This window comes from Lysinibacillus sp. RS10, from assembly GCF_041956855.1.
GTDB classification, from domain to species: Bacteria; Bacillota; Bacilli; order Bacillales_A; family Planococcaceae; genus Lysinibacillus; species Lysinibacillus xylanilyticus_A.
In genome coordinates this window covers 3,916,598-3,974,268 of sequence record NZ_CP167122.1, presented here as the reverse complement: position 1 = coordinate 3,974,268, position 57,671 = coordinate 3,916,598, and the positions used below count along the sequence as shown (strand labels likewise).

Annotated in this window: 51 protein-coding genes (1 of these 51 cut by a window edge); 33 read left to right on the top strand and 18 right to left on the bottom strand. The window is 37.6% G+C overall.

All coding sequences use genetic code 11. The features are described from left to right. Window positions 1–614: 614 nt before the first annotated feature. From ACB089_RS20190 to ACB089_RS20170, 5 genes are read right to left on the bottom strand one after another with little or no spacing between them, the layout of a single operon-like run. Window positions 615–1,688: a PotD/PotF family extracellular solute-binding protein gene (locus ACB089_RS20190; RefSeq protein ID WP_374963643.1), complete on the bottom strand. Its 1,074-nt coding sequence runs from the start codon at window positions 1,686–1,688 to the stop codon at window positions 615–617. Next, complete coding sequence (locus tag ACB089_RS20185; RefSeq protein WP_374963642.1) at window positions 1,685–2,482, bottom strand: ABC transporter permease; 798 nt, start codon at window positions 2,480–2,482, stop codon at window positions 1,685–1,687. The genes ACB089_RS20190 and ACB089_RS20185 overlap by 4 nt, the downstream gene beginning before the upstream one ends. Next, on the bottom strand, window positions 2,479–3,288 hold the full coding sequence (locus ACB089_RS20180; protein WP_374963641.1) for an ABC transporter permease: 810 nt from the start codon (window positions 3,286–3,288) through the stop codon (window positions 2,479–2,481). Before ACB089_RS20180 ends, ACB089_RS20185 begins: the two co-directional genes overlap by 4 nt. After that, window positions 3,278–4,384 (bottom strand): ABC transporter ATP-binding protein, encoded by a 1,107-nt coding sequence (locus ACB089_RS20175; protein ID WP_068983327.1) that lies wholly within the window; start codon window positions 4,382–4,384, stop codon window positions 3,278–3,280. The genes ACB089_RS20180 and ACB089_RS20175 overlap by 11 nt, the downstream gene beginning before the upstream one ends. Window positions 4,385–4,401: 17 nt before the next feature. Next, the gene (locus ACB089_RS20170; protein ID WP_368636889.1) at window positions 4,402–4,944 is read right to left on the bottom strand and encodes a helix-turn-helix domain-containing protein; all 543 of its coding nucleotides are present in this window, start codon (window positions 4,942–4,944) and stop codon (window positions 4,402–4,404) included. Between the two features lie 405 nt (window positions 4,945–5,349). Between ACB089_RS20170 and ACB089_RS20165 the strand changes: the two genes are divergently transcribed. The 4 genes from ACB089_RS20165 (at window position 5,350) to ACB089_RS20150 (ending at window position 7,940) form a co-directional block, all read left to right on the top strand. Beyond that, entirely contained in the window at window positions 5,350–5,892 is a 543-nt protein-coding gene (locus tag ACB089_RS20165; protein WP_068983325.1) for a peroxiredoxin, read from the top strand. Between the two features lie 181 nt (window positions 5,893–6,073). Then, window positions 6,074–6,526 carry a TlpA family protein disulfide reductase gene (locus ACB089_RS20160; RefSeq protein WP_368636887.1) on the top strand — a complete coding sequence of 151 codons (453 nt, stop codon included), beginning with the start codon at window positions 6,074–6,076 and terminating at the stop codon, window positions 6,524–6,526. Window positions 6,527–6,793: 267 nt separating this feature from the next. Beyond that, window positions 6,794–7,456: a TrkA family potassium uptake protein gene (locus tag ACB089_RS20155; RefSeq protein WP_068983505.1), complete on the top strand. Its 663-nt coding sequence runs from the start codon at window positions 6,794–6,796 to the stop codon at window positions 7,454–7,456. A 4-nt stretch (window positions 7,457–7,460) separates the two neighbouring features. Next, window positions 7,461–7,940 (top strand): hypothetical protein, encoded by a 480-nt coding sequence (locus ACB089_RS20150; RefSeq protein WP_223552816.1) that lies wholly within the window; start codon window positions 7,461–7,463, stop codon window positions 7,938–7,940. Between the two features lie 167 nt (window positions 7,941–8,107). Here ACB089_RS20150 and ACB089_RS20145 read toward each other — a convergent pair whose 3' ends face one another. Continuing rightward, window positions 8,108–9,370 (bottom strand): dicarboxylate/amino acid:cation symporter, encoded by a 1,263-nt coding sequence (locus ACB089_RS20145; protein WP_368636885.1) that lies wholly within the window; start codon window positions 9,368–9,370, stop codon window positions 8,108–8,110. Between the two features lie 407 nt (window positions 9,371–9,777). On the opposite strand from ACB089_RS20145, the gene ACB089_RS20140 reads away from it, so the two are divergent. From ACB089_RS20140 to ACB089_RS20120, 5 genes are all read left to right on the top strand, one after another. Further along, entirely contained in the window at window positions 9,778–11,379 is a 1,602-nt protein-coding gene (locus ACB089_RS20140) for an ATP-binding protein (RefSeq protein ID WP_374963640.1), read from the top strand. After that, entirely contained in the window at window positions 11,380–12,084 is a 705-nt protein-coding gene (locus ACB089_RS20135) for a response regulator (protein ID WP_374963639.1), read from the top strand. 330 nt (window positions 12,085–12,414) lie between these two features. Then, window positions 12,415–14,937 carry a bifunctional lysylphosphatidylglycerol flippase/synthetase MprF gene (gene mprF / locus ACB089_RS20130; RefSeq protein WP_374963638.1) on the top strand — a complete coding sequence of 841 codons (2,523 nt, stop codon included), beginning with the start codon at window positions 12,415–12,417 and terminating at the stop codon, window positions 14,935–14,937. An 813-nt stretch (window positions 14,938–15,750) separates the two neighbouring features. Next, on the top strand, window positions 15,751–16,716 hold the full coding sequence (locus tag ACB089_RS20125) for a S66 peptidase family protein (RefSeq protein WP_374963637.1): 966 nt from the start codon (window positions 15,751–15,753) through the stop codon (window positions 16,714–16,716). A 20-nt stretch (window positions 16,717–16,736) separates the two neighbouring features. Next, window positions 16,737–17,237 carry a GNAT family N-acetyltransferase gene (locus tag ACB089_RS20120; RefSeq protein ID WP_374963636.1) on the top strand — a complete coding sequence of 167 codons (501 nt, stop codon included), beginning with the start codon at window positions 16,737–16,739 and terminating at the stop codon, window positions 17,235–17,237. 347 nt (window positions 17,238–17,584) lie between these two features. Here the strand turns inward: ACB089_RS20120 and ACB089_RS20115 are convergent, their stop codons facing one another. Next, complete coding sequence (locus ACB089_RS20115; RefSeq protein WP_374963635.1) at window positions 17,585–20,674, bottom strand: efflux RND transporter permease subunit; 3,090 nt, start codon at window positions 20,672–20,674, stop codon at window positions 17,585–17,587. Window positions 20,675–20,773: 99 nt separating this feature from the next. Between ACB089_RS20115 and ACB089_RS20110 the strand changes: the two genes are divergently transcribed. Beyond that, window positions 20,774–21,607, top strand: coding sequence for a TetR/AcrR family transcriptional regulator (locus tag ACB089_RS20110; RefSeq protein ID WP_374963634.1), 834 nt, complete (start codon window positions 20,774–20,776; stop codon window positions 21,605–21,607). Between the two features lie 38 nt (window positions 21,608–21,645). Here ACB089_RS20110 and ACB089_RS20105 read toward each other — a convergent pair whose 3' ends face one another. The 3 genes from ACB089_RS20105 to ACB089_RS20095 form a co-directional block, all read right to left on the bottom strand. Then, complete coding sequence (locus tag ACB089_RS20105) at window positions 21,646–22,419, bottom strand: protein kinase (protein WP_374963633.1); 774 nt, start codon at window positions 22,417–22,419, stop codon at window positions 21,646–21,648. 378 nt (window positions 22,420–22,797) lie between these two features. Further along, a complete protein-coding gene (gene rnjA, locus ACB089_RS20100) occupies window positions 22,798–24,465 on the bottom strand; it encodes a ribonuclease J1 (RefSeq protein ID WP_374963632.1) in 1,668 nt (555 codons plus the stop codon). 5 nt (window positions 24,466–24,470) lie between these two features. Then, on the bottom strand, window positions 24,471–24,680 hold the full coding sequence (locus ACB089_RS20095; protein WP_068983311.1) for a DNA-dependent RNA polymerase subunit epsilon: 210 nt from the start codon (window positions 24,678–24,680) through the stop codon (window positions 24,471–24,473). 442 nt (window positions 24,681–25,122) lie between these two features. Between ACB089_RS20095 and ACB089_RS20090 the strand changes: the two genes are divergently transcribed. Next, window positions 25,123–25,893, top strand: a complete 771-nt coding sequence (locus ACB089_RS20090; protein WP_368637008.1) for a Cof-type HAD-IIB family hydrolase — start codon at window positions 25,123–25,125, stop codon at window positions 25,891–25,893. Window positions 25,894–26,271: 378 nt separating this feature from the next. Here the strand turns inward: ACB089_RS20090 and def are convergent, their stop codons facing one another. Beyond that, window positions 26,272–26,829 (bottom strand): peptide deformylase, encoded by a 558-nt coding sequence (def, locus tag ACB089_RS20085; RefSeq protein ID WP_374963631.1) that lies wholly within the window; start codon window positions 26,827–26,829, stop codon window positions 26,272–26,274. 395 nt (window positions 26,830–27,224) lie between these two features. On the opposite strand from def, the gene pdhA reads away from it, so the two are divergent. From pdhA to ACB089_RS20050, 7 genes are all read left to right on the top strand, one after another. Next, the gene (pdhA, locus tag ACB089_RS20080; RefSeq protein WP_374963630.1) at window positions 27,225–28,340 is read left to right on the top strand and encodes a pyruvate dehydrogenase (acetyl-transferring) E1 component subunit alpha; all 1,116 of its coding nucleotides are present in this window, start codon (window positions 27,225–27,227) and stop codon (window positions 28,338–28,340) included. Window positions 28,341–28,343: 3 nt separating this feature from the next. Then, a complete protein-coding gene (locus tag ACB089_RS20075; RefSeq protein ID WP_368636872.1) occupies window positions 28,344–29,321 on the top strand; it encodes an alpha-ketoacid dehydrogenase subunit beta in 978 nt (325 codons plus the stop codon). Window positions 29,322–29,373: 52 nt separating this feature from the next. After that, window positions 29,374–30,708: a dihydrolipoamide acetyltransferase family protein gene (locus ACB089_RS20070; RefSeq protein ID WP_374963629.1), complete on the top strand. Its 1,335-nt coding sequence runs from the start codon at window positions 29,374–29,376 to the stop codon at window positions 30,706–30,708. 5 nt (window positions 30,709–30,713) lie between these two features. After that, window positions 30,714–32,129 (top strand): dihydrolipoyl dehydrogenase, encoded by a 1,416-nt coding sequence (gene lpdA, locus ACB089_RS20065; RefSeq protein WP_053483451.1) that lies wholly within the window; start codon window positions 30,714–30,716, stop codon window positions 32,127–32,129. A gap of 269 nt (window positions 32,130–32,398) precedes the next feature. After that, window positions 32,399–33,181 (top strand): SDR family NAD(P)-dependent oxidoreductase, encoded by a 783-nt coding sequence (locus ACB089_RS20060; RefSeq protein ID WP_374963628.1) that lies wholly within the window; start codon window positions 32,399–32,401, stop codon window positions 33,179–33,181. 569 nt (window positions 33,182–33,750) lie between these two features. Further along, a complete protein-coding gene (locus tag ACB089_RS20055) occupies window positions 33,751–34,194 on the top strand; it encodes a CidA/LrgA family protein (RefSeq protein ID WP_368636869.1) in 444 nt (147 codons plus the stop codon). Between the two features lies 1 nt (window position 34,195). Then, window positions 34,196–34,864 (top strand): LrgB family protein, encoded by a 669-nt coding sequence (locus tag ACB089_RS20050; protein WP_374967601.1) that lies wholly within the window; start codon window positions 34,196–34,198, stop codon window positions 34,862–34,864. A gap of 277 nt (window positions 34,865–35,141) precedes the next feature. On the opposite strand, the gene ACB089_RS20045 is transcribed toward ACB089_RS20050, so the two are convergent. Then, window positions 35,142–36,611 carry an aminotransferase class I/II-fold pyridoxal phosphate-dependent enzyme gene (locus ACB089_RS20045; RefSeq protein ID WP_374963627.1) on the bottom strand — a complete coding sequence of 490 codons (1,470 nt, stop codon included), beginning with the start codon at window positions 36,609–36,611 and terminating at the stop codon, window positions 35,142–35,144. Window positions 36,612–36,756: 145 nt separating this feature from the next. Between ACB089_RS20045 and ACB089_RS20040 the strand changes: the two genes are divergently transcribed. Both ACB089_RS20040 and ACB089_RS20035 read left to right on the top strand, forming a co-directional pair. Further along, window positions 36,757–37,716 carry an NAD(P)H-dependent flavin oxidoreductase gene (locus ACB089_RS20040; RefSeq protein ID WP_374963626.1) on the top strand — a complete coding sequence of 320 codons (960 nt, stop codon included), beginning with the start codon at window positions 36,757–36,759 and terminating at the stop codon, window positions 37,714–37,716. A gap of 20 nt (window positions 37,717–37,736) precedes the next feature. Further along, complete coding sequence (locus ACB089_RS20035) at window positions 37,737–38,024, top strand: UPF0223 family protein (RefSeq protein WP_368636866.1); 288 nt, start codon at window positions 37,737–37,739, stop codon at window positions 38,022–38,024. Between the two features lie 127 nt (window positions 38,025–38,151). On the opposite strand, the gene ACB089_RS20030 is transcribed toward ACB089_RS20035, so the two are convergent. Next, window positions 38,152–38,778 carry a YktB family protein gene (locus tag ACB089_RS20030; RefSeq protein ID WP_374963625.1) on the bottom strand — a complete coding sequence of 209 codons (627 nt, stop codon included), beginning with the start codon at window positions 38,776–38,778 and terminating at the stop codon, window positions 38,152–38,154. A gap of 128 nt (window positions 38,779–38,906) precedes the next feature. On the opposite strand from ACB089_RS20030, the gene ACB089_RS20025 reads away from it, so the two are divergent. Together ACB089_RS20025 and ACB089_RS20020 are read left to right on the top strand one after the other, a co-directional pair. Beyond that, complete coding sequence (locus ACB089_RS20025; protein WP_368636864.1) at window positions 38,907–39,104, top strand: hypothetical protein; 198 nt, start codon at window positions 38,907–38,909, stop codon at window positions 39,102–39,104. A 235-nt stretch (window positions 39,105–39,339) separates the two neighbouring features. Further along, window positions 39,340–40,134: an inositol monophosphatase family protein gene (locus ACB089_RS20020; protein ID WP_374963624.1), complete on the top strand. Its 795-nt coding sequence runs from the start codon at window positions 39,340–39,342 to the stop codon at window positions 40,132–40,134. Between the two features lie 41 nt (window positions 40,135–40,175). Here ACB089_RS20020 and ACB089_RS20015 read toward each other — a convergent pair whose 3' ends face one another. Next, on the bottom strand, window positions 40,176–40,361 hold the full coding sequence (locus ACB089_RS20015; RefSeq protein WP_368636863.1) for a DUF5325 family protein: 186 nt from the start codon (window positions 40,359–40,361) through the stop codon (window positions 40,176–40,178). 139 nt (window positions 40,362–40,500) lie between these two features. Here ACB089_RS20015 and typA point away from each other — a divergent pair, with 139 nt between their 5' ends. From typA to ACB089_RS19990, 5 genes are all read left to right on the top strand, one after another. Further along, the gene (gene typA, locus ACB089_RS20010) at window positions 40,501–42,345 is read left to right on the top strand and encodes a translational GTPase TypA (RefSeq protein WP_374963623.1); all 1,845 of its coding nucleotides are present in this window, start codon (window positions 40,501–40,503) and stop codon (window positions 42,343–42,345) included. A 30-nt stretch (window positions 42,346–42,375) separates the two neighbouring features. Further along, window positions 42,376–42,774 (top strand): YlaH-like family protein, encoded by a 399-nt coding sequence (locus ACB089_RS20005; protein WP_374963622.1) that lies wholly within the window; start codon window positions 42,376–42,378, stop codon window positions 42,772–42,774. 262 nt (window positions 42,775–43,036) lie between these two features. Continuing rightward, on the top strand, window positions 43,037–44,029 hold the full coding sequence (locus ACB089_RS20000) for an ABC transporter substrate-binding protein (protein ID WP_374963621.1): 993 nt from the start codon (window positions 43,037–43,039) through the stop codon (window positions 44,027–44,029). 1 nt (window position 44,030) lies between these two features. Next, the gene (locus ACB089_RS19995) at window positions 44,031–44,798 is read left to right on the top strand and encodes an ABC transporter ATP-binding protein (protein ID WP_374963620.1); all 768 of its coding nucleotides are present in this window, start codon (window positions 44,031–44,033) and stop codon (window positions 44,796–44,798) included. Further along, complete coding sequence (locus ACB089_RS19990; RefSeq protein WP_374963619.1) at window positions 44,791–45,579, top strand: ABC transporter permease; 789 nt, start codon at window positions 44,791–44,793, stop codon at window positions 45,577–45,579. Before ACB089_RS19995 ends, ACB089_RS19990 begins: the two co-directional genes overlap by 8 nt. 294 nt (window positions 45,580–45,873) lie before the next feature. Here the strand turns inward: ACB089_RS19990 and ACB089_RS19985 are convergent, their stop codons facing one another. Both ACB089_RS19985 and ACB089_RS19980 read right to left on the bottom strand, forming a co-directional pair. Then, window positions 45,874–46,077: a YlaI family protein gene (locus tag ACB089_RS19985; protein WP_368636857.1), complete on the bottom strand. Its 204-nt coding sequence runs from the start codon at window positions 46,075–46,077 to the stop codon at window positions 45,874–45,876. A gap of 11 nt (window positions 46,078–46,088) precedes the next feature. Then, window positions 46,089–46,589 carry a peptidyl-prolyl cis-trans isomerase gene (locus ACB089_RS19980; protein ID WP_368636856.1) on the bottom strand — a complete coding sequence of 167 codons (501 nt, stop codon included), beginning with the start codon at window positions 46,587–46,589 and terminating at the stop codon, window positions 46,089–46,091. Window positions 46,590–46,771: 182 nt separating this feature from the next. Between ACB089_RS19980 and ACB089_RS19975 the strand changes: the two genes are divergently transcribed. From ACB089_RS19975 to pyc, 3 genes are read left to right on the top strand one after another with little or no spacing between them, the layout of a single operon-like run. Then, complete coding sequence (locus tag ACB089_RS19975) at window positions 46,772–47,053, top strand: YlaN family protein (protein WP_004224778.1); 282 nt, start codon at window positions 46,772–46,774, stop codon at window positions 47,051–47,053. 60 nt (window positions 47,054–47,113) lie between these two features. Continuing rightward, complete coding sequence (locus ACB089_RS19970; RefSeq protein WP_374963618.1) at window positions 47,114–48,295, top strand: FtsW/RodA/SpoVE family cell cycle protein; 1,182 nt, start codon at window positions 47,114–47,116, stop codon at window positions 48,293–48,295. 12 nt (window positions 48,296–48,307) lie between these two features. Next, window positions 48,308–51,742, top strand: a complete 3,435-nt coding sequence (gene pyc / locus ACB089_RS19965) for a pyruvate carboxylase (RefSeq protein WP_374963617.1) — start codon at window positions 48,308–48,310, stop codon at window positions 51,740–51,742. A gap of 71 nt (window positions 51,743–51,813) precedes the next feature. Here the strand turns inward: pyc and ACB089_RS19960 are convergent, their stop codons facing one another. Together ACB089_RS19960 and ACB089_RS19955 are read right to left on the bottom strand one after the other, a co-directional pair. Beyond that, the gene (locus tag ACB089_RS19960) at window positions 51,814–52,290 is read right to left on the bottom strand and encodes a hypothetical protein (RefSeq protein WP_374963616.1); all 477 of its coding nucleotides are present in this window, start codon (window positions 52,288–52,290) and stop codon (window positions 51,814–51,816) included. A gap of 326 nt (window positions 52,291–52,616) precedes the next feature. Further along, the gene (locus ACB089_RS19955) at window positions 52,617–53,543 is read right to left on the bottom strand and encodes a heme A synthase (protein WP_374963615.1); all 927 of its coding nucleotides are present in this window, start codon (window positions 53,541–53,543) and stop codon (window positions 52,617–52,619) included. Between the two features lie 335 nt (window positions 53,544–53,878). On the opposite strand from ACB089_RS19955, the gene cyoE reads away from it, so the two are divergent. The 3 genes from cyoE to ctaD all read left to right on the top strand — a co-directional run. Then, the gene (cyoE, locus tag ACB089_RS19950; RefSeq protein ID WP_374963614.1) at window positions 53,879–54,796 is read left to right on the top strand and encodes a heme o synthase; all 918 of its coding nucleotides are present in this window, start codon (window positions 53,879–53,881) and stop codon (window positions 54,794–54,796) included. A gap of 100 nt (window positions 54,797–54,896) precedes the next feature. Continuing rightward, a complete protein-coding gene (gene coxB / locus ACB089_RS19945; protein WP_368636852.1) occupies window positions 54,897–55,985 on the top strand; it encodes a cytochrome c oxidase subunit II in 1,089 nt (362 codons plus the stop codon). 40 nt (window positions 55,986–56,025) lie between these two features. Further along, window positions 56,026–57,671 carry the 5' portion of a cytochrome c oxidase subunit I gene (ctaD, locus tag ACB089_RS19940; protein ID WP_068983282.1) on the top strand. Its footprint extends 238 nt past the window's final position, so the window shows 1,646 of its 1,884 coding nt (coding positions 1–1,646); its start codon is at window positions 56,026–56,028; its stop codon lies beyond the right edge, outside the window.

The window sequence follows — 57,671 nt, the reverse complement described above, 5'->3', positions numbered from 1 at the left end:
TACTACAGTCTACCACAAGGCTTGTACCTTTGCTATTGACTAGAAGTCTGAAATAAGGGAATTGGCTACTGATCACCCTCACTGCTTTAGCCTTGGGAGGTATTTGTAGCTTCCTGAACGTTCACAGTCAACTGACTGCCAAGCCTTGAAGCAAACACTGATGGGGGAATAGCGAACTTTTCGGCAAGACTGTCGGGCATTTATTTTCATCTAAACTAGCAAAAAGCTGTTCTCGACGTTCGTAACGTGAGAACAGCTTTAACTTCTTTCAGCAGGAGTCGCCTACTTTTATAGGTGGTGGTATGAATAAGGGTTTAAGTTACTTTTCAGCGGGTGTCTAAACATCTGTCCCTGTCGCTACGCTTTCGGAACAGAAAACATTTGTAACTGCCGTTTCACTTTCGTTACAGAAAACATTTGCTGAAATAAGTTAAGCCTCCGGCGGATGTCACGGAATCGAGTTCACAAAGGATTTTAGGCTAACTGACCTGCATCGGTAAAAACGCCACGTCCTGTGGCATTACCGAAATGACCGACATTGTGTCGGCCCTCGTGCAGGCCTAAGCACAAAGCCGATTCCTGACGCAATTATGCCGAGGCATAATTGATAGAGGTTATCGAATACTCATTTTAAATTCTAAAAACAGCTCATTATATTTGCCTAAGTAATCAGGGCCTAAGTTTTTATAAACTTCTAATGTTTTACGTTGTTCTTCAGAAGGATAGAAACGCTCATCAGATACAACTTTCGGATCCATTAATTTCATTGCTGCAATATTTGGAGTAGAGTAGCCTACGAAATCAGCATTTTTAGCGCCTGTTTCGGCTTTCAGCATAAAGTTAATGAAGGCATGTGCACCATCAATATTTTTTGACGTTTTCGGAATGACCATATTATCAAACCATAAGTTCGAACCTTCCTTTGGTACAGCAAAGTCTAGCTCTTCATTTTCTGACAACATGTCGGCTGCTTGCCCAGACCAAGTGAGTGCCACAGCTGCTTCATTATTAATCATTAGCGGAGTAATTTCATCCCCGATAATGGCTTTGACATTTGGTGCTAACGTAATGAGTTTATCAGTAGCTTCACGTAGCTCATGGTCATTTAAAGTATTAAGTGAATAACCAAGATTGTTTAAGCCCATACCGATTACCTCACGTGCGCCGTCTACTAAAAAGACTTTACGTTTTAACGAAGGATCCCATAAGTCATCCCAAGATGAGAAATCCAGATTGCCAACAAGCTTAGGATTATAGACAACGCCAACTGTGCCCCAGAAATATGGTACGGAATATGTGTTATCTTCATCAAATGGTAAGTCTAAAAAATAAGGATCGATATTTTTTATATTCGGGATTTTTGTTTTATCTAAAGGAATAAGTAAGTTTTCTTCCTTCATTTTTTCAATCATATATTCAGAAGGTATTGCAATATCGTAAGCCGTACCACCTTGTTTAATTTTTGTCATCATCGCTTCATTGGAATCAAACGTCTCGTAAATGACATGAATACCTGTTTCTTTTTCAAATTGCTTTAGCAAATCAGGATCAATATATTCTCCCCAGTTAAAGATCGTTAATGTATTTTTTCCACTTTTTCCACCACCAGCACTCAAGGCATCGGCAGCGTAAAATAAAAGGGCGGAAACGACAAGTATAGCGATAGTAGCTTGAATTAATTGCTTCATTGTTGGCCCCCTGTTCTTTTACTAGCGCGGCTTGTGATGAAATAATAGCCAATTACGACGATCACTGTAACAAAGAATACTAAACCAGAAAGTGCATTAATAGTTAAGGAAATGCCGGCGCGAGCCATAGAGTAAATTTCAACAGATAATGTGCTGAAGCCGTTACCTGTCACGAAAAACGTTACCGCGAAATCATCTAGAGAATACGTTAAGGCAAGGAAGAACCCTGCAAAAATACCAGGCTTAATATACGGTAAAATAACACGCATCATGACATCTTTTTTCGTCGCCCCTAAATCTAATGCAGCGTCGATTAATGATTTATTCATTTCTAACAGTTTAGGTAAGACCATCAATACAACAATTGGAACACTAAATGCTACATGTGCTAATAACACAGAAGCAAAGCCTAGTTTAACTCCAATCATTGTAAATAAAATTAAAAAGCTTGCACCAATAATAACATCTGGGCTAACAATTAACACATTGTTTAAAGAAAGTAATGTATTACGCATGCTTGAATTTTTAACAGTGACAATGCCAATGGCTCCTAGCGTCCCAATAATTGTAGAAATCAATGCCGAAAGTAATGCCACGATTACTGTATTAATTAGAATAACGAGTAGACGAGAATCCTCAAAGACAGCTTTATAATGTTCTAACGTAAAGGACTCAAAATTATTCATTGATCCGCCACTATTGAATGAATAAAAGATTAAATAGAAGATAGGTGCATACAAGACGATAAAAACAATCGCTAAATACACTTTTGCTGATGCTGATAGTTTTTTCATCGTACGCGACCTCCTTTATCCTTTTGCCCCGTAATTAACATAATAATTACCATGAATAAAATTAAGAAAACGGCAATTGTTGAACCCATTCCCCAGTTTTGGGTAACAAGGAATTGTTGTTCAATAGCTGTACCAAGTGTAATGACACGGTTTCCTGCAATTAAACGAGTAATCATGAAGAGTGATAATGCAGGGATAAATACAACTTGAATACCTGATTTTACACCGTCCATTGTTAGAGGCAACACAACGCGACGGAATGTAGTAAAGGCAGATGCTCCTAAATCACGTGCCGCGTAGACAAGAGTTGGATTTAAACGATCTAATGAGTTGAAAATCGGTAAAATCATAAATGGAATAAAAATATAAACGGATACAAACACAAAACTAATGTCAGTAAATAACATTTGCTTCGGATCAAAACCAAACACTTCGATAAATGCATTGATCGGGCCGTACAAGCCGAAAATCCCGATAAAAGCGTATGTTTTTAACAAAAGATTAATCCAAGAAGGAATAATAATTAGTAAAAGCCAAAGCTGCTTATGTTTTGTTTTAGTTAAAAAATAGGCTGTTGGATACGAAATAAGTAATGTAAAGAACGTAATTAAAAATGCATACCAGAATGAGCTTAATGTCATTTTTAAATAAACAGAAGTAAAGAACGCTTTATAGTTATTGAGCGTGAAATTGCCATGTATATCTAGTAGGGAATAGTAAACAACAAGTGCAATCGGGGCGATAACAAACAATGCAATCCATAAAACATATGGAAATAAAGCTGATTTAGATGTCTTAGTTTGCATCTTCGTCGTCTCCATACGCTTCTAAACGTTTATCGAACTCTTCTTCTGTCTCATTTAAACGCATAACATGAATGGCTTCTGGATCAAAGTCTAAGCCAATTTCTGTCCCTACTTCCGCTTTTTTCAATGAATGCACGAGCCACTCATTTCCTTCTTTGTCGTACGTGGATAATTCATAATGCACCCCACGGAACAATTGAGTATCAACTTTTACAACAAGTTTGCCTTTTTCGATTGTTGTCATTTCTAAATCCTCTGGGCGAATGACAATATCAATTTTTTCGTTTGGCTTCATCCCTTGGTCGACACATTCAAAAACTTTACCGGCAAATTCTACTTTAAAATCTTCAATCATGACGCCAGGAACAATATTTGATTCTCCAATAAAATCAGCAACGAAGCGGTTAATTGGCTCATCATAAATATCTACTGGTGTACCTGATTGTTGAATTTCACCTTCGCTTAAGACAAATATTTCATCACTCATGGCAAGCGCCTCTTCTTGGTCATGTGTAACAAACACAAATGTTTTCCCAAGTCGTTGCTGTAATTCTCGTAGCTCATACTGCATTTCTGTACGTAGCTTTAAATCTAATGCAGAAAGAGGCTCATCTAGTAAAATTACTTCAGGATCATTGACAATCGCACGAGCAATAGCAACACGTTGTCGTTGACCACCAGACATCTCAGAAATTTCACGATTGCCATAGCCTGCTAGGTTTACGAATTTTAATGCCTCAGCAACGCGATCTTTAATTTCACTTTCAGGAAGTTTTTTTATGCGAAGTCCAAATGCGACATTTTCAAAAACATTTAGATGAGGAAACAGCGCATAATCCTGAAAAACTGTGTTTACTTGGCGTTCATTTGCTGGCACTAAGTTGATTTTTTTATCGTGAAAATAGATATCTCCTGTTGTCGGTTCTGTAAAACCAGCAATAATACGTAAAATTGTTGTTTTACCACAACCAGAAGGACCTAGTAATGTGTAGAATTTCCCTTTTTCTAGCTCCAAGTTAATGTTTTTTAAGACGACCGTGCCGTCATTATAGGACTTTGAAACATTTTCAAAGCGGATAATTGAATTCGTTGTCATAGATGCGCCTCCTTAAGCTATAAATATGAATCCGTTGCGACGAGTAAAATTTTTGTTTCTGCAGCATGTGCGTTAAAAATTTGGTGATGATCTGCCGCATCAAAATAGAGAGCATTGCCTTCGCTTGCAATATACTGTTCATTCCCCAAAACGAGTCGAATGCGCCCTTTCACAACATAAATAAATGTTTCTGAGAGCGATGGCTCAAACTGTTTGAACTCGCCATCCGCAGCAAGTGTCAAGAATATTGGCTCCATCTCTTTTTCGTTTGATGTCGGAATAAGCCATTGGATTTCATATTTTTTTTCTTCGTCCGTATAAGTGGATTGATCTTCTTCTGTATATACAACCTTTTGTTCAGGTGCTTCATCATCGAAAAATTCCTTTGGTGTTGACCCTAAAACCTCTAATATTGAAAATAGCGTTTCAATGGAAGGAGAATTAAGATCACGTTCTAATTGTGAAATATACCCCTTACTTAAATCTGTACGTTCTCCAAGTTCCTCTTGGGTAAGACCTTTTTTTAAACGAAGCGCTTTAATTTTTGCTCCTATTTGCATCTTTTCCCTCCTAGAAGAAGTTTAGCAATCATAAACTTTTGAAATATGAAGTTTACTTTAACGAAACTTTTAGTTTACTAAAACCATTACAATTATACATAATAATGACGAATTTGCAATTGTTTTTTATGAAAAAAAGTAGATAAAATTTTTAGAAATTATACATAAATGACGCGTACAAAAATTTTGTTGATTCTAGAATAAAATTGTTAATAATAGCTAATAAATAGGCTGTAGTAGCCATTCCACTTGGGAAATTGACGAAAATTTGTCAGATAATTTCAAACTTGTACTTTAGTGAAGCTTACTTGTTTGAAAAACTACGATTACTCTGCTATCGTAGAAGACGAGTTCGCTGGTGCGGATGGAATATATACACTACATATTTAATCGGAGGGATTTATTATGGCAGAACGCATGGTAGGTAAACAAGCACCTAACTTTACAATGGAAGCAGTACTTCCAGACAAATCTTTTGGCAAAGTATCATTAGAAGACATGAAAGCACAAGACAAATGGACAGTTTTATTCTTCTATCCAATGGACTTCACTTTCGTATGTCCAACAGAAATCACTGCAATGAGCGATCGTTACGATGAGTTCGAAGACTTAGATGCAGAAGTAATCGGTGTTTCTACTGATACAATCCACACACACTTAGCTTGGATTAACACTGACCGCACAAAAAATGGTCTTGGTGAGTTAAAATATCCATTAGCAGCAGATACAAATCACCAAATTTCAAAAGAATATGGTGTATTAATTGAAGAAGAAGGTATCGCACTACGCGGCTTATTCATCATCAACCCAGAAGGTGAATTAAAATACCAAACTGTATTCGATAACAACATCGGCCGTGATGTAGACGAAACTTTACGTGTACTTCAAGCTTTACAAACTGGTGGTCTTTGCCCAGCAAACTGGCGTCCAGGTCAAGCAACTCTATAATTAACTTCTTTCAGTTACTGAATGACGCAATTATGCCGAGGCATAATTGATGTAGAGTTTTTTATGGCAGGCATTGAACTGAATTCGAGGCTTGGCGAAATTGATCATTCAAAAATAAAGAGTCCCCACAGCAAGTTTGTGGGGATTTTTAAGCTTCATAGCAGAAAAGGAGGATATTATTATGAAACTTCGTGAACAAATGCCAGAACTTGTAGGTGCAACTACTTGGCTAAACGGTGAAGTAACAAAAGCGGACGTTGTAGGCGAAAAACCAACTTTAATTCATTTTTGGTCAGTTAGTTGCCATTTATGTAAAGAAGCAATGCCAGATGTGAACAATTTCCGTGATCAATATAAAGACGAGTTAAATGTTATCGCTGTGCATATGCCACGCTCTGAGGAAGATACAGATTTAGAGACAATCAAATCTGTAGCAGCTGAGCATGATATCGTACAACCAATCTTTGTTGATAGCGAATTGAAGCTAACAGATGCATTTGAAAACCAATACGTACCTGCGTATTTTGTCTTCGATAAAGATGGTCAGCTTCGTCACATGCAAGCTGGTGGTAGCGGTATGAAAATGCTTGAAAAGCGTGTGAATCGCGTTTTAGATGAAATGCGCAACGCTTAAATAATATGATAAAAGGCGGGGATCAATAATTCCTCGTCTTTTTTATGTGAAAATACAATTTTACTTACCATTACGGTTGTGATGTGACCCGCTCGGATCCAGGCGTGATCTGAGCGAAAAAGGGATCAAGCCGATCGGATTCAGATGTCACCTGAGCATTCCTTTAAAGATGTCATTTCTTGACGAATAGTCGTTTGCTTTGACGATACATATAGCAGAGAATAAGTTACAATAATGGTATAGTAATTTTCGGAGGGGTTTTTAATGATGAAAAAAGAGTTTGCTGTCATTGGACTTGGACGTTTCGGAGGAAGCATTGTTCGCGAATTAATGAGTCAAGGCGCACAAGTTATGGCGATTGATCATTCCTCAGAGCGGGTGGACGAGTTTGCTTCAATTGCCACACAGGCCGTTATCGCAGATTCGACGGATGAATCGGTTTTAAATTCATTAGGTATTCGTAATTTTGAGCACGTTATCGTAGCGATTGGTGAAAATATTCAGGCAAGTATTTTGACGACCATTATTTTAAAAGAAATCGGTGTTCAGCAGATAACTGTAAAAGCTCAGAATGACTACCATGAAAAAGTACTACGCAAAATAGGTGCCGATTTTGTCGTTCATCCTGAGCGTGATATGGGGATACGTATTGCCAATAATATGTTGTCCAATACAGTGCTTGATTATTTAGAGCTTTCAGATGAACATTCAATTATGGAGATTAAGGCCAATGATACGATTGCAGGTTACTCCGTTATGGATTTAGATATTCGTGCAAAGTACGGGATTAATATTGTAGGTATTAAGCGTGGTGCAGATATTATCGTATCTCCGCAGGCGAGTGATAAAATTTTGCTAGGAGATATTATGCTTGTCATTGGTGCTGATGTAGATATTAATCGCTTTGTCAAAAAGGTATTGAATGGGTAAAAAAATGAATAAACGAAGATGGAAATTAGTCATATTTGCTGCGATTATACTTATTGTGTCTTTTACTTTGCAGTTTCGTGAGAAAAATGAGGAAGAGGCTATTTCACATATTTTAGATCAGGCAACAGAAATTGATGCCATTGAGCTATTAAAAGGAGAGCAATCCTTATATAGGACAACAGGTCAAGATGCAACAGCTTATAGTGAAAAAAATCCTCTAAGCCATGTCAAAAAACTAAGCAAAAAAGAAAGAGCGATATTTGAAGAAAAGCCAGTCTATCATATCGTCTACGATATTAAAGGTGAGCCTTTATATGAGGTCGATATTTTAAAGGTAGCAATTAGCTCGGAGCTAAGTGAAGAATTACAACAGATGGTTTTTAATGTTGGAGATCAGCAATATTTAATATACTGGACAAAAGAGAAAAAAGCACTTGAGCAATCAACAAATACGCAACGCTTGCTTGAACAATATGGAAAATAAACAAGGGTAGTGGAACAGCAACCAAGCTGTCTTCACTACCTTTTCTTATTGTAAAGGAAACTATAGTTTTTTTACCTGTTGATAACCTAGAGCATCGTCATCGTCTAGGCTTCAAACGCTACATCCTTGAGGTCGCCTTGATCCCATTGGCACAAGTGGTGAAGCGCCTAGGAAACAATAGTAGTTTTTCCTTGAAGTGCACGTTCTTGCATTTCTACGTCAAACTCTTTTTCAGATTTTGAAACGACTACACAAGCTACACCGTTACCAATTAAGTTTGTTACGGCACGTGCTTCTGACATGAAGCGATCAACACCAATTAGTAGCGCAATCCCTTCTACTGGAATAATTGGGAAGGCAGCAAGTGTCGCTGCTAATGTGATAAAACCAGATCCTGTTACACCAGCTGCACCTTTAGATGTAATCATTAAAATCCCAAGAAGTGTAATGATTTGAACCCATGTCAATTCCATTCCGTATGCTTGTGCAATGAATAATGCAGCCATTGATAGATAGATGGAAGTGCCATCAAGATTGAAAGAATAACCTGTTGGTACTACTAATCCAACTACTTGCTTTGAACAACCGAAATTTTCCAATTTGCGCATCATCGAAGGTAAAGCAGATTCAGATGATGATGTACCGATTACTAAGAAAATTTCCTCTTTAATATAAGCGATGAATTTGAAAATGTTAAAGCCGAAGAATTTTGCAATTGTGCCTAAAACAATGACTACGAATAAGAACATTGTAATATATACTGCCGCCATTAATAGACCTAAGTTGCTTAACGATTTCAACCCAAAATTACCAATCGTATAGGCCATTGCGCCAAATGCACCAATTGGTGATATTTTCATTACCATACTTACGATTTTGAAGAAAATTTCTGCCACTTGTTCAAAAAATGTAATGACAGGTTTTGCAGGTGCACCAATAGAAGCAGCTGCTAAGCCGAACAATATTGCGGAGAATAACACAGGAAGTAATTGTCCTGTTGCAAGCGCACCTACTACGTTTTCAGGAATAATGCTAGAGATGAAAGCACCTAAGCCTTGCTCAGTCTCTGAGGCAGCCGTAGTATATTTTGAAATGTCAGTTTCGGCAGCACCTGATGTATCTAATCCTGTACCTGGGCTAACAATCATTGCAACAGCAATCCCGATTGCTAAGGCAATAGTAGAGACAATCTCGAAGTACAGCAACGCCTTACCTCCGATTTTCCCAACCTTTTTCATATCTCCCATACTACCGATTCCGATTACAACGGTTAAGAAGATAATTGGAGCGATTAACATTTTTATTAACTTAATGAATAAGTCTGCTAAAATTTTAAGGCTTGCACCAAACTCAGGGAAGATAGCTCCGACAATAATCCCTAAAATGATCGCAGCTATAACCTGAACAGTCAAATTTTTCAGTAATTTCATTTTATGCTACCTCTTTTCTAAATTTTCTTTTTGATATCGTTTTCACTAGATTTATCATAGCGAATCCTTTTTGAAAAAAGAGATTTAGAAAATAAGAAACATATCGTTCATTAAGTATATTTTTTCAATAAATTAAAAGAAATGTAGTGTTCTCAATTATTTTAACTGTTATGGTACTCTTAAAATAACATAATATTGTTATAATACAAAAATAAAAAATAATAGAAAATTCTGTTTTGTAGCATTTTTTTGTAATATTGTTCATTAAGTTCATGATTTTCTCTTACTTATGTCAACTAAAAGTGTTGTCAAAAGAATTTTTTGAAGATAATCTTAAAAGCATATCAATCATTAGTAGAAGTGTGTATGTTAGTGCAAATGTAGATGGGAAAGGAAGGAATCTTTAAATGATGAAAATGCCCGTAAACGGCAAAATACTGTTAGTGACATTTTTAATCATTGCATTCTCCTTTTTACTTGGTGGCATTTTTGTGCTTGGTAATCTATTAACTGAGCAAGAAAAGGATTATGGTCAGCGTGCTATGCTCGTTGCAGGGACTGTATCGAATGTGCCAGAGATTAGTATACATTTGAAAAATGACAATATTAAAGAAGCGGCGAAAAATGTCAATAAAATTGTAGATGGTATTCGTGTTGTTAATAAAGCAGAGTATATTGTTGTGATGAATATGGATCGTATTAAACTATCCCATCCCGTCAGTAAAGAAATAGGGAAACGTAGTGAATCACAGGATTTAAATGCTGCCTTTAGTGAGCATTATTATGTATCGAAGGCGCAAGGAGAAGCCGGTGTCATGATTCGAGCTTTTGTCCCTGTCATTGATGATCACAAAGAACAAGTTGGCGTTGTTGTTGTAGGATATGCACTACCAACTTTTAAGGAAATATTGCAAAATTATGAGCATGACATTGGTATTACGATTCTCATATCGCTTGTTTTTAGTATTTGGGGGGCATACACACTTGGTCGACATATTAAAAAGCAAATGTTTGGGCTAGAACCTCATGAGATTGCCAAAATGTATGTGGAACGAACAGAAACGTTTAATGCTATGCATGAAGGCATTATAGCGGTTGATAAGGAAATGAATATTACAATTTTTAATGAAAAAGCAGCTGATATATTAGGTGTTACTAGAAAGATAGAGGAGTGTATCGGTGAAAAGATTTACGATGTTTTGCCTGACACACGATTGCCTGAAATTGTTGAAACGGCAACGCCTGTATACAATCAAGAGTTATACATAAATCATCATAGTATTTTGAGTAATCGAGTTCCGATTATTGTAAATGGTGAGTTAGTCGGTGCCGTTGCCATGTTTAAAGATTTAACAGCGGTGAAAAAGCTGGCGGAAGAGGTAACAGGTGTTAAAGCTTTTGTTCAAGCACTACGCGTACAAACACATGAGCATAAAAATAAACTTCATACGATTGCAGGGCTTCTGCAATTGGGACATACAAAGCAAGCACTTGAATATGTTACTTCTACTACTGAAAATGAAGCCTCGTTAACGAAGTTTTTGAATGAACGCTTTCATAATGAAAATATTTCAGGATTATTACTAAGTAAAGTTAGTTATGGCAAGGAATTAGGCATACAAGTAGAAATTGATCGAAAAAGTCATTTTAAACGTTTTCCACCTCTATTAGATCATCACGATTTTGTTGTCCTATTAGGGAATTTAATCGAAAATGCTTTTGAAGCGTTAAATGTTCTTTCCAAGGATGATAAATATGTAGCGATTTCTGTAGATGAGCATGACGATGTGTTAGCAATTGCTGTTTCAGATAATGGAATTGGGATGTCTGAAGAGGTGCAAGCACGTATGTTTGAAAATGGATTTTCTACGAAGGCAAGTGAGAATCGCGGGATTGGCTTGCATTTAATACATGAAATTGTTAGGAAAGGCAATGGCGATATTGAGGTAGTAAGTGAATTTATGAAAGGGACAAGTTTCTTAATCTTATTTGAGTTAGGAGGAGAATAGATGGATGTAATTAAAGTGTTATTAATTGAAGATGATCCGATGGTACGAGAAGTGAACAGGCAATTTATTGAACAAATTAATGGATTTTCATTAATAGGCTATGCTGGCAATGGGATTGAGGGTATTGAGAAGATTAAGCTATTAAAACCTGAGCTTGTCTTTATGGATGTTTTTATGCCTGAGCAGGATGGCATTATTACGCTAGGGAAAATACGCGAAGAACATCTTCCGGTTGATGTTATTGCTGTGACCGCAGCTAATGATATGCCAACTGTGCAACGGATTTTACACTTAGGTGTCTACGATTATATTATGAAACCTTTTACGTTTGAACGAATTGAGCAAACTTTAAAAGATTATCAGGCGTATAAAAAGAAAATAAGTAGCATGCAAGATTTAACTCAACATGACATTGATCATCTAATGCAGCAGCGCATACCAGATCAAATAGTTGTTCCTCCAGTCACCGAGACCATTATCATTAACGAGCTACCAAAGGGTTTTAACCGAGCAACCTTAGATAAGGTGCTTTCCTATATTCAAGAAAGTAATGTTGCGGTGTCAGCAGAAGAAGTGTCCACTTACATTGGAACAGCCCGGGTAACAGCTCGACGTTACTTAGATTTTTTAGAAAAACAAAATTTATTAAAGGTGGATATCCAATATGGAAGTGTGGGACGTCCTATCCATCGATATTATATATAGAGAATGAGCGTACCTATGAGTATTGAATAAAGGGTACGCTTTTTTCTTGATGTCGATATTTTTTAAAAGTTGGGCGATAAAGCGCTGAAAAGTATCGATAAATTTTAAAAAGTCTCGTTAAATCTTAAAAAAGTCTCGATCAATCTCAAAATTGTTTCGATAAATCTCTCAATATTGCTTCTTGTCGTTTGCTTGAAAAATTAGGTAGTAAAAAGTACAGGTGTTAGAAAGATTCGCTCATGAGCAAACTGTATATGAATTGATATGAGGCAGTATGGACAAAACGGAAGATATGGTTGATTTCAAAACTTATGGGGAGTAGGTTTAGACATGTTTATCGTTCGAAAAGAGGCGCTGTTGAAGTTTTTGAAAATTCTATTTCCGATAGTACTTTTAGCGATAGCTATTTATGAAATTCAACAAACGGTAAGTGGGATAGATGTTCATTTACTTCGAAAAGAAGTGAATGAATTACAGTTATGGGAGCTCTTGTTGATACTTTTTATCACCTTCTGTGCTATTACACCGATGATTTTTTATGATGTTATTTTAGTGAAAATAGTAGGAATCAAAATAAATTACCGTATTTTGCTGAACCATTCATTTATCGTAAATACATTCTCAAATCTTATTGGCTTTGGTGGTCTAGTCGGTGTATTTCTGCGTAATTATTTCTATTCAAAATATAAAGAGGACAAGGAAGACTTGTTAAAAAGTATTGCCTCCGTAACACTCTTTTATTTATCAGGGATTTCTCTGTTAGCTTGGATCATGTATATATTCTTTTGGGACTTCCCGTTGCTGAAAGAAGTACGATGGTTATCGATTGCAGTCATTATTGTCAGCTTATATGTTCCGGCTTTTATTGTTATGCGCATTATTCGCTATAAAAAAGCGAATTCTTTAAATCCAAAGGTATCTCTTCAGTTGATGATCACTTCAGTAGCTGAATGGCTTGCGATCTTTTTAGTTATTTGGATATTAACTTTAATTTTAAAAATACCGATAGAATTATCCGCTTTAATTCCAATATTTTTAATTGCTTCCTGTGCGGGAATAGTCAGTATGATTCCTGGTGGAGTTGGCTCATTTGACCTTGTTTTTTTGTGGGGGACTCAAAATTTAGGAATTGCTGATGAAAAAGTGCTTTTTTTATTAATTTTGTACCGGGTTGGCTACTTTGTGCTTCCATTTTTAGTTTCCTCAATCTTGTTTATAAAAGAATATTGGAATCGTTGGAATCAATCATGGGAAGACTTGCCGAATATTATTTTTCAAAAGCTTAGCCATATGTTGTTAACAGTATTAGTATTTATCTCTGGCATTTTGTTATTACTATCAGCGGCGGTACCTGGCATTTTAAGTAGACTAAAAATAACTCAGGAATTTTTATCCTCGCCAATCATGAATGTCTCTCATCAATTGACTGTTGCAGCAGGCTTTATTCTCTTAGGATTATGTAGGGGGATTAAATATAAAGTAACAAGGGCATATCAGTTTACCATCATTGTGTTAATTAGTTCTGCACTGTTTTCAATTTTTAAGGGCTTTGACTATGAAGAAGCTATTTTTTTAGTGATTGTCACAGTGCTGTTAATTGCGTCAAAAAAACAATTTTACCGTGAAAGTTATGTATTGACATGGGGGATAGCCTTGTTTGACCTTGCTGTAGTGACAATCATTACAGTGATGTATTTATTGATTGGTTATGTGAACTTACCTACTTCTATCATTCATATTCCAGTTGCGCTACAGAACTATATTATTACAGATTACCGAGATCTATTTCATAGTGCTTTAATGGGTATCCTAATAGCAATTTTCATTTTTTATATAGGTTATTTTATCCGTGCACCTAAGAGAATGGAAATGCTTGTGTCTAGGGAGCGAGAAGATGCAATCAAAAATCATTTGATGACTTATAAAGGGACGGAGTATTCACATTTAATTTTTTTACATGATAAATTTGTACATTGGAATAAAAAAGGAACAGTTTTATTTTCTTATCAAATATTTGCTGATAAGATCGTAGTGCTTGGAGATCCAGTAGGAGATGAATCTGATTTTTTATCTGCTATTCAGGAGTTTTTAGAATTGGCGGATAAACATAGTTATAGACCTGTCTTTTATGAAATTAATAATAAAATTTTCTCTTCATTACATGAGAATGGGTATAGTTTTTTTAAGCTTGGCGAGGAAGCATTTGTTGATTTAGAAAAGTTTACACTTGCCGGTAAGGGAATGAAGGGAAGTCGCGCGATAAAAAATAAATTTGAACGAGAAAATTTTACTGTGGAATTTATATGCCCTCCATACTCACAGGAAGTAATGAATGAATTGGAACAAGTATCAACGAAATGGTTGCAAGGAAGGGCTGAAAAGGGCTTTTCTCTTGGCTTTTTTGATGAACGCTATTTAAGTACTTCAAACATTGCTGTTTTACGTGGAGCAGAAGGAATTATTGGCTTTGCCAGTATCATGCCAATGTACGATAATGGCGAAAGCGTCTCAGTAGATCTGATGCGTTTTAAACCGGGAGCACCATCTGGCACGATGGATTTCATTTTTTTATCACTATTTGAATGGGCAAAAGCAGAAGGCTATCGCGTTTTCAATATAGGGATGTCGCCATTGTCAAACGTCGGACAGTCTAGGTTTTCCTTTTTAAGTGAAAAAATTGCAGCACAAATATTTTTACATGGGCACTACCTCTATCATTTCAAAGGATTAAAAAACTTTAAATTAAAATATGCAGATTTTTGGGTGCCAAAGTATGTAGGGTATCGAAAGAAATCTTCATTGCCGTTTACAATGGCACAAATCACGCTATTAATTGGCAAAAAGAGGAGATAGATAGCCGAATCAAATTTTAAGGAGCCTGTGCTGCCAGTATAATAAAATGCATTGGTCGCACCTAGCTTAAATTGAAGTATTCGCTCGGCCAATCGAAAAAAGATGCATTGCAAAATTACTTTGCGATGCATCTTTTTTCGATTGGATTTTTATCGTCGGATGAATGGACATCCAATGAAGGTAGAACCGTGGACATCGCTGATAAAAGAACCTCAGAATCGCTGATAAACCCCGAACATCGCTGATAAAAGGGTCAGAATCGCTGATAAAACCCGAACATCGCTGATAAAAGAGCCGGAATCGCTGATAAGCTCCGGACATCGCTGATAAAAGAGCCGGAATCGCTGATAACCCCCGGACATCGCTGATAAAAGAGCCGGAATCGCTGATAAACTCCGAACATCGCTGATAAAAGGGTCAGAATCGCTGATAAAACCCGAACATCGCTGATAAAAGAGCTGGAATCGCTGATAACCCCCAGACATCGCTGATAAAAGAGCCGGAATCGCTGATAAACCTCAAACATCGCCGGTAAACGATGATTTTATTTTTCACCCAGTTAAATGCAGGACTAAATGAGCTGAATGCCCCCAGTCGGAACGGAAATAAACGACACGTTATGGCGTTAATACTAAAAATTGTAAATTTATATTTGATTTTCCATTAGTGCTTTGTCATAATAGAGAAAATTTTAGTTGTGGGGTGAGTGGTGATAATTAATAGGGGTGTTAGGCTTTACGAGATTCAGAAACCCTTCTTTTTAGAAGAGAGGTTAATAGTAAAAATTGAAACTTATTAGGGGGAGGGAGCAGTTTGCGTGTTCCAAAGAAATTAACAGTAGGTGATGAGATACGGGTTATTGCACCTAGTTGTAGCGCAGCAATTATAACAGAAGAAGGCGTTGAACAAACAAAGAAGAAACTTGAAGAGTTAGGCTTTACTGTATCCTATGGGCGTCATATTTTTGAATGTGATCTTCAACAATCTTCCTCAATTGAGCATCGAGTTTCTGATATTCATGATGCCTTCCAAGATAATCATGTGAAGGCTGTCTTAACGGTTATTGGTGGTTTCAATTCTAATGAAATATTACCCTATCTAAATTATGAAATGATAGAAAATAACCCAAAAATACTTTGTGGTTTCAGTGATATTACAGCTTTAGCAACCGCTATTACAAAAAAATGTGGATTTGTTACGTATTCGGGGCCACATTTTTCTAGCTTTCTTATGGAACAAGCACAAAACTATCAGCTATCATATTTTCAAAAATGCTTAATGGAAAATAAGCCATATACGATACAAGCATCAAGCATTTGGAGCGATGATGCATGGTATTTAGATCAACATAATCGTCATTTTGAAGCGGCTAGCTGGAAGGTATATTCTGAAGGGGAAGCAAGTGGGCAATTATTTGGCGGAAATTTATGTACATTAAATCTACTTCAAGGTACCCCGTATATGCCTGATTTATCGAATAGTATTTTATTTTTAGAGGATGATGAACTAGTTACTCCAGAAATATTTGCTCGTGATTTTACCTCATTATTACAAGCTACTACTAATATTAAAGGTATTGCGATAGGGCGCTTTCAAAGAGCTTCTAAAATGACAGAGGAACAACTACATTTTATGTTAGATAAACATCCAACTTTAAGAAGAATTCCAGTTATCTATGATGTGGATTTTGGACATACACAGCCGATCTTTACATTCCCTATTGGTGGAGAAATTCAAATGGACACAAAAGAATTAATGATACATGTCACTAAATTTTAGATAGAAAGGAGGCAACAAAAATGTTTATAAGGGAAGCAAGAATAGAAGATGCTGAACAGATCATGGCTGTTATCAAAAATGCGGAAGAGTCTAATTTTATGTTATTCGCGCCAGGCGAACGACAGTTAGAAGCTGAACAATTTACTAGATTTATTGAGAATATTTACAAAAACAGTCATTCAGCATTATTTATAGCTGAAATAGATCAGACAGTGGTCGGTTATTTAATTGTTCAAGGGAGTACACCATCTAGACTTTCACATCGAGCCTATATTGTCGTAGGTATCCACAGTGATTTTAGAGGAAGAAAAATTGGCACTGCATTATTTGGCCACTTAGACAATTGGGCAAAAGAGAAGGGCATGCATCGCTTGGAACTTACAGTAATGGTGAATAATATTGCAGGCATAGCCTTATATAAAAAAATGGGATTTGAAGTTGAAGGGACTAAAAGACATTCACTATATGTTGATGGTGAATATATGGATGAGTATTACATGTCAAAATTATTGAACGTTTAAGAAACACAAGTCGAATTAAAAGCTACTTATACAATTGCAAAAATGTCTATTGTACGAGGCTTGATTGTAAACTAAATAAGTAGAGCCTTGTTGGATTTTCAGCAAGGCTCAATCTTTGTAAAATAATCATTGTCAATAATAGCATACATTCTCACATTTTGATGATTACCCTTAACAAACATACTTTTTCGTAACAGACCCTCATAAAGCATACCCGATTTTTCCATTACTTTTTGGGAACCGATATTTTCCTCAAAGCATCGTGCTTGGATTCGAGCTAACTTTAATTCGTAAAATATAGAAAAAGGGCCCCCTTCAAAGGAGAGCCCTTATTTTACATGTAATTATTAATTTTCTTCAAAATCTTTTCGGTTTTTCTTTAACATTTTAGATAACATTTCATAGACGATTGGTACAACTACTAATGTTAACAATGTTGAAGATAGTAAACCACCGATTACGGTAATCGCTAGGTCTTTTGAAATTAAACCACTGCCACCACCGCCGAGTGCCATTGGGATCATTGCACCGATTGTTGCAATGGCCGTCATTAGAATAGGGCGTAAACGAGTTGCACCTGCTTCTAAAATAGCCTCGCGCATAACGAGTCCGTCGCGTTCCATATGGATAATGCGGTCTACTAATACGATGGCATTTGTCACAACGATACCGATCAGCATTAATAGTCCCATCATAACAGAAACAGAAATTGTTTGATCTGTGACGAACAAGCCAACAAATGCACCAATTACTGCGAATGGTAGTGAGAACAGAATAGCGAATGGTGCTAAACCTTCACCGAATGTTACGACTAGAATGAAGTAAACGATAGCGATTGCAGCTAACATAGCAATTCCAAGTTGTGTAAATGTTTCTTGCATATCTGCAGCCACACCTGAAACCCCAGTCGTTACACCTTTAGGTAAATCTAATTTATCAATCTTTTCATCAGCAGCAGAAGTTGCTTTTGAAATATCGTCTTCGGTAATCGTACCAGAAACGGTTGCGTAATATTCGCCTTTAGAGCGAGCTAAAGAGTTAAGCGTAGTGCCTTCTTCTACCTTGACTAATTCACCAATTGTCATTGTTGTACCTAAAGCTGTCTTGATTTCGGTAGCTAATACATCATCAAGAGATGTAGCTGCTGCCTTTGCTTCACGTTGTACAATGACATCAATATCTTCACCGTCATACTTGACTGATGTTAAAACTTCTGATGATGTATTTGCGTTCAAGGCCATTACGATTTGAGCGGTAGTTAAACCATATTGTAGAACATTCTTTTGATCTACTTTTAAAATATGCTCAACATATGGATCTTCATTATTAGATTTTATGTCTTCTAAGCCATCAACTTCTTTTAATGCACCTTCGACTTGTTTCACTGCATCACGAAGCTTATCTAAGTCCTCGCTGTATAATGAGTAACTTACTTCATTTGAAGACGTAGACGCTGACGAGAAGTTTTGAGATTTCCATTCTCCTGATTGACCAATGTTAGCTATATAGTCTTCTACTTCTTTTTTTGCTTTAGGGAAGTCTTCCATATCTGGATCAAAGATGAGGTACATTAATGCACCACCGGCGCCGCCGCCCATCATCATTGCAGAAGGATCAACATTCTTAGGATCATTGATAGAGACTTGTAAAATATCTATGTCTTCGCGTTTCATTAATTCTTTTTCTACTTGTGCAACATTTGCTTCTGTATCTTTCATTAGCTCGCCTGTAGCAGGTGTATACGATAAGTACATAACCTTTTCTTCTTGAGAGCCCATGAAACTGAAGCCGATGAGTGGTGTTAAAGCAAGAGAACCAACAAGCATTACAATCGCTATTACGGATGTAATGATTTTATGGTTTAATGTCTTTTCTAGTACACCTTTATACCAAGTAGCTAGTTTACCAACTTCTTTATGCTGACTTTCTTTTTTCTCACCGTATAATTTTTTACGGAATAAGAAGTGAGATAAAGCAGGAACAATTGTAATCGCCACTATTAAGGAAGCACCTAGAGCAAATGACATCGTTAATGCAAACGGCATGAATAGTTCACCAACCATACCACTAACAAAAATTAATGGAGCGAAAACTGCTACAGTTACTAATGTAGAAGAAAGGATTGGTTTGAACATTTCAATTGTGGCTTCGCGAATAAGAGCGCGACCTGTTAGTTTTTCTTCTTTTAAATGGATGCGTCGATATATATTTTCAACAACTACAATGGAGTCATCAATTACACGACCAATCGCCACGGTAATCGCACCGAGGGTCATAATGTTTAATGTGATATCCATCCAGTTTAAAAGTAGCAAGGCCATGAATATTGAAACTGGGATTGAGATAATCGAAATAATTGTTGATTTGAAATCACGTAAGAATAGTAAAATAATTAGTACGGCAATGGCACCACCGAATACTGCTTTTTCAATCATTGTGAAGACTGAATCTTCAATCGGAGCACCTTGGTCAAGTGAAATATCTACTTTTAAACCGTCTATTAATTTTTCTTCTTCTTTAATTAAGTCTTTTACTGCATTCACGACTGTTACCGTATTGGCGTCTTGGTCTTTAACGATTTGAATGGCAATCGCATCTTTACCATTTGTACGTGACACAGATTGTACTTTACCTTCTACTTCAATCGTTGCGATATCACCTAAGCGAACGAATGGGGAAGGGTTTGTAGCTGAAGGCGTGACTGGGATTAATAAGTCTTTTAATTCATCTACAGATTTAACTTTCCCGTCTACCGAAACCGCTTGTTCACCGACAGTAAATTGATATAAACCAAGTGACAGTGACATATCGCTTGCTTGAATCATTTGCTCGACAGATTCCTCTGTTAAGCCGAGAGCAGCCATTTTCTTTTCGTCATATTTAAATGACACTTCATTAATGTGCTGACCATTGATAGTTGCAGAAGCAACACCATCAATTTTTTCAATTTTAGGAAGTAAAATGTCTTCTACTGTTGACGTCAATTCAACAATATCTTCCTCAGAGCTACTTACTGATAATGCCACAACAGGCATCATATTCATGCTAATCGCCATAATTGTAGGCTTTTGAGCACCTTCAGGTAATGTTATATTATCTAAAGCGGACTCTAATTGGCGCTTTTTCTCATCCATATCAATGCCGTAGTCGTATTCAACTTGAACTTGTGCTACGTTAGAAGAGGATGTTGAGTAAACGGCCTTAACATCTTCTAAACTTTCAATTGATTTTTCAAATGGAATGGAAAGTTCATTCATCACCTGTTCAGGGGTTGCACCAGGGTAAACACCCATAACAATTAAATATGGTATGGAAATATCAGGTATAGATTCCATTTTCATTTTTGTGCCTGAATAAATACCAGAGACAGTGATGATAATTGTTAATAGCCACACTGCCAATTTGTTTTTCAATACGAAATTAACTAAACCTTTCACCTTTACACCTACCCTTTATTGACTTACTAATTTCAATTATTTATACTAATGACTAATTGGTCACTTGTCAATGAAATACATTAGGAGAGAATTAAAAGTATGTTAAAAAAGCAACTAATTATGGAGAAAGCATTAGAGTTATTCTCAGAACAAGGCTTTGAATCTACATCTGTACAGCAAATTACAGAACGATGTGGAATTTCAAAAGGAGCATTTTATTTATCTTTTAAAACAAAGGACGAGCTTCTTGTTTCGATGGTAGAGTATTATCTACAGCAATTTGTTACCGATGTTGACCAAGTAGTCAGGAGTTCGCTTAGTAAAGATGTCATATTAGTTGAGTTTTACAAAAGTATTTTTCAAGCGTTTAAAAAACATTCTGCATCTGCCCGCGTTTTTTTAAATGAGAAAGTTCTTCTTACAAAAAAAGAATTGTTTCAAAAAATAAGTGCTTATGATGCCGAGATGTCAAAGTCGATCATCTATATGCTTGAACAGCTTTATCGGGATGAACTCCATAAGACAAAATATGATGTTATGTACTGCATTAAAGGATTTATGAAGAGTTATGCAGAACTTTTTATTTTTTCCGATATACCATTAGATTTAGATCAATTGGCTAAATCTTTAGCGGAAAAGACGGACATTATTGCACGGCATACAACGATTCCGTTTATCACGGAAGAGCTTGTTCAATTGACAGCAAAACCATGTAATGAAGAAGTTACAAAGGAATCTTTGTTAGAATTAATTGATCAACACCTAAGTGGTTTAGAGGAGTCAATTGAACGTGACTCTCTTGAATTGTTAAAATCTCAAATTGATGATCTAACCTATAGCAAAGCAATTGTAAAAGGTTTAATCGAAAATATACGCTTACAGCCGGAGCATAGATGGGTTGCTTATATATTAAAAAAATTTTTTAAGATTTAACTAAAGGGAATGAATTGTTCACTAACAGGGTGAACAATTCATTTTTTGATTGGGAGTAACTGTAGGGCTTCCATTGAACTGTTAAAAGGTTTTTGAATCCATAATAATCGTTCCAGGAAATTCGTGATGTCATTCGGTAGAGCTAATTCTTCTTGCCAAGGCTTTTCTTTATTTGTAGAAGGCTTGTAGCTTGAGTACAGTAAAAATAATAAAAAATGACCAACAAAATATAAATCACTAATATGATTTTCAGCTTGCTTTGGGTTATCGATTAAAGAGAAATCTACATTTTTTTTAACGGTAGCAAGGCCGAAATCAATAATATACAATTGTTGATTGGCAAATAAAATATTGGGGATGCGTAAATCTCGATGTATTATGCTATTTTCATGTAAAACAACTATTTGTTGTAATAATTGTTTCGTGATTAAAAGTGATTGAGAGATTGTAAATATTTGGCCTTCATCAAAAATGAGCTGTTCAAATGTTCGGCCATTGATATAATCCATGATAAAAAAAGGTATATCTTGAATAGTACCTGTCAATTGAATAGACGGAATACTAGGCATTGATAAACGTTGAAGAATTTCAATTTCCTGCATAAACTTACTTTTCGTCTTTTGATGGCGTCGATGTTTTAATCGTAGGCATTTTAAAACAAAAAGCTTTTTCGTGGATTTTTCCTCTATTAAATATGTTCGACCGTACGAACCGAAACCAAGAAGTTTAACGAAAGAGAAATTTTGCTGCGCTGCTATATACCGTTGAACTTCTTGATCGAAACGTTTTTCGGATAATTGATTCCACCACATTAGCTACTGAAGAAACTCATTGAACTAAAGAAGCTACGTGAGCTTTTGCGATGGCTACGTTTATAATGTTTATGGCCGTAATAATTATGACGCTTGGAAAACTTTTGATGGCTACTTGATGAATGGTGATGTTTTTTAGATGACCCGTTGAGTATGGAATGAAGGATTTTATCTAACATAAAAACGCTCCTTTTTTGTTTTGATACTTTTATATACGTAAAATAAAAAAGAGAGGTTTCAAAATTTTTAAAATAAAATACGTTGCTGTTTGCTTTGGGTATTGTTGGAACACGCGCTTTTTGAAAACTGTATTCTTAATAGGATTAAAACCAATTAAAAAAGAAGCTACGTAATTTACGTAGCTTCTTAGTGATGAGGCTAAACCTCCATAATAATCGGTAAAATCATAGGTCGACGTTTTGTTTTTTCAAATAGATATGGTCCTAATACGTCAGTGATTTCATTCTTTAGCTCAGTCCATTGAGGAGTTTTGCCTTGAATTGTTTCGTTTAAATGACGATTTAGCATTTTTTGTGCTTCATTAATCATCGTACCAGACTCACGCATGTAAACGAAGCCTCGTGAAATAATGTCTGGGCCGGAAACGATTTTCTGATTTTCCATATCAACACTGACAACAACAATGACTAAACCTTCTTCAGAAAGAATGCGTCGATCGCGAAGCACGATGTTGCCGATATCTCCAATACCATTTCCGTCAATATAAACGTCTCCTGAAGGAATGCGACCAGCTACATGTGCTTCATTAGGACTTAATGCTAGCACGTCGCCATTCTCCATGACGAATGAATTTTCAAGTGGAACATCACAATCTTCTGCTAGATGAGTATGCATTTTTAGCATGCGGTACTCACCGTGAATTGGCATAAAGAATTTAGGCTTCATTAAGCGTAGCATCAATTTTTGTTCTTCCTGAGAACCGTGACCAGAAGTATGGATATTATTTAGTGCACCATGAATAACTTCAGCACCTGCGCGGAAAAGTAAGTTGATAATTTTGTTTACACTTACTGTATTTCCGGGTACTGGTGAAGAAGAAAAGATAACTGTGTCACCAGGCTGAATTTGAATTTGGCGATGTGTACCATTGGCAATACGAGAAAGTGCGGCCATTGGTTCACCTTGAGAGCCTGTACATAATATCATAACTTCGTTAGCTGGAAGTCGATTAATGCTTTGGGCATCAATAAATGTATCCTTCGGTGCATTAATATAGCCAAGTTCACGACCGATCGTAATGGCGTTATCCATTGAACGGCCAAAGACAGCAATTTTTCGTCCGTATTTTATGGCAGCGTCTGTTGCTTGTTGTAAACGGTGAATGTTTGACGCAAAAGTTGCAAAGATAATACGACTATCAACCTTACGGAAAATTTCATCGATACTTTTTCCAACTGTACGTTCTGACATTGTGAAGTTTGGCTTTTCAGCATTTGTACTATCTGAAAGTAAGCACAGTACGCCATCACGTCCGATTTCAGCCATTTTTGTTAAGTTAGCTGGCTCGCCTACTGGTGTAAAGTCAAATTTAAAGTCACCTGTATGCACGATGTTACCAGGTGGTGTTTTTACGACAACTCCGTAAGCGTCTGGAATACTATGTGTTGTTCTAAAGAAGCTAACAGACGTTTTTCTGAATTTAATAACATCCTCTTCTTTAATTTCGATAAGTTTTGTTGTACGTAGCAAGCCGTGTTCGTCTAATTTATTACGCAATAAGCCAAGTGCCAGCTTACCACCGTAGACAGGGACATTTACTTGACGTAATAAATAAGGAATACCACCGATGTGATCCTCATGTCCGTGTGTAATAAATAATCCTTTAATTTTGTCGACGTTACGTACTAAATACGTATAATCTGGAATAACGTAGTCAATGCCGAGTAAGTCATCTTCTGGGAATTTGATGCCGGCATCGATTAAGATAATTTCATCTTGAAATTGAACGCCGTAAGTATTTTTGCCGATTTCGCCCAGTCCGCCGAGTGCGAAAACAGCTGCTTGGTCATTTTTAACAAACTTCATGTTTGTTAAATTTCCTCCAAGATGAAGTTCGGACTTGCTTGTTCGTAAGTTAAATAGTTACCTTCAAGCAGTTGAATGAACTCGATGTTATAGTTTCGGTCTTTTAGCTTTTCACGTACTTCGCGCTCTGAAGCAGCTTCAAGATATAGACTTTTAGTGTTTTCGCGAACTGGAATTTCATTTGCATCTTCTTGATAATAAACTTTGTAAATCATAGTTTGCTCTCCTTTTATTGCGTACAATTTTATTGCACCTTTGCCTAATACCACGCACGTACTACAAGAAAAAACAGCGAATTTCTAGTATACTGAGGAAGAAATAAGGCGTTTGAAGTTCTTGTATCTCAATGTTTCAAATTTGCACTACGACAAGGCATAATTGAATAAATCGTTGAGACAGTGGTTGCACATAGCCAAATAAATGCATTTCCTTTATATTATCACGCAGTTACTCTAAAATAAAGAAAAGCCCTTCAAATAATGAAGGGCAAATGTTAGGCAATTGATTTTTTTCCGAGTATGCCGCGAAGTTGCTTCAACAATTTACGTTTTAGTTTCTTCAGCATGGCACATCACTCCTTAGGATCATTATAACGAAAAATTATGCATGCGTAAAGTTATTAACCTTTGCAGAATACATACGAAAGGGACTATTATGATGAAGAAAATTTTATTTTTTGACGTTGATGGAACGCTTTATAACAGTGAAAAAATATTGCCAACTTCTGCGAAAGAGGCGCTTTTTGAAGCTCGTCGTAAAGGATACGAGCTTGCAATTGCTACAGGACGAGCACCTTTTATGATTCAATCCTTATTAGAGGAGCTAGATATTAATACGTATATTACCTTTAATGGACAATATGTCGTTTATAAAGGTGAGGTTGTCTATACAAATGGTATTAAAAAAGATGAGCTAGCCGAAATTATTGCTTTTGGTGAAGCGCGAAATGAACCGGTAGTATTTTTAGATGACAAGCAAATGATTGCATCTGTTGGAAATGATCATAAGGTGGCAGAAAGCTTAAATACATTAAAATACCCGTATCCAAAGCTAGACTCATCTTATTATATGCAGAACAATGTCTATCAAACACTTATATTTATGGAAGAAAAAGATGAACTTTTGTATCGTGAAGCATTTCCAAACGTACAATTTGTACGCTGGCATCGCTATTCTTGTGACATTTTACCAAAGGGTGGTTCAAAGGCTGCTGGCATTGAAAAGGTGCTTGAAAGAATGGGACTTACATTGGAAGATGCTATTGCTTTCGGAGATGGTATTAATGATATAGAGATGCTTCAGGCTGTCGGTACCAGCATAGCGATGGGGAATGGGCATGAGAGAGTGAAGGCTGTTGCTACTCATGTAGCTGATCATGTAGATGAGGACGGTATTGCAAAAATTATGCGTCAATTAAACATTATTTAACTTCTTTCAGCGTTTGTTTAATCATCTGTTGAAATAGAGGGACTCAGCCTAAGAATGTCACGTCCTGTGGCAATGGCTGATTGACTAACATCATCTTGTTATCGCTTCGCTTTCGCAAGCGCAAAGCCGAATCTGGACGCAATTATGTCGAGGTATAAATGATTGAAGAAAATAAAAAAGCAACTAGTTGGAGAAAATAACTACAACTAGTTGCTTATTTTAATTACATAGTAAATTATTCGATGTCAATAAATTTATTCATAGTCTTTAATTAAATGGAGAGTGAAAAGAGATGGATGAAAAATCGCAACGGGTTGCGAAAAGAAAATAGACCCTGCGATGTCAAATGAACCGCATGGGTGTTTTCTTTATGTACTCTTAGTCACGCTCGTATGGTTTAGAGTCTGGAATTTCTGCAAATGGACTTTTTTCATTTATGCGATCGTAAAACATGATGCCGTTAAGGTGGTCTAATTCGTGTTGGAAGGCTATAGCAGGCAAGCCTTTAAGTCTCATTTTTTTCTCTTCACCGTCGACTGTTTTAAATTTAACTGTAACGCGAGCGTGACGTGGTACATAGCCTGAGACGTTGCGATCAACAGAAAGGCAACCCTCGCCTCCTGTAAGGTATGTGTTTTCAACAGAGTGACTTACAACTTTAGGGTTTATTGCTACAAAACTTAATTGTTCGCCATTCTCATCTTTTAAATGAAGAGCAAACATTCGATGTAGACTATTTATTTGATTGGCTGCTAATCCAATACCGCTACGTAAATCATATTTATCTGCAATTTCAGGATCTTGGCTGTTTATTAAATATTGAAGCATGTTTTCTGCGAGTTGTCTTACTTCATCAGTTAGAGGGAATTTAACCTCCTCGGCTTTAGTGCGTAAAGTCGGATGACCTTCGCGAATAATATCATCCATTAAAATCATATGTGAATCTTCCTTTCAACTTTGTAGTGCTTTACTTATAAGTATACATCACGTATTAATACAATCACATGAAAAAAGACCTTATTTGAATATACTTAAAAAATTTTTCTATAGCTATTAGATTGTCTAGAACTGGGGCATTCTACTATTGGTGATCAAGTAGGGAAACCTAATAATTGTGCGCTCTAACTATATTGTTATAATACAGTTGGTGTCATTTTGTGATACAGAATAAGACAGGGGTCTTAAATAGTTATTTCAGAAAAAATCTTTATTTGTACGCGTAATATATGATTGACCGACCGTATTTTATTCAGTATACTGAGTGCAAAGAATAAGTTGTACTAGTTAAAAAGGTGATTTATTTTAATACAGTTGAAAGGGAGATGTGACAAATGAGCAAGAAAAACAACAATATTTTTGATGCTAAACAAACGCTAACTGAAATCGAAGATAAGTTTGAAATGTTTCAAATTTTGAATGAAGAAGGCGAAATTATAAATGACGGGGCAGATCCAAAATTATCTGACGAGGAGCTAGTTGAATTAATGACGCGTATGGTTTATACACGTATTTTAGACCAACGCTCTATTTCACTTAACCGTCAAGGTCGATTAGGCTTCTATGCACCAACAGCTGGTCAGGAAGCTTCACAACTCGCTTCACAATTTGCATTAGAGAAAGAAGATTGGATTTTACCAGGTTACCGTGATGTACCGCAAATCGTATGGCATGGTTTACCTTTAGATAAAGCATTTTTATTCTCACGTGGTCATTTCTTGGGGAATCAGGTTCCAGAAGGCGTAAATGTATTACCTCCTCAAATCATTATCGGTGCTCAATATGTGCAAGCAGCAGGCGTAGCACTTGGTATTCAAAAACGTGGTAAAAAAGCAGTAGCTGTAACTTATACAGGTGATGGTGGTTCATCGCAAGGGGATTTCTATGAAGGCATTAACTTTGCAGGTGCGTTTAAATCACCAGCAATCTTCATTGTACAAAATAACCAATATGCGATTTCAACACCTCGTGAATTACAAACAGCGGCGAAAACAATCGCTCAAAAAGGTGTAGCAGCAGGCTTACCAAGTATTTTAGTAGATGGAATGGATGCACTTGCAGTTTACGTAGCAACACGTGATGCACGTGAGCGCGCAGTGAATGGCGAAGGTCCAACTTTAATTGAAACACTATGCTATCGCTATGGCCCTCATACAATGGCAGGTGATGATCCAACACGTTACCGTACATCTGATACAGATAGCGAATGGGCACAAAAAGACCCGCTTGTACGCTTCCGTAAATACCTAGAGGCGAAAGGTCTATGGGATGAGAAAAAAGAAGAGGCTGTAATTGAGCGTGCAAAAGAAGAAATTAAAGAGGCGATCAAAAAAGCCGATGCAGCTCCAAAACAAAAAGTAACAGAGTTAATGGAAAACATGTATAAAGGCGAAATGCCATCTAATTTAAAAGAACAGTATGAAATCTACAAAGAGAAGGAGTCGAAATAACCTATGGCACAAATGACGATGATTCAAGCAATTACAGATGCACTTCGCACGGAATTAAAGAATGATGAAAATGTTCTTGTATTCGGGGAAGATGTAGGTGTCAACGGTGGGGTATTCCGCGCAACTGAAGGCCTACAAAAAGAATTTGGTGTTGACCGTGTATTCGATACACCATTAGCAGAATCAGGTATTGGTGGCTTAGCAGTCGGTCTTTCTCTAGAAGGTTTCCGTCCAGTTCCTGAAATTCAGTTCTTTGGCTTCGTTTTTGAAGTAATGGATTCAATTAGTGGTCAATTAGCACGTATGAGCTATCGTAGCGGTGGCGTCTATAATGCACCAGTGACAATCCGTTCTCCATTTGGTGGTGGTGTGCATACACCAGAAATGCACTCTGATAGCTTAGAGAGCTTAATGACAGCACAGCCAGGTTTAACGGTTGTTGTACCTTCAACACCATACGATGCTAAAGGTTTACTGATTTCATCTATTCGAAATGATAATCCAGTCATTTTCTTAGAGCATTTAAAATTATACCGTTCATTCCGTGAAGAGGTACCTGAGGAAGCATACGAAATTCCACTAGGTAAAGCGGACGTTAAACGTGAGGGTAAAGATTTAACAATTGTTGCCTATGGATTAATGGTTCATGAAAGCTTAAAGGCTGCAGAAGAGCTAGAAAAAGAAGGTCACTCTGTTGAAGTTATTGATTTACGTACAATTCAACCGATTGATATTGAAACAATTATTGCATCAGTTGAAAAAACAGGTCGTGCAATCGTTGTACAAGAAGCTCAAAAACAAGCAGGTATTGCTGCAAATGTAGTGGCTGAAATTACAGAGCGTGCAATTTTAAGCTTAGAAGCACCTGTACTTCGTGTGGCTGCACCAGATACTGTGTACCCATTCCCACAAGCTGAAGGTGTTTGGTTACCGAACTATAAAGATGTAATGGCAACAGCGAAAAAAGTTTTAACATTCTAATGTAGCTTCTTAATGTAGCTCCTAAAACAGTAAATAGAAAGGATGGGTACACATGGCATTTGAATTTAGATTACCGGATATTGGCGAGGGTATTCACGAAGGCGAAATCGTGAAATGGTTCGTTAAAGCTGGAGATACAGTAAAAGAAGACGATATTCTTTGTGAAGTACAAAATGATAAAGCAGTAGTAGAAATACCTTCTCCAGTTGAAGGAACAGTAGAGGAAGTTTTAGTAGGAGAAGGCACTGTAGCCGTTGTTGGTGATGTCTTAATCCGCTTTGATGCACCTGGCTATGAAGACTTAAAGCTAAAAGGCGATGACCATGCTGAAGCGAAAACAGAAGCTCAAGTTCAAGCAACAGCTGAGTCTGGCCAAGCAGTAGCAAAGGCACCTGTCGAGGAAGAAAAAGCTTCAGAAAAAACGGCAGTAAAGACTGAAGATGTAGCTGTCGATACAAAACGTATCATTGCAATGCCTTCAGTACGTAAATTTGCACGAGACAATGATGTCAATATTCGTGAAGTTAAAGGTACAGGTAAAAATGGCCGTATTTTAAAACTGGATATTGAGAATTTCCTAAACGGTGGAGGCGCTGTAGAGGCTGAAGTAGCACAAGTTGCTAACGAAGAAGCTGTTCAACAAGAAACAACTACACAAGCAGCACCAGTTGTTCTTGAGGGAGAATTCCCAGAAACACGTGAGAAAATGTCTGGCATTCGAAAAGCGATTGCAAAAGCAATGGTTCACTCGAAACAAACAGCTCCACATGTTACACTAATGGATGAAGTCGACGTAACCGCTCTTGTAGCACATCGCAAAAAATTCAAAGATATCGCTGCTGAGAAGGGTGTCAAATTAACGTACTTACCATACGTAGTTAAAGCGCTTATTTCAACTTTGCGCGAATTCCCAGAATTTAACCGCTCATTAGATGATGCAACACAAGAAATTATTCAGAAGCATTACTACAATATTGGTATTGCAGCAGATACAGAAAAAGGCTTACTAGTACCTGTTATTAAGCACGCAGATCGTAAATCTGTGTTTGCAGTATCTAATGAAATTAATGAGTTAGCGACTAAAGCACGTGAAGGCAAGCTTGCACCACATGAAATGAAGGGTGCATCGATGTCGATTACGAATATCGGCTCTGCAGGGGGGCAATGGTTTACTCCGGTAATTAATCACCCTGAAGTAGCGATTTTAGGTATTGGTCGAATTTCAGAAAAACCTGTAATAAAAAATGGTGAAATTGTAGCCGCACCTGTGTTAGCATTATCATTGAGCTTTGATCATCGTATGATTGATGGAGCCACTGCGCAAAATGCTTTAAATCACTTAAAGCGTTTGTTAAGTGAACCAGAATTATTATTAATGGAGGCGTAACAAAAATGGTAGTAGGAGATTTTCCAATCGAAACAGATACTCTTGTCATTGGTTCAGGTCCTGGAGGATATGTAGCAGCAATCCGTGCAGCTCAAACTGGCCAAAAAGTAACAATCGTTGAAAAAAATGTACTTGGTGGTGTGTGCTTAAACGTAGGTTGTATCCCATCAAAAGCATTAATTTCAGTAGGTCACCGTTTTGAGCATGCTAAACATTCAGATGACATGGGTATCATCGCTTCTGATGTGAAATTAGACTTCTCAAAAGCACAAGCATTTAAAGACAGCGTTGTTAAAAAATTAACTGGCGGTGTTGAAGGCTTACTTAAAGGTAATAAAGTTGAAATTGTACAAGGTGAAGCTTATTTCGTTGACGCTCATTCAGTGCGTATCATCAATGGTGAATCTGCTCAAACTTACACATTTAACAATGTAATTATCGCAACAGGTTCACGCCCAGTTGAAATTCCAACATTTAAATTCTCTGATCGCGTACTAAACTCTACTGGCGCACTTTCTTTACAAGAAGTTCCTGGTAAATTAGTTGTTATCGGTGGAGGCTATATTGGTACAGAGTTAGGCTCAGCTTATGCTAATCTTGGCTCACAAGTAACAATTATCGAAGGCGGAAAAGATATCTTAGCTGGCTTCGAAAAGCAAATGACACAAATCGTGAAAAAAGGCCTTAAAAAGAAAGGCGTTGAAATGGAAGTAAACGCATCTGCAAAAGGCGTTGAAGAAACAGAAAACGGCGTAGTAGTAACTTATGAAGTTGGCGGAGAAGAGAAAAAAGTTGAAGCTGACTATGTATTAGTGACTGTAGGTCGTCGTCCAAATACAGATGAAATGGGCCTTGCTGAAATCGGTGTTGAATTCGGTGAACGTGGTCTAATCAATGTTGACAAACAATGTCGTACAAATATTCCAAACATCTATGCAATTGGTGATATTGTAGCAGGTCCTCAGCTTGCTCATAAAGCATCTTACGAAGGTAAAGTTGCTGCTGAAGCAATCGCTGGTGAAAAATCAATCGTTGATTATTTAGCTATTCCTGCTGTATGCTTCACAGATCCAGAAATGGCAACAGTTGGTTATAACGAAGATGAAGCGAAAGCTGAAGGCATTGAATACACTGCAGCTAAATTCCCATTCGCAGCAAATGGTCGTGCACTTGCATTAAACCAAACAGAAGGTTTCGTGAAGCTTGTTGCTCGTAAAGAAGATGGCTTATTAATCGGTGCTCAAATCGTAGGTGCTGGTGCATCAGATATGATCGCTGAAATGGGCTTAGCAATTGAAGGCGGCATGACTGCGGAAGATATTGCGTTAACAATCCATGCTCACCCAACTTTAGGTGAAATTACAATGGAAGCTGCTGAAGTATTACTTGGCAATCCAATCCATATTGTAGCAAAAAAATAATAAAGTTCATGAAGACGGCTATAAAGCATTTGCTTTGTAGCCGTTTTTTTGTATATTACTTGTAATTTTGATAAAGTAATTATATCGAATGAATATTTCGAAAAATATTATTTGGTTAGGAATCTATTAAATGCTGGATAGACTTAGTAAAGGTGTCAGATAGAACTTGTGAAGTGTCAAATAGATCTCTGATTGACTGTTAGATGTCCGAAAATGATAACGATGTTTATGAAAAAAGAGAAGTTGAACAAAAAACTGAGGTGATATCAATGGAACTAGGCTTAAAGGGGAAAGTAGCAGTTATTACAGGTTCAAGTAAGGGAATTGGTTATTATACAGCGATGCAGCTTGTGAAAGAGGGGGCAAAGGTTGTACTTTGTGCCCGTGGTGAAAAACAGCTACAAGTGGCTGCTGGCTGTATTAAAAACGAAACAGGCGAGGACGTATTAATTGTACCGACTGATATTACAAAGGAAAAAGATTGTAAGTACTTAATTGGACGAGCAGTAGAGCATTTTGGTCGCCTTGATATTCTTATTAATAATGCAGGTACATCTTCAGCTAATCCTTTTGAAGCGGTTAGTAGTGAGCTGTGGCAAGCTGATTTAGATTTAAAAGTGTTTGGTGCTGTCAATTGTTCAAAATATGCTGCACCTCATTTACGTAAGGTTGGTGGCGGTGCAATAGTTAATGTGACTGCGGTAATGGCTAAAACACCACCAGCAAATTCACTCCCTACTACTGTAAGTCGTGCTGCCGGGCTTGCATTAACGAAAGCTATGAGCAAAGACTTAGGTAAAGATAATATTCGTGTGAATTCTGTTTGTATTGGGCTTATTCGAAGTGATCAAATAGAGAAGAAATGGAAAGAACATGAACCAGAGCTTTCGTGGGAGGATTATTCTCGTAAAGTTGGTCAAACGATTCCACTTGGGCGTGTAGGAGATACTCGAGAAGCGGCAAATGTCATCACATTTTTAGTATCAGATGCTGCGAGCTATGTGACTGGCACTTCTGTCAATATTGATGGTGGTTCAGGACATGCATTATAGAACTATTGAGAATAAATTAAAATAGTAGGTGTGTTGATTAGAAAAAATAGGTTTATTATTAAGTGATAAAAGGATTTTTTTGTTGCTATTTTGCTAATATATTCCTATTTTTTACTGATTGTAGCGTAGGGCTACTCGAGTGCTCTTGTCGCTTCGCTTTCGTCGCAGAGCAAAGCTTCCCGGGGGAAGCGAGACAGACGAGACCCTGAGGCCAACACGATGTTGGTCACGAAGGCATTGTCACAGGACGTGACGAACTTAGCCTTCGTTCCTTTAGCGGAGGAAGCGGCTCGACGCTCGCCCGCAGCGGAAATCAGAGCCTTCTAATTAATTAGGACAGATAAAAATGGTTAATCAATACACCTGTTAAAATAATACTATTTTTTGAGAAAAGGAATAGTAGTAACGTCTACTAAATGAATGTTCTTCAGTCTATAGACAACCTATTGATCAGAAGGTCGCTTAAAGTTTTGAGCGACCTTCTTTTTCTGTTGTTTTTCTAAAATTATAATAGACAGAAAATTCCTACAGATGTAGAATGAACGTAATAGGGGGTGAAATGTGGCGAAATGTTGAACGGAAATTTTGCTGCGATGTTACAGAGAGTTGTTCGTATTATTGTTCAGATTGGAATACTCAATATTTATTATTACATTGGCGAAGGTATTGTGTCTTTATTACATGTACCTCTGCCTGGAAGTATAATTGGATTATTATTATTAGCACTTTCACTCATCTTTAAAATAATTAAAGTAGAATACATTCAAGATGGAGCAGGCTTTTTAATTGGCGTATTAACATTGTTTTTCATTCCTGCAACAGTGGGAGTGATTGACTATCCTGAACTTTTGTCAACGACTGGCCTGTTAATCATTTTAGCTGTTATAGCCAGCACGTTAATCTCTATTTATATTACAGGATTACTAACCCAAATGATTGAGAAAAAGGAGCTGGCTAAAAAAGAAACAGAGGCTATTGTAGAGGATGGAGAGGGGGAATTAACTATTGATTGAAATGATTGTTGTAATCGGCACAATTGTGTTGTTCGTGTTATTTACAAAACTTTATCAGCGTTTTCCACATCCTTTAATGATTCCACTAGTGACGACAACGATCGTCAGTGTCATCATTTTATTAGTCTTTAATGTTCCGTATTCTACTTATATGGAGGGAGGCAAGTGGCTTCAAAAAATGCTAGGTCCAGCAGTTGTAGCACTTGCGTATCCTCTTTATAATCAGCGTGCGATTATTATAAAGTATAAGTATTCTATTTTGTCAGGTATTTTTATCGCCATGATTACGGGCATAGTGACAATATTTGTTATGCTGAAATGGATCGGTGTCAACGATAGCTGGATGCTGACAGCCTTACCGAAATCATTAACGACACCTGTTGGTATGCAGGTGAGTGAAACAATTGGCGGCATTCCACCATTAACAGCTGTGTTTGTAATGCTGGCAGGATTTGTAGGCGCTATTATCGGACCGTTAGTCATTAAATACGGCAACATTGACTCAGCTGTTAGCAGAGGGGTTGCGGTAGGTAGTGCTTCGCACGGCGTTGGACTTGTTAAATTAAGAGAATACGGAGAGCAAGAATTATCAGTAGGCTCGTTATCTATGGGCTTATCAGCAATTATTGGCGCATTTCTATGCCCGCTATTTGTATATTTATTTATGTAAAAAATGACAAAAAATCGATTGTATACAAACTAATAATCGTTCTTTTTCGTTGAAAGGAACTAATCGTTGCGAATCTGCAAATAATAGCTTCTAGAGTAATGTTTAATAACCGATTTGCAAGCACAAAGTGGATTCCGGACGCAATTATCATAAAACAATTGGGGATTTTTTTGTGGTATTATTGATGGATTATTTTTCCTGTGTTACCCATGTTCTATAGTTTATGGTATTTTTTTGTTAAGAAAAGCTACCCCATTTTATAGAGGTAGCTTAGCATTTAAAAGATCGGTTTGCGTTCTTTTATGACGCGAATCGTTTTTAATGTTGTATCTTCTGGTCCTTGAACAGGTAAACCAGCTTCAATATTCATTTGAATATAACGAATATTTTCTTGGGTAATTATTTCCCCGGGAATAAAAATCGGAATACCAGGAGGATATACCATTATGAATTCTGCACAAATGCAATTATCCGCTTCTGCAAGAGGAACAACCTCAGTATCCGCATAAAATGCATCACGTGGTGACATGGCAAGTGCTGGGATATCCGGAACATTAACAACTGCTTCTGTAATAGCAGCTTCTGAATCAAATGTTTTAGACATACGACTAAGGGCATTAATTAGAAGATTAATTTCCTTTTTCGTATCAGCTAATGTCACTAAACATAAAATATTATATAGATCGGACAATTCTACTTCGATATTAGCATTATGACGAAGCCATTCTTCGGCTTGATGACCAGAAATACCCAAATCCTTAACACTAATCAATAGTTTTAACGGATCCATATCATAAGTTGCAGATGAGTGTAATTTTTCTTTACCAGCACATTTTAAATGCGGAATTTGGTTAATACGTTTACGAGCATCTTTAGCCAAACGAAGTGCATCATCGATTAAATCATAGCCATGAATTGCTAGCTGACGTCTAGCTGTGTCTAGCGAAGCGAGTAATGGATAAGATGTCGATGTTGTTGTTAGCATTGAGAAAACAGCTTGTACACGTTTTGCAGAGACAAGGCCTTCACGAACATTTAGAATCGATGTTTGTGTCATGGAGCCGCCAAGCTTATGTACGCTTGTAGCTGCCATGTCGGCACCTGCCTCCATCGCTGAATAAGGAAGCTCATCATGGAATTTAATGTGTACACCATGGGCTTCATCAACAACTACTGGGATATTACGGCTATGAACTATTTCGACAATACGCTTTAAATCAGCTGTGAAGCCGTAATACGTTGGGTTGATGACAAGGACTGCTTTTGTATCCGGATAAGCAATTAAAGCCTTTTCGACAGCTTCAGGTGTTATTCCATGAGAAATACCATACTCGCCATCTACTTCAGGATGAATAAAAATCGGGATTGCACCAGCGAAAACAATCGCTGACATAATTGATTTATGAACATTCCGTGGCACTAGAATCTTATCACCTGGACCGACGACGGTCAGAATCATCGTCATGATGGCGCCACTAGTACCTTGAACGGAAAAGAATGTATGATCAGCACCAAAGGCTTCGGCAGCAAGTGCTTGGGCTTCCTTAATCGCGCCTTTTGGTGAATGTAAATCGTCTAGTGGAGCAATATTAATTAAATCAATTGATAAAACGTTGTCGCCGACGAATTCGCGGAAAGCAGGATCCATACCTTGCCCTTTCTTATGGCCTGGAATATGGAACTGAATTGGATGTCTGTTCCGATGTTTTAGTAATACGTCGAACAATGGAGTCTCTAATTGTGACAACGCAGGTACCACCTCACTTTATAATATCTAAGAAAACAAATGAATTATAGCACCTAATGACACGAAAGAATAGACTTTACATAAAAAAATAAAAGGATTTTTTGATGATTTCGAGAAGTTAGTATTGTACGAAAGGGGAGGTACTATGAATTGGAATACACGTGTAACGGAACTTTTAAATGTTAAATACCCAATTATTCAAGGGGGATTAGCCTATTTAGCATATGCTGATTTAGCAGCAGCGGTGTCGAATGCTGGAGGGCTGGGACAAATAACAGCAATGAGTTTACGAGATCCTGACTTATTGCGCGCAGAGATTCATAAAGTACGTACATTAACAGATAAACCTTTTGGTGTAAACTTTGCAATTGGTATGTATGGCACTGGTTATGAGGATATGGTGCGTGTTGCAGTGGAAGAAAAGGTACCGGTTGTTACGATGACTGGAGGTAATCCTGCACCTATTTTTGATATATTGGCAGGAACGGATATTAAGAAATTAGTACTTGTGGCTGCACGTAGGCAAGCTCAGAAGGCAGAACAACTTGGGGCAGATGCTGTGATGGTAGTTGGCCAAGAGGGTGGTGGCCATCTTGGTCGTGATGATGTAGGAACGATGGTGCTTGTGCCACAAGTTATAGATAGTGTGAAAATTCCTGTTATTGCTTCTGGTGGGATAGGTGATGGTCGAGGATGGATGGCAGCGCATGCACTAGGAGCCGAGGGAATTGAAATGGGTACACGTTTTATTGCAACGAAGGAATGTGTCGATGCATCAGAGGCTTATAAAGAGGCATTACTTGCAAGTTCGGAAGCAGATACCACAATTATTAAGCGTTCTATTGGGGCTCCAGCAAGAGCGTTACGCAATGGTTTTACCGAAAAGATTTTAGAAATTGAACAAATGACACCAACGTATGAGGCGTTGAAAAATTATATTAGTGGCACTGCCAATAAACGATTTATTTATAATGGTGAGAAAGATGAAGGGTTTGGTTGGGCCGGACAAGTTACAGGGATGATTCATGATATTCCAACAGTTGAGGAGCTAATCACTCGAATGGTTGCAGAAGCAGAAAGTATCCGGGTAAAATGGATTCAGTAACATAAAGGTGGTTATGTCTAATGGAATATTCTTATCCGTTTTCAATCGATTGGTCGACTGAGGAAATTGTCGATGTTGTTCAATTTTTTGAAGGGATTGAACAAGCTTATGATAAAGGCATTAAGCGTGAAGTAATGATGGCGAAATATCGTCGTTTTAAAGAAATTGTTCCTTCGCAAGCTGGGGAAAAATCAATTTTTCGTGAGTTTGAAGAGGCAAGTGGTTATGTCAGTTACCCTGTTGTTAAACAAACAAAAGAAGCAGCTGATGGTACGATTATTAAAGTTGTACCAAAGCAACGCCGTTAAAAAATGTGGACGTGAGTATTTCTCACGTCCACATTTTTTTATCTTATGGTTTAACGTGTTAAAAATAAGTACTGTGCATACACTACATACAATTAACGTTATGGTGATGAAGCACAACACTTCAACTTTATTTTCCAACAATAATGTTATAAATAGGGAGTAAGCTATTGAAAGTTTCTTCTGTAATTTGATGAAGTTCACTAGCTGACAGTTGGATGGCTTGTTCTCTTGGAATATGTCGGCCGACTAAAAACTCACCTTTTTTAACATCACGCAAACGAATAAGTAATTCATCTAGCTTGTCTTCCTTTGCGGCTTGCATGGAGATTGCTGTAGGAGACATATGATCCCCAGAAACAATAAAATCATTAGGAAGCTGCTGAAGCAATGCTTTATTGGCAATTAAACGTTCTGCCATCACATTTTTTTGAGGAGCTTCATAAATAATAGCTAAGACGATGAATAAATGCGTGCTCCAAAGACCAATCTGAAAGTGAGGTAATGATTTATAACCTCTTTTGTAAGGAGCAAAGGCAACCCAGCTGTCGTTTGGGGGATTTACTGTTCTTCGTGCATGCTTCGCAACATGAGGATAAAATTCTTCTCCAAGATGACTTGAAAAGAAGGAAGAAAAATCCTCTCCAAGCAGTTGGAATTTTGGTCGTACAGATGAAATTAACGCATCCATTCTCTGGTCTAATCCATCTATTTGAAAAACATTGAAGTCATTGTTAGTCCATTTAGTTTTCGGCAATTTTATTTAACTCCTTTCGATTTATAAGGTTTATTTTATTAGAAAATTGGGAAAAAATCTTATAACAAGAACTTTATCAAATTTGATAAGTTTTTGTAAAAAAAAATTTAAAAAAGGATGTGATTTTTATGAAACCAATCGTAAAAATTATACGTAAAGTTGACATTGAAAAGCAATATGAATACATTCTACAATTAGAATTAGATTATGAATTGGCCTCTTTATTCTCTGCAATGAATGAAAAAAATGAGATTGAAATTAAAAAAAGTAAAAAACGTCTAGCTGAAATTCAACTGGAACTTGAAAGTTTGCACGCCTATGCGTAATAAAACTTTCATACCAATTTGAAAAATCACTTGCTGAATATTCCGACAGCAGGTGATTTTTATTGTTATAAAGGTTAAAATAGACAATATATCATAATGGACAGAAAAGATTATGTGCTGTGTTTAACATCATCATGAGGAATGAGAACCTTTAGCACATCTTTAAATGAAGATAAGTTGCAAGTATTTTTAAGAAGGGCTAGAAGCATAGTGCCTATTCGAAGGGTGGGTTTTTATGGATTTACAACAATTTGATCAATTTGCAAAAAGTATTATATTTGAAGCAGGGAGCCGTATTCGAGATGCCTTTTCATACAATTTAGTGATCGAGACAAAATCAAGCGCAAATGACCTTGTTACAAATATTGACCGTGAAACAGAATTATTTTTTATCGAAAAGATACGCGCTTTTGATCCAACCCATAAAATTTTAGGGGAAGAAGGCATGGGAGAAAAAGTAGAGTCGTTAGAAGGCGTTGTATGGATTATTGATCCAATAGATGGCACGATGAATTTTGTTAAACAACATCGGCATTTTATGATTTCTATTGGTATTTTTATTAATGGGGTAGGCAAGCTAGGTTACATATTTGATGTAATGCGTGAAGACTTATTTTATGCAATTGCAGGCGAAGGGGCATGGTACAATGACTCACCATTACGTAAATTGCAATCAGTCAAAATGGAGGAATCGGTCATTGGTATAAACGCACACTGGGTAGCACCAAACCGACATATTCACAATGAAAAAGTCATTGAAATGGTTCGGAAAGTACGTGGTACACGGTCGTATGGTTCAGCTGCAATGGAAATAGCGTTTGTTGTTAGTGGTAAACTAGATGCTTATGTATCTATGCGACTGTCGCCATGGGATATTGCTGGAGGTACCATTATTGCTAAGGAAGTTGGGGCTATCGCCACTAATTTACATGGGGAGAGCTTTGATTTCCTACATCAGGATACTTTCATCATTGCCAATCCTTCTATTCACAAAGAGCTATTAGAAAAATATATTGTGCCCTATGAATAAAAAAGGAGCCGTCTATTTTTAGACAGGCTCCTACTTACTTATTAAAGTAATCCTTGCTCACGCAGTTTACGTTTCAATTTAAAGGCTGTCATAAAAATGACACAAGTAGCCACAATGCCTGCTATTATACCAAAAACACTACCAGCTGCTACAGAATAGCCAATAGAACACATTGCTAAAACAGCTGCTAATGCGAAAATGCCCATTACGAATTTTGCACGATTCATAGCCGAGCCTCCTATATTAAAAATTTATAATGCAATTATATTTTTTTAGAATGATGTAAATTCTAATAAGGACATTTCTATCCTTCTTGTGCTATAATATCACAGTTAAACATTCGAAAAAAGAATATGGAGTGGAATAATGACAAACTTACGTCAAGATCTTCGCAATATCGCAATTATCGCACACGTTGACCATGGTAAAACTACTTTAGTCGACCAATTATTAAAACAATCGGGTACATTCCGTTCAAACGAACGTGTTGAAGAACGTGCAATGGACTCTAACGATATTGAACGCGAACGTGGTATTACGATTTTAGCTAAAAATACAGCAGTAAACTATGAAGGAACTCGTATCAACATCCTTGATACGCCTGGACACGCTGACTTCGGTGGTGAGGTAGAACGTATTTTAAAAATGGTAGATGGCGTTGTACTAGTTGTCGATGCGTATGAGGGTTGTATGCCACAAACACGTTTTGTGTTGAAAAAAGCATTAGAACAACGTTTAACACCAATCGTTGTTGTTAATAAAGTAGACAAAGATTCAGCTCGTCCACTAGAAGTAGTAGATGAAGTACTTGAATTATTCATTGAACTAGGTGCAGATGAAGATCAATTAGACTTCCCTGTTGTCTATGCTTCAGGTGTAAATGGTACAGCTTCTTTAGACGCTGATCCATCTAAGCAAGAAGCGGATATGGAATGTCTATTTAAGAAAATTATCGAAGCTATTCCAGCACCAATTGATAACTCAGAAGAGCCATTACAATTCCAAGTAGCTTTACTTGACTATAATGACTTCGTTGGACGTATCGGTATTGGTCGCGTATTCCGCGGAACAATTTCTGTAGGTCAACAAGTATCTCTTATGAAGTTAGACGGAACAGTGAAAAACTTCCGTGTAACGAAAATCTTTGGTTTCTTCGGCTTAAAACGTGAAGAAGTTGAGACAGCAAAAGCTGGTGACTTAATCGCCGTTTCAGGTATGGAAGACATCAACGTTGGTGAAACAGTTTGCCCTGTTGAACACCCAGATGCGCTAACGCCATTACGTATTGATGAGCCAACTTTACAAATGACTTTCTTAGTAAACAATTCTCCATTCGCAGGTCGTGAAGGAAAATGGGTTACTTCTCGTAAAGTAGAAGAGCGTTTACGTGCTCAATTACAAACAGACGTATCTTTACGTGTTGAAGATACTGATTCTCCAGATGCTTGGACAGTTTCAGGTCGTGGGGAGCTTCACTTATCTATCCTTATCGAAAACATGCGTCGTGAAGGCTTCGAATTACAAGTGTCAAAACCACAAGTAATCGTGCGTGAAATCGACGGCGTGAAATGTGAACCTTACGAACGCGTTCAAATCGATGTGCCTGAAGAAAATGTTGGTTCAATTATTGAATCAATTGGTACACGTAAAGGTGAAATGCTTGATATGGTGAACAACGGCAGTGGTCAAGTTCGTTTAACGTTCTTAGTACCAGCTCGTGGATTAATCGGTTATACAACTGAATTCATGTCGATGACAAAAGGTTTCGGTATTATCAACCATACGTTCGATTGCTATCAACCATTATTACCAGGAAAAATTGGTGGCCGTCACCAAGGTGTACTAGTTTCAATGGAAACTGGTAAATCAACAACTTATGGTATGATGCAAATTGAAGACCGTGGTACACTGTTCTTGGAGCCAGGTACAGATATTTACGAAGGTATGATCGTTGGAGAAAATACTCGTGACGCTGATATCACTGTAAACATCACAAAAATGAAACAAAAAACAAACATCCGTTCAGCAAACAAAGACCAAACGAATGTTATTAAAAAGCCACGTATTTTATCACTAGAAGAAGCGCTTGAATACTTAGGTGATGACGAGTACTTAGAAATCACACCAGAATCTATTCGCCTTCGCAAACAAATTCTAGATAAAAACGAACGTGAGAAAGCAGCGAAAAAATTACGTAACGCAGAACAATAATTTTCCGCTGACATGAAAGGAAGAGGAGTCTTGGATATAAAGTCCGCTTTATTGAGTGAACTGAATTTTATTCAAGTTGCTGCACAGACAAATTTAGAGGAAACAGCAAATGCCTATGAAAAAATGGCAGGGATTACGCGTTTTTTATATGAAAACTTACCTAGCTATGAAATGGCAGGTTATGCTCTGTTTGCTCTAGTGTTTTTGCTCTCTGCACTTGTTTATAAACTAGGCTTTGCAAAGAAATTAAAACTATCACAAAATATAGTTATTTACATTTTCCTGTTTTTAGGGTGTATTATGTTAACATTTTTTGCATTATATCTTCCAATGGTAGAAGGGCTCATTGTAGCGGCGTTAATTTTGATTGTATATAAAACACGTATGTGGCGTGAAAAAAGAGAAGAGCAACAAGCTGCCAATCAATGAGAGTAGCTTGGCTCCTATACCGTGAAACTTGTATTGAGTTTTTAAGTAATAAAACAGCCTTAGCATTAATTTGCTAAGGCTGTTTTATTTGGTATCGTAAAAAATTTTATCGTTTTAAGCCATCTACATATAAACGATTGGCTACGGAACCCATTTTCAATCGATTGTGTCTCTCAAACCTAAATTGATAGGCACCGAAATCTTTTGATATGAATAAGTTAATGTTGATAGGCTTATTTTCATCAATCGAGGAGGAAATGGAATGCGTTGGCTTAAAAAAGGTTTATTATTTAGTGTTATTGCTTTGTTACTCCTTTCTTTGACAGCGTGTAATAAAACGGAGCTTGAAAAGGTCAAAGTTGGAGAAGTGACGCGCTCGATTTTCTATGCGCCGCAGTATGTAGCACTTGAAAAAGGTTTCTTCGAGGATGAGGGGCTTTCTGTTGAGTTACAAACGATTGCAGGTGGCGATAAGACAATGACGGCGTTACTGTCTGATGGCATTGATATTGCCTTAGTTGGATCGGAAACTTCTATTTATGTGACACTTCAGGGCGCCAATGATCCAATACAAAATTTTGCCCAGCTAACTCAAACAGATGGTACATTTTTAGTTGCGCGTGAAAAAATGGATAATTTTTCATGGGATCAATTAAAAGGCACTACATTTTTAGGGCAACGTAAGGGTGGAATGCCCCAAATGGCGGGTGAGTTTGTACTGAAAAAACATGGCATCAATCCTACAAACGACTTAACACTCATTCAAAACATCGATTTTGCTAATATTTCTACGGCCTTTGCTTCTGGAACAGGGGACTTTGTGCAACTATTTGAACCAACAGCGAGTATCTTTGAGAAAGAGGGTAAAGGCTATATTGTTGCTTCATTTGGAACTGAATCTGGTCATATACCTTACACATCGTTTATGTCCAAAAGTAGTTATTTGAAGGATGAAGCGAAAACAGTGCAAGGTTTTACAAACGCATTGAAACGAGCGCAGGATTTTGTACAAAAAGAGAGTGCTGCAGAAGTAGCGAAAATCATTCAGCCATATTTTGAAAATGTGGATGTTGCTTTAATTGAAACAGTAGTGGAGCGTTATAAGTCTCAAGGCTCTTATGCAACGGATCCTATTTTAGATAAGGAGGAATGGGATAACTTGCAAACGATTATGGAGGAAGCAGGTGAACTTCCTCAACGGGTAGATTATGAAAAGCTTGTGAATACAACCTTTGCTAAAAAGGCTGCTGAGTAATATGGGATTTTTAAAACTAGAACATATTCACCATAGCTATTTTTCCAATACTCAGGCAACGGAAGTTTTACGTAATATCAGTTTAGAAATTCGTGAAGGTGAATTTGTATCTTTCATAGGGCCGAGTGGATGTGGGAAAACAACTTTATTATCAATTATTGCGGGTTTATTTCCGTCTACTGATGGTAATGTATACATTGATGGAGAGGAAATTTCAGCACAAAATCAGTCTCTCATTGGCTACATGCTTCAACAAGATTATTTGTTTCCTTGGAAAACTATCGAGGAAAATGTCACAATTGGCTTGAAAATTCTGGAGCGGAGCAATAAAACACATAAAGTGACCGCCAATGCACTGTTGCGAGAAATAGGTTTACCACATGTAGGGAGTAATTTTCCCCGAGAGTTATCAGGAGGTATGCGTCAGCGTGTAGCACTTGCGAGGACATTGGCAGTAAATCCTAAAATCTTACTGCTAGATGAACCGTTTTCGGCACTTGATTATCAGTCAAAATTAAAGCTTGAGGACTTAGTTGTTGAAACCTTAAAGGCCTATCAAAAAACAGCGATTCTTGTGACACATGATATTGGTGAAGCAATCGCCATGAGTGAACGGGTATTTCTTTTTTCAGCTAATCCAGGTTCATTGCATAGAGTTTTTGAAATACCTGAAGCATTACGCAAGCTATCTCCGTTTGATGTACGACAGCATCCGGCATATTCAGATGTATTCCAAACTATTTGGAAGGAGCTGGAGAGCCTTGGATAATACATTATTTAAACAGTATCAACAAATGTTAAAAAAGGAAAAACGCTTTGTTCGATTATATCAATTGATCATCTTACTCGTATTTTTTGGAGGGTGGGAGCTTCTTTCAAGATTTGGATGGATTGATCGTTTAATTTTTAGTTCACCAACATATGTATGGCAAACGTTTATAGAAAAAGTAAGTGATGGTTCGTTAACGTTGCATGTTGGTGTCACGCTAATGGAAACAGTTATCGGTTTTATTGCTGGTACCTTACTAGGGACATTAATAGCTAGCATTTTGTGGTGGTCACCTTTGCTGTCAAAGGTACTCGATCCATATTTAGTTATTTTAAATGCGATGCCGAAAGTCGCGCTAGGACCAATATTAATTGTTGCACTTGGCCCAGGCTATTTTTCGATTATCGCAATGGGTGCTTTAATTTCGATTATTATTACGACGATTGTTGTTTACACGGCCTTTAAAGGGGTAGATCCAAACTATAGCAAAGTATTACAAACTTTTGGAGCAACTAGATGGCAAATATTTAGAGAAGTGATTTTGCCTGCCTCCTTCCCAACGATTATTTCTACTTTAAAAGTAAATGTAGGATTATCTTGGGTAGGGGTTATTGTTGGTGAATTTTTAGTGTCCTCAAAAGGTCTTGGTTATTTAATTATTTATGGCTTTCAAGTATTTAACTTTAATCTCGTGCTTATGTCACTGCTCATCATCGCCTTTTTTGCGACGATTATGTATCAGGTTGTCGAATTGATTGAGAAGGCGATTATAAAAAAATAATGGGTAATAATCGAAATATAATAGTATGCTAGAAGCAATCTGGCATACTATTTTTTATGATATAAAGACATTTTAGGCAGTCTTTCTTTTCAATGAAATGCGTACAGTATCTAATGATAGAATAAAATGCCGTACAATTTGTTACTGCATAATATGAACAATGACTTCAATCAACCCCTCGTTTCGCCGAAGAGCATATCTTATTTTATAGGACATCTTAATTTCATTAACACAATAGCTTTTCAACAACATAAAGGAGGTGGCCAATTAATGGGTCACCTCCTTTAGTAGCTGTTAAAACTCTTTATCCATTTGTGGTGAAGTACGATAAAAACGGAAATTCCCGGTTTCAACGCGTGCGATGGTATTTTCTTTAATACGATCGTGACACGTCTCACACATATACGTATGAATTGGTCGATTGCGTAATTTTTTTGCTAACGGTAAACTATCATCTAAATTGTTAATTGTATCGCAAATGACACACTTTACGCGCATTGCATTCCCTCCTACTCGGCACGAATAGCTAATACATTTTTGATAGGGTTGTCTACATTTGAACCGTCTCTAAATAATACATGGACAGGGCCATCTTCTAGTAAAGGCTTACCATCTTGGCTGTATTGCAAAATTAATGTATGAGCTTCTTCGATTGTAAATGGACACTCTTTGCCACCTTCGCATTCAATGACGATTGTTGTCGCTTCTGGTTTAATTTCAGCATTTTTCAAGAAGGGACTTAATTCGATACCGAAAGTACCTGTTTCCATCCCTTTACGGTCAAATTTTCGTTCGGATTTTAATGTTGGTGGGAAAGTTGCCCCTTCCATAATTTCACGTGACCAGTGCGCACCGACTTCACGCATATATTTGATATCCATATCTTCTTCCACTTTTTGTGAGGTGAAGTACGTTTTTAAATCTAATTTACGATCATCGAAAATCCAAACAGTGGGATCTAACGTTAGTTGAAATGAAACTGCGCCCTTGATAGGAATTATTGTTTCCATTATAGAAATCCTCCTCAAATCTTGTATATCCATGAATTAGTATAACGCTAATGGCTAGGTATAATAAAGAAATATAATTTGATTTCTCTATTTTCCAACGAAGACACTTGCAATTTTAACGACTAAAAGATAAACTTTATTAAGATAGAATCGAAGAAATATCAGATAATGGGGGCGTCCTCATGGATACGAAATCACAAACTTCTTTTCAGGAGAAGGCTTTGGAGCTTTTAGTTGCTGATGCAGATAAAATCGCTCGCCTCATTCGAGTACAAATGGATCATTTAACAATGCCACAATGCCCTTTATATGAAGAAGTATTAGATACACAAATGTTCGGCCTTTCACGTGAAATTGACTTTGCTGTGAAGCTTGGACTCATTGAACGCGAAAAAGGCAAAGAGATTCTCGATTCACTCGAGAAAGAACTGTCTGTACTACACGACGCGTATACAGACAAATAAAAAGAAAAAACTCAAACGCTATTTGCGATTTGAGTTTTTTTTCTAGAATGAGGTTTTCCGATGAAACAATACTTAAAACGTTATGCACGAAATTTTGATTACCCATTATTTTTTACTTTTCTATTATTAAGTTTATTTGGATTAGTAATGATTTATAGCTCAAGTATGATGGTAGCTATTACAAAGGAAGAACAGGCTCCAGACTATTTTTATCAAAAGCAAGTGACAAATTTAACTGTAGCTTTTATGGGTTTTTTAGTGACCGCATTTTTCCCGTACAAGCATTATGCCAATAAGAATGTTATGTTGTTTCTTACCGTCGTTCTTGCCGTGCTATTTACTTGGTTAAAAGTAGCCGGTCATGGTGCGGATCAAGTAGGTTCTCAGAGTTGGATACATATTCCAGGTCTAGGGAATTTTCAGCCATCTGAATATGCGAAACTATTTATAATTTTATATTTTTCCGCTGCTTTTTATCGGAAAGGACAAAAATATACGTTTGAAAAGCTACAACCGACAGAAATTTTTTATCCAATATTTCTCTGGATTCTTGTTGTTGCTTGTGTAGCGTTTGAAACCGATTTAGGAGCTGTCATTATACTTTGTGGCATTGCTGTATCTGTTGTAGCGGCGAGTGGTATTCCATTTAAAACATTTTGGAAGTTTTTTGCGGTATTAGGGGCATTTGGTACAGCTATCCTTGGTATGCTTTGGTTATTTAAAGGGGAGCTATTAACAGGTAACCGTAAAGGCCGAATTCTATCTTATTTTAATCCATTTGATTATGAAAATGATATGGGTCACCAAGTTGTAAATAGTTATTATGCAATAGGCGGAGGCGGTTTAGATGGAAGAGGCCTCGGTCAATCCGTTCAAAAATTGGGGTATTTACCTGAACCACAAACTGATTTTATTATGGCGATTATAATGGAAGAACTAGGTATTTGGGGTGTGATAATCGTCTTAGGTGGTCTAGGATTTATTGTATATAAAGGATTTTCAATTGCATTGCGCACAAAAGATCCACTAGCACGTATGATTGCGGCTGGTATTGCGAGCTGGATTGGCTGGCAAACGTTTATTAACCTTGGGGGTGTAACTGGGTTAATCCCGTTAACCGGTGTAACGCTGCCTTTTATTAGCTATGGCGGGACATCTATAATTATTCTATCTTTAGCTATGGGAATATTAATTAATGTTTCTATGTTTGAAAAGGTAGAAAGAAAAAAATCACAATCATAAAGGGGGATATCTATGGAATCAATCAACAAAATTCTCGTAGCCAATAGGGGAGAAATTGCAATTCGTATTTTCCGTGCATGTACGGAGCTAAATATCCAAACCGTAGCCATATATTCGCGGGAGGATAGTGGGGCATTCCATCGCTTTAAAGCAGATGAGGCCTATTTAGTCGGGGCTGGCAAGAAACCGATCGATGCTTATTTAGATATTGAGGGTATTATTGCCATTGCAAAGGATGCGGGTGTTGATGCGATTCATCCGGGGTATGGTTTTTTATCGGAAAACGTAGAATTTGCACGTCGTTGTGAAGAAGAGGGCATTGTCTTTATTGGACCAACTTCCCAGCACTTAGATATGTTCGGAGATAAGGTTAAAGCGCGTGAACAGGCAATTGTTGCAGGTATTCCTGTTATTCCTGGTACAGACGGTCCAGTAAATGATTTAGCAGAGATAGAGGCTTTTGCTAGCACATATGACTATCCAATTATGATTAAGGCAGCGCTAGGCGGCGGTGGTCGTGGTATGCGCCTTGTTCATAGTCAAGAGGAGCTAGCTTCCTCCTATGAACGTGCAAAATCAGAGGCGAAGGCAGCATTCGGCTCTGATGAGGTGTATGTAGAAAAGGCAATTATTAAGCCAAAGCATATTGAAGTCCAAATTATTGGCGATCAACAGGGCAATATTGTCCATCTATATGAGCGTGATTGCTCGATACAACGTCGTCATCAAAAGGTTGTTGAAATCGCACCCTCTCATTCGATTTCAGAAAATTTAAGAAATAGTATTTGTGATGCAGCGGTTCAACTAATGAAAAATGTCTCGTACATAAATGCAGGGACAGTAGAATTTTTAGTCGCAGGAGAGGATTTTTATTTCATCGAGGTCAACCCTCGTATTCAAGTTGAGCATACAATTACTGAAATGATTACAGGTGTCGATATCGTGCATGCTCAAATAAAAGTGGCTGCGGGTTACGGTCTTCATAGTGAGGAAATCCATATTCCTCAACAGGCGGATATTCCAATGATTGGCTATGCGATTCAAGCACGTGTTACAACGGAAGACCCAGCCAATGACTTTATGCCGGATACAGGAAAGCTGATGGTGTATCGTTCAAGTGGTGGCTTTGGTGTTCGTCTAGATGCCGGCAATGGCTTCCAGGGAGCTGTGGTGACACCGTACTATGATTCACTATTGGTGAAAATTTCAACATCAGGAATGACATTTAAAGAAGCTGCAGCAAAGATGGACCGTAACTTAAAAGAGTTCCGTATTCGTGGGGTGAAAACGAATATTCCATTTTTAAATAATGTCGTGACGCACGAGAAATTTTTAACGGGTGCATTTGATACTAGCTTTATTGATACAACACCTGAATTATTTAATTTCCCTGTGCGTCAGGACCGTGGGACAAAGCTTTTAAGCTATATCGGTAATGTGACGCTCAATGGTTTCCCAGGAGTAGAGCAGAAGGCGAAACCAATTTTTGTTCAGCCGAGTATCCCAAAAGTTGATAAATTAATCGTTCCCTCTGCAGGGACAAAGCAAATTTTAGATGCTCAAGGAACAGATGGGCTTGTGAAATGGATTCTGGAGCAGGAGGACGTGCTATTAACGGATACAACTTTCCGAGATGCACACCAATCACTTCTTGCGACACGTGTACGTTCAAAGGATATGTTCGAAATTGCAGATGCAACAGCACGCATGATGCATGATTTCTTCTCACTCGAAATGTGGGGTGGCGCGACGTTTGATGTGGCGTACCGTTTCTTAAAGGAAGACCCATGGGAGCGTCTTGCCAAGCTGCGTGAACAAGTACCAAATGTGTTATTTCAAATGTTACTGCGTGGAGCGAATGCCGTCGGATACACGAACTACCCTGACAATTTAATTCGTGAGTTTATCGCTGAATCAGCGGCATCAGGCATTGATGTGTTCCGCATTTTCGATAGTTTGAACTGGGTGAAAGGCATGGAAGTAGCGATTGATGCCGCTCGTCAGTCTGGTAAAATTGCCGAAGCAGCAATCTGTTACACAGGCGATATTTTTGATGATACGAGGGCAAAATATTCAGTCCAATACTACAAGGAAATGGCGAAGGAGCTGGAGGCAGCAGGTGCCCATATTTTAGCGATAAAAGATATGGCTGGGTTATTGAAGCCAGAAGCAGCGTATCGTTTAATTTCCGAGTTAAAAGAGACGACAAGTTTGCCAATCCATCTGCATACACATGATACAAGTGGTAATGGTATTTATTTATATGCCAAGGCGATCGAGGCAGGAGTGGATATCATTGATACGGCGCTCGGTTCGATGGCGGGCTTAACGTCACAGCCAAGTGCAAACTCCTTGTATTATGCAATGAAGGGCAGTAAGCGTGAGGTTCGTGCCGATATTGAAGCACTAGAAAAACTATCGTACTACTGGGAAGATGTGCGTAAATATTATAAGGATTTTGAAAGCGGCATGATTAGCCCACATTCTGAAATATATGTCCATGAGATGCCTGGCGGTCAATACAGTAACTTACAGCAGCAAGCCAAAGCAGTTGGTCTTGGGGATAGATGGGAGGAAGTGAAGCGCATGTATTCCCGCGTGAACCTTCTATTTGGTGATATTGTCAAAGTAACCCCATCTTCAAAAGTAGTCGGTGATATGGCGTTATTTATGGTACAGAACGATTTAGATGAAAGCTCTGTACTGACAAGAGGACAAACTATTGATTTCCCGGATTCTGTGATTGAGTTCTTCCAGGGTTATTTAGGACAACCACATGGCGGCTTCCCTGAGGCACTTCAACAGGTTGTGTTAAAGGATCGCGAAGCTATTACAGTACGTCCAGGTGAGCTACTAGAACCTGTGAATTTTGAGCAGCTAGAGGCAGTGCTGGAGGAAAAATTAAACAGACCGGTGACAAAAAAGGATGTATTGGCGTATGCTTTGTACCCGAAAGTGTTTGAAGAGTATGCGAAAACAGTGGACTCTTTCGGCAATATTTCGGTATTAGACACACCAACATTCCTTTGCGGATTAAAGCTAGGTGAAGAAATCGAAGTCGAAATCGAAAAAGGAAAAACACTGATTATTAAACTCGTTTCGATCGGTGAGCCACAGCATGACGGAACACGTGTGATGTACTTTGAGTTGAATGGTCAATCCCGTGAGTTGGTGATTCAAGATATGACTGTCGAAGTAGATGGCAGTTTAGCATTAAAGGCAGATCCAAGCAATCCAAACCAAATTGGAGCTACAATGCCAGGTACGGTCTTAAAGGTAGTTATATCAAAAGGAAGTACTGTTAAACGTGGAGACCATTTGTTAATTACTGAAGCGATGAAAATGGAGACAACTGTTCAAGCACCGAAAGATGGAGTTGTAAAAGAAGTATACGCAAGTGCAGGCGACGCCATTTCAACAGGTGATTTGCTAATTGAAATTGAATAATTGAACCGAAAGAAGGTTATTAGATGGCTTTTATAGCATACTAATAACCTTTTTTATTTTGCTATTTTTGCTCACCACCATAATGCAGGGTTGATTTTCGTTGCGACTGAGCGCTTTGTTGCTGCCGCTTCGCTTTCGCACAGATAAAACATTTGCCGCTGCCGCTTCGCTTTCGCACAGATAAAACATTTGCCGCTGCCGCTTCGCTTTCGCACAGATAAAACATTTGCCGCTGCCGCTTCGCTTTCGCACAGATAAAACATTTGCCGCTGCCGCTTCGCTTTCGCACAGATAAAACATTTGCCGCTGCCGCTTCGCTTTCGCACAGATAAAACATTTGCCGCTGCCGCTTCACTTTCGCACAGATAAAACATTTGCCGCTGCCGCTTCGCTTTCGCGCAGATAAAACATTTGCCGCTGCCGCTTCGCTTTCGCGCAGATAAAACATTTGCCGCTGCCGCTTCGCTTTCGCGCAGATAAAACATTTGCCGCTGCCGCTTCGCTTTCGCGCAGATAAAACATTTGTTGCTGCCGCTTCGCTTTCGCACAGAGCAAAGCTTCCTGGGGGCGTCCGATGAGCCGCTTTGCTTGCGCTCCAGGGTCTCGGGCTAACACGATGTTGGTCACGAAGGTGTTATCACAGGACGTGATGCTTTTAGCCTTCGTTCCTCTATCGCTGATCCCCGAGGAGTCGCTCAGTCGGAACAAAGATCAACCACTTCACATAGCATGTATCTTCTAGCATTTTCTCTATAATATTGATTTTGTTATATTGTAAACTTGTCGATTTTTTGACATGTCATTAGTTGCTTAGTAATTGAAGTCGTTTAAATAAATAAAAAAGATTCGCCACTGATGTAGCGAATCTTTTCTATTATTCTTTATTTTTTCCATTATAATCGCTACGTGCAACTAGCAAGACCATGTAGCAAAGTAGACCAAATAATATTGAAATAAATAATGAATGCAGTAATGCGACTGTTAAATTCAATTTAGTTAGGACTACTAACATACCAGCAATCACCTGTAAAATTACTATAATAAAGGCAATAATCCAGCCATAGTAAATAACACGTTGATTTTTATATTCTTTTATAGCGTGCCAAGTTATGTATGCAATCCAAATAGAAAAGATCAGAACAGCAAATCGATGTCCCATTTGCACCCATTCATACATATTATTTAGTGGTGCGAATGGTGTTTCATTGTTGCAAAATGGCCAGTCAGGACATATTAAGCTAGATTCTGTATGGCGAACAAGCGCCCCTGTATAAACGACTAAATAAGAATAAATTGTGACAGCAATCGTATGCCAACGTAACTTTTTACCAATAAAAACGTTATCGGCATCAAATTTCCGATCCACTTCAAATACAATCATAGAGAGAAGGAGAACGGCAGCAAAGGAAATAAGAGAAATCCCAAAGTGGAGTGCTAGTATAAAATCGCCTTGCCCCCACAATACTTGAGCAGCTCCAATAAGAGCCTGTGCGATTAAGAAAAACATCGCTAAAAAACCTAATAACTTTACTTCGCGAATATGACCGAGTTTACGCCATGTCCAAATTGTTAACACAAGAATAGAAATCGATACAATTCCAGTTACAGCACGATGTGAAAATTCAATTAAGACTTCCGGTGTAATTTCTTTTGGAATAAGAGAACCATTACAATCAGGCCAGTTTCGACCACAGCCTAAGCCACTATCTGTTTTGGTAACAAGTGCTCCACCTAATAAAATAAGAAGCATTCCAATTGTAGCGGCAACAGCAAACCACTTCATATACCTGTTGTGTTGCATAAATGAGTCACCTACTTTATCTATAAACATTACATGAAAGTAATGTTTCTGCTACTAGATAATATCGAAAATACAGGAAAAAAACAACTTGTAAAGAGTAGGGAGTATTAGATGTTGATTCCATTTCACAAATTGTTCATAATTTCGTACTTTAACCTTCACAATTCATTTTAGAAAATGTTTTACTATAGATATGTTGTTTTTAATTATATTTCTAGACAAAGCTAATTTTTACAACTTCATCTAAATTTCACTTAATGTCTAGAAATCAATCGCAAATTTCGCTATAGTAAACATTAGCGGAATATGCTTACAAAAATGAAAGGAGAGGTATCATGTCAAACGGTCGTGCACTGACGGCTACTAGAAATGGTGGACCAGAATCAACATCTATTGTAAAAGATTTCTTAGCACTAATAAAAATTGGGATCGTAAACTCGAATCTTGTCACAACGTTTACAGGGATGTGGCTGGCATTTCAATTTACTAGTAGACACTTCTTGCAAGAGCTTGATGTCATATTGTTCACCATGCTGGGTGCGGCATTAATAATAGGTGGCTCAGGCGCAATGAATAACTTTATTGATCAGGATATTGACCCAATCATGAAAAGAACGAAGGCAAGACCGACAGTAACAGGTAGATTTAAGCCGAATTTTGTATTGACCATTGCCCTCTCATTTTTAATTGTAGGTGAAATTTTGTTATTTGCGGCATCGTTTGCAGCCGGCATGTGGGGACTAGTAGGAATATTTGCGTATGTCGTTCTGTACTCAATGTGGTCAAAGAGGAAGCATGTTAGTAACACGATTGTAGGAAGTATTTCAGGAGCGATTCCACCAGTTATTGGCTTTGCAGCTGTTGAGCCTGCATTAGGTCCAGGAGCACTTGCCTTATTCCTTATTATGTTTGCATGGCAACCTCCGCATTTTTACGCGCTTGCTATGAAACGTACTGAAGAATATCGTGCAGCTAATATACCGATGCTACCTGTAGTAAAAGGATTTAAACGAACGAAGTACTCGATGTTATTTTGGATTATTTTATTATTACCGTTACCATTCCTTTTACCAGAGCTTGGGGTAGGCTTCTTAATTCTTGCGACTGCATTGAACTTGGGCTGGTTGATTCTAGCTTTTAAAGGCTTTACCACAAAAGATGATTTAAAATGGGCAAATAAAATGTTTATCTATTCATTGAACCATATGACAATACTATTTGTATCCATTATCATATTTGCGTTGTTTAGCTAAATTCAGGAATTCTTTCTTATCCTAAAGAATTCATATAGACAGAACTAATGTCCTAGGTACACATGAAAATACAACAAAGAAAGAGGGGTTTAATTAAGCTATGATGAAAGGGCTTAAAAAATGGCGTCTTTTTTCACTTCTAACAGTGATGATGGTTTTCCTTTCTGGTTGTGGTGAAGATTATATTTCTGCACTGAAACCATCTGGTCAAGTAGGTAAAGAACAATTCAATCTATTACTGTTAGCTACGGGAATTATGACGTTAGTAGTAGTAATAGTATCCGTTATCTATTTACTTGCATTCGTAAAATTCCGCCGTTCAAAAGTTGGCGAAAATGTTATTCCTAAGCAAGTAGAAGGAAGTCACACTCTTGAAGTAATTTGGACAGTTATTCCAATTATTTTATTATTAATCTTAGCTGTACCAGTTGTTACCGCTACTTACAAATTTGCAGATGTTGCTGCTATGGACGAAGTAGATGAAAATGGTAACAAAACAGCACTTACAGTAAATGTAACTGCAAAATTATACTGGTGGGAGTTTGAATACCCTAACCAAGGTATTGTAACTTCTCAAGAACTAGTTGTACCAACAGGCCAAAAAGTTTACTTTAACTTAAAGGCTGCCGATGTAAAGCACTCATTCTGGATTCCTGCTATAGGCGGTAAAATGGATACGAACGTAGATAACTTAAACAAATTCTATCTAGTATTCGATAAAGAATCGAAAGACCTTAAAGACGGCGTATTCTATGGTAAATGTGCTGAATTATGTGGTCCTTCACACGCATTAATGGACTTCAAAGTTAAAGCATTAAGCCCAGAAGCATTCGATGCATGGGTAGCTTCAATGAAAGCAACAGAAGGAAAAGTGGCTGATAAAGCTTCAACAGATCTTGGTGAAGCAACATTTGCTAAAAGTTGTTTAGGTTGTCATGCTGTTTCTGGATCAGGAGCAGGAGGTACACCAGGTCCTAACTTAACTACATTTGGTGACCGTAACCGTGTTGCTGGTTTCTTAGAACATAATGAAGAAAACTTAAAAGCTTGGATTGAGAACCCTGGAGAATTCAAACCAGGTAACTTAATGATGAATCCAGAGGGCACTGCGCCTGTTTATGGCGACTTATCCGACGAAGAAATTGAAGCTCTAGCAACGTATATCATGGGCTTATCTGTTGAGAAATAATTTTTAGTTATTGTAACAAACTTTGAAGGAGGTAAAAGTTGTGAGCTCATATACACAGAAAAAGGGCTTTGGAGCAAATGTCTGGGACTACATTACAACTGTCGACCATAAAAAGTTAGCAGTAATGTATTTATTAGCAGGTACATTGTTCTTTGCTATCGCTGGTTTTGAAGCGTTATTAATGCGTATTCAGTTAATGAAACCAAATAACGATTTCATATCAGCTGGTTTTTTCAATGAATTATTAACAATGCACGGAACGACAATGTTATTCCTAGCTGCGACTCCATTACTATTCGCATTTATGAACATGCTTGTACCATTACAAATTGGTGCGCGTGACGTTGCATTCCCATTCCTTAACTCTTTAGGGTTCTGGTTATTCTTCCTAGGTGCAGTATTCCTTCACCTGTCATTCTTTATGGGTGGCGCTCCTGATGCGGGTTGGACGTCTTATGCATCATTATCTTTATATTCTCCAGGACATGGTATTGACTTCTATGTTCTTGGTTTACAAATTTCAGGAGCAGGTACATTAATTTCAGGTCTTAACTTTATCGTTACGATTATTACAATGCGTGCTCCAGGTATGACATTCATGCGTATGCCATTATTCACTTGGACTGCTCTTGTATCGAGTGCATTAATTCTATTCGCATTCCCTCCATTAACTATTGGTTTATTAATGATGTTATTTGACCGTATGTTCGGTGGTAACTTCTTCGACCATACAATGGGTGGTAACACAATTATTTGGGAACACTTATTCTGGATCTTCGGACACCCAGAGGTTTATATCTTAATATTACCAGCGTTTGGTTTATTCTCTGAGATTATTCCAGCGTTCTCTCGTAAACGTTTATTTGGATACTCTTCAATGGTATTCGCAACAATTTTAATCGGTTTCTTAGGGTTCATGGTTTGGGCTCACCACATGTTTACAGTTGGTCTTGGGCCAACAGCCAACGCAATTTTTGCTGTTGCAACAATGGCAATTGCCGTACCAACAGGTATGAAAGTATTCAACTGGATCTTAACTCTTTGGGGCGGATCTATTAAAGTTACAACACCAATGCTTTATGCACTTGGTTTCATCCCGTCATTCGTTGCGGGTGGTGTTACAGGGGTTATGCAAGCATCTGCACCTCTTGACTACCAATTACACGATTCTTACTTTATCGTTGCTCACTTCCACTACGTAATCGTTGGTGGTATCGTAACAGCGATATTTGGTTCAGCACACTTCTACTGGCCAATTTTCTTCAACCGTATGTTAAACGAAACGCTTGGTAAACTTACTTTCTGGATTTTCTTCATCGGATTCCATTTAACGTTCTTCGTTCAACACTTCTTAGGTTTAATGGGTATGCCACGTCGCGTATTCACTTACATGGAAGGTCAAGGTTGGGATCAGTTCAACTTTATCTCTACAATCGGTGCATTAATGATGGGTGTAGGGGTTATCATAATGGTAATTAACTGCTTATTGTCTATCAAAGGCGAACCAGCAGGTCGCGACCCATGGGGCGATGGACGTACTTTAGAATGGTCTATTCCACAACCAATCCCATTCTATAACTTCCGTCAAACACCACTTGTTCGTGGTTTAGATCCATGGTGGATTGAAAAACAAGAAGGAAATAAAGAAATGACTTTTGCTGAGCCAGTCGGTGATATTCATATGCC

Excerpts from the sequence above, each read along its gene's own strand:
- def (WP_374963631.1), bottom strand. The coding sequence starts at position 26,829 with ATGATTTTAATGGATGATATTATTCGCGAAGGTCATCCGACTTTACGC.
- coxB (WP_368636852.1), top strand. The coding sequence starts at position 54,897 with ATGATGAAAGGGCTTAAAAAATGGCGTCTTTTTTCACTTCTAACAGTG.
- ACB089_RS20025 (WP_368636864.1), top strand. The coding sequence starts at position 38,907 with ATGAAACCAATCGTAAAAATTATACGTAAAGTTGACATTGAAAAGCAA.
- ACB089_RS20170 (WP_368636889.1), bottom strand. The coding sequence starts at position 4,944 with ATGCAAATAGGAGCAAAAATTAAAGCGCTTCGTTTAAAAAAAGGTCTT.
- ACB089_RS20075 (WP_368636872.1), top strand. The coding sequence starts at position 28,344 with ATGGCACAAATGACGATGATTCAAGCAATTACAGATGCACTTCGCACG.
- ACB089_RS20015 (WP_368636863.1), bottom strand. The coding sequence starts at position 40,361 with ATGAATCGTGCAAAATTCGTAATGGGCATTTTCGCATTAGCAGCTGTT.
- cyoE (WP_374963614.1), top strand. The coding sequence starts at position 53,879 with ATGTCAAACGGTCGTGCACTGACGGCTACTAGAAATGGTGGACCAGAA.
- ACB089_RS20145 (WP_368636885.1), bottom strand. The coding sequence starts at position 9,370 with ATGAAATTACTGAAAAATTTGACTGTTCAGGTTATAGCTGCGATCATT.
- ACB089_RS20070 (WP_374963629.1), top strand. The coding sequence starts at position 29,374 with ATGGCATTTGAATTTAGATTACCGGATATTGGCGAGGGTATTCACGAA.
- ACB089_RS20055 (WP_368636869.1), top strand. The coding sequence starts at position 33,751 with ATGTTGAACGGAAATTTTGCTGCGATGTTACAGAGAGTTGTTCGTATT.
- ACB089_RS20020 (WP_374963624.1), top strand. The coding sequence starts at position 39,340 with ATGGATTTACAACAATTTGATCAATTTGCAAAAAGTATTATATTTGAA.
- ACB089_RS20035 (WP_368636866.1), top strand. The coding sequence starts at position 37,737 with ATGGAATATTCTTATCCGTTTTCAATCGATTGGTCGACTGAGGAAATT.
- ACB089_RS19955 (WP_374963615.1), bottom strand. The coding sequence starts at position 53,543 with ATGCAACACAACAGGTATATGAAGTGGTTTGCTGTTGCCGCTACAATT.
- ACB089_RS19985 (WP_368636857.1), bottom strand. The coding sequence starts at position 46,077 with ATGCGCGTAAAGTGTGTCATTTGCGATACAATTAACAATTTAGATGAT.
- ACB089_RS20165 (WP_068983325.1), top strand. The coding sequence starts at position 5,350 with ATGGCAGAACGCATGGTAGGTAAACAAGCACCTAACTTTACAATGGAA.
- ACB089_RS20155 (WP_068983505.1), top strand. The coding sequence starts at position 6,794 with ATGAAAAAAGAGTTTGCTGTCATTGGACTTGGACGTTTCGGAGGAAGC.
- mprF (WP_374963638.1), top strand. The coding sequence starts at position 12,415 with ATGTTTATCGTTCGAAAAGAGGCGCTGTTGAAGTTTTTGAAAATTCTA.
- ACB089_RS20105 (WP_374963633.1), bottom strand. The coding sequence starts at position 22,419 with ATGTGGTGGAATCAATTATCCGAAAAACGTTTCGATCAAGAAGTTCAA.
- typA (WP_374963623.1), top strand. The coding sequence starts at position 40,501 with ATGACAAACTTACGTCAAGATCTTCGCAATATCGCAATTATCGCACAC.
- ACB089_RS20040 (WP_374963626.1), top strand. The coding sequence starts at position 36,757 with ATGAATTGGAATACACGTGTAACGGAACTTTTAAATGTTAAATACCCA.
- ACB089_RS20060 (WP_374963628.1), top strand. The coding sequence starts at position 32,399 with ATGGAACTAGGCTTAAAGGGGAAAGTAGCAGTTATTACAGGTTCAAGT.
- ACB089_RS20050 (WP_374967601.1), top strand. The coding sequence starts at position 34,196 with ATGATTGTTGTAATCGGCACAATTGTGTTGTTCGTGTTATTTACAAAA.
- ACB089_RS20175 (WP_068983327.1), bottom strand. The coding sequence starts at position 4,384 with ATGACAACGAATTCAATTATCCGCTTTGAAAATGTTTCAAAGTCCTAT.
- ACB089_RS20000 (WP_374963621.1), top strand. The coding sequence starts at position 43,037 with ATGCGTTGGCTTAAAAAAGGTTTATTATTTAGTGTTATTGCTTTGTTA.
- pyc (WP_374963617.1), top strand. The coding sequence starts at position 48,308 with ATGGAATCAATCAACAAAATTCTCGTAGCCAATAGGGGAGAAATTGCA.
- ACB089_RS20190 (WP_374963643.1), bottom strand. The coding sequence starts at position 1,688 with ATGAAGCAATTAATTCAAGCTACTATCGCTATACTTGTCGTTTCCGCC.
- ACB089_RS20135 (WP_374963639.1), top strand. The coding sequence starts at position 11,380 with ATGGATGTAATTAAAGTGTTATTAATTGAAGATGATCCGATGGTACGA.
- ACB089_RS20140 (WP_374963640.1), top strand. The coding sequence starts at position 9,778 with ATGATGAAAATGCCCGTAAACGGCAAAATACTGTTAGTGACATTTTTA.
- ACB089_RS20160 (WP_368636887.1), top strand. The coding sequence starts at position 6,074 with ATGAAACTTCGTGAACAAATGCCAGAACTTGTAGGTGCAACTACTTGG.
- ACB089_RS19975 (WP_004224778.1), top strand. The coding sequence starts at position 46,772 with ATGGATACGAAATCACAAACTTCTTTTCAGGAGAAGGCTTTGGAGCTT.
- ACB089_RS20120 (WP_374963636.1), top strand. The coding sequence starts at position 16,737 with ATGTTTATAAGGGAAGCAAGAATAGAAGATGCTGAACAGATCATGGCT.
- ACB089_RS19980 (WP_368636856.1), bottom strand. The coding sequence starts at position 46,589 with ATGGAAACAATAATTCCTATCAAGGGCGCAGTTTCATTTCAACTAACG.
- ACB089_RS20185 (WP_374963642.1), bottom strand. The coding sequence starts at position 2,482 with ATGAAAAAACTATCAGCATCAGCAAAAGTGTATTTAGCGATTGTTTTT.
- ACB089_RS19995 (WP_374963620.1), top strand. The coding sequence starts at position 44,031 with ATGGGATTTTTAAAACTAGAACATATTCACCATAGCTATTTTTCCAAT.
- lpdA (WP_053483451.1), top strand. The coding sequence starts at position 30,714 with ATGGTAGTAGGAGATTTTCCAATCGAAACAGATACTCTTGTCATTGGT.
- ACB089_RS20095 (WP_068983311.1), bottom strand. The coding sequence starts at position 24,680 with ATGATTTACAAAGTTTATTATCAAGAAGATGCAAATGAAATTCCAGTT.
- ACB089_RS20110 (WP_374963634.1), top strand. The coding sequence starts at position 20,774 with ATGTTAAAAAAGCAACTAATTATGGAGAAAGCATTAGAGTTATTCTCA.
- ACB089_RS20090 (WP_368637008.1), top strand. The coding sequence starts at position 25,123 with ATGAAGAAAATTTTATTTTTTGACGTTGATGGAACGCTTTATAACAGT.
- ACB089_RS20150 (WP_223552816.1), top strand. The coding sequence starts at position 7,461 with ATGAATAAACGAAGATGGAAATTAGTCATATTTGCTGCGATTATACTT.
- ACB089_RS20180 (WP_374963641.1), bottom strand. The coding sequence starts at position 3,288 with ATGCAAACTAAGACATCTAAATCAGCTTTATTTCCATATGTTTTATGG.
- pdhA (WP_374963630.1), top strand. The coding sequence starts at position 27,225 with ATGAGCAAGAAAAACAACAATATTTTTGATGCTAAACAAACGCTAACT.
- ACB089_RS19970 (WP_374963618.1), top strand. The coding sequence starts at position 47,114 with ATGAAACAATACTTAAAACGTTATGCACGAAATTTTGATTACCCATTA.
- rnjA (WP_374963632.1), bottom strand. The coding sequence starts at position 24,465 with ATGAAGTTTGTTAAAAATGACCAAGCAGCTGTTTTCGCACTCGGCGGA.